The organism is Olivibacter sp. CPCC 100613, from assembly GCF_036959255.1.
Lineage (GTDB): Bacteria > Bacteroidota > Bacteroidia > Sphingobacteriales > Sphingobacteriaceae > Olivibacter.
In genome coordinates this window covers 57,672-115,342 of record NZ_JAWMTI010000008.1, presented here as the reverse complement: position 1 = coordinate 115,342, position 57,671 = coordinate 57,672, and the positions used below count along the sequence as shown (strand labels likewise).

At 39.0% G+C, this 57,671-nt stretch carries 46 protein-coding genes (2 of these 46 cut by a window edge); 12 read left to right on the top strand and 34 right to left on the bottom strand.

The window, feature by feature from the left end; all coding sequences use genetic code 11:
• From RYH73_RS21005 to radC, 13 genes are all read right to left on the bottom strand, one after another.
• Positions 1 to 1,947, bottom strand: the 5' portion of a protein-coding gene (locus RYH73_RS21005) for a TonB-dependent receptor domain-containing protein (protein WP_335315449.1). Its footprint begins 792 nt before the window's first position; 1,947 of the gene's 2,739 nt are visible here — the first part of the coding sequence; the start codon lies at positions 1,945 to 1,947; the stop codon falls past the left edge of the window.
• Between the two features lie 621 nt (positions 1,948 to 2,568).
• A complete protein-coding gene (locus tag RYH73_RS21000) occupies positions 2,569 to 3,546 on the bottom strand; it encodes a hypothetical protein (RefSeq protein ID WP_335315448.1) in 978 nt (325 codons plus the stop codon).
• A 521-nt stretch (positions 3,547 to 4,067) separates the two neighbouring features.
• Positions 4,068 to 4,925 carry a sugar phosphate isomerase/epimerase family protein gene (locus RYH73_RS20995; RefSeq protein WP_335315447.1) on the bottom strand — a complete coding sequence of 286 codons (858 nt, stop codon included), beginning with the start codon at positions 4,923 to 4,925 and terminating at the stop codon, positions 4,068 to 4,070.
• A gap of 29 nt (positions 4,926 to 4,954) precedes the next feature.
• Complete coding sequence (locus tag RYH73_RS20990) at positions 4,955 to 5,851, bottom strand: aldo/keto reductase (RefSeq protein ID WP_335315446.1); 897 nt, start codon at positions 5,849 to 5,851, stop codon at positions 4,955 to 4,957.
• Positions 5,852 to 5,857: 6 nt separating this feature from the next.
• Complete coding sequence (locus RYH73_RS20985) at positions 5,858 to 6,571, bottom strand: FKBP-type peptidyl-prolyl cis-trans isomerase (RefSeq protein ID WP_335315445.1); 714 nt, start codon at positions 6,569 to 6,571, stop codon at positions 5,858 to 5,860.
• Positions 6,572 to 6,824: 253 nt separating this feature from the next.
• Complete coding sequence (locus RYH73_RS20980) at positions 6,825 to 8,183, bottom strand: GH1 family beta-glucosidase (protein ID WP_335315444.1); 1,359 nt, start codon at positions 8,181 to 8,183, stop codon at positions 6,825 to 6,827.
• Complete coding sequence (locus RYH73_RS20975; protein ID WP_335315443.1) at positions 8,180 to 9,172, bottom strand: glycosyltransferase family protein; 993 nt, start codon at positions 9,170 to 9,172, stop codon at positions 8,180 to 8,182. Before RYH73_RS20975 ends, RYH73_RS20980 begins: the two co-directional genes overlap by 4 nt.
• Before the next feature lie 123 nt (positions 9,173 to 9,295).
• Positions 9,296 to 9,790, bottom strand: coding sequence for an Mpo1 family 2-hydroxy fatty acid dioxygenase (locus tag RYH73_RS20970; RefSeq protein WP_335315442.1), 495 nt, complete (start codon positions 9,788 to 9,790; stop codon positions 9,296 to 9,298).
• Between the two features lie 67 nt (positions 9,791 to 9,857).
• A complete protein-coding gene (rny, locus tag RYH73_RS20965) occupies positions 9,858 to 11,411 on the bottom strand; it encodes a ribonuclease Y (protein ID WP_335315441.1) in 1,554 nt (517 codons plus the stop codon).
• A 333-nt stretch (positions 11,412 to 11,744) separates the two neighbouring features.
• Positions 11,745 to 12,035 (bottom strand): cell division protein ZapA, encoded by a 291-nt coding sequence (locus RYH73_RS20960; protein WP_335315440.1) that lies wholly within the window; start codon positions 12,033 to 12,035, stop codon positions 11,745 to 11,747.
• Between the two features lie 36 nt (positions 12,036 to 12,071).
• A complete protein-coding gene (locus RYH73_RS20955; RefSeq protein WP_335315439.1) occupies positions 12,072 to 12,380 on the bottom strand; it encodes a hypothetical protein in 309 nt (102 codons plus the stop codon).
• 24 nt (positions 12,381 to 12,404) lie between these two features.
• Positions 12,405 to 14,804, bottom strand: coding sequence for a phenylalanine--tRNA ligase subunit beta (gene pheT, locus RYH73_RS20950; protein WP_335315438.1), 2,400 nt, complete (start codon positions 14,802 to 14,804; stop codon positions 12,405 to 12,407).
• Between the two features lie 279 nt (positions 14,805 to 15,083).
• Complete coding sequence (radC, locus tag RYH73_RS20945; protein WP_335315437.1) at positions 15,084 to 15,785, bottom strand: RadC family protein; 702 nt, start codon at positions 15,783 to 15,785, stop codon at positions 15,084 to 15,086.
• A 245-nt stretch (positions 15,786 to 16,030) separates the two neighbouring features.
• Between radC and RYH73_RS20940 the strand changes: the two genes are divergently transcribed.
• A complete protein-coding gene (locus RYH73_RS20940; RefSeq protein ID WP_335315436.1) occupies positions 16,031 to 16,897 on the top strand; it encodes a 3-keto-disaccharide hydrolase in 867 nt (288 codons plus the stop codon).
• Positions 16,898 to 16,949: 52 nt separating this feature from the next.
• Here the strand turns inward: RYH73_RS20940 and rpsT are convergent, their stop codons facing one another.
• Positions 16,950 to 17,204 (bottom strand): 30S ribosomal protein S20, encoded by a 255-nt coding sequence (rpsT, locus tag RYH73_RS20935; protein ID WP_013667210.1) that lies wholly within the window; start codon positions 17,202 to 17,204, stop codon positions 16,950 to 16,952.
• A 105-nt stretch (positions 17,205 to 17,309) separates the two neighbouring features.
• Between rpsT and RYH73_RS20930 the strand changes: the two genes are divergently transcribed.
• Positions 17,310 to 18,266, top strand: a complete 957-nt coding sequence (locus RYH73_RS20930; RefSeq protein ID WP_335315435.1) for a zinc dependent phospholipase C family protein — start codon at positions 17,310 to 17,312, stop codon at positions 18,264 to 18,266.
• A gap of 126 nt (positions 18,267 to 18,392) precedes the next feature.
• Positions 18,393 to 20,270: a TonB-dependent receptor plug domain-containing protein gene (locus tag RYH73_RS20925; RefSeq protein ID WP_335315434.1), complete on the top strand. Its 1,878-nt coding sequence runs from the start codon at positions 18,393 to 18,395 to the stop codon at positions 20,268 to 20,270.
• A 51-nt stretch (positions 20,271 to 20,321) separates the two neighbouring features.
• On the opposite strand, the gene RYH73_RS20920 is transcribed toward RYH73_RS20925, so the two are convergent.
• The 3 genes from RYH73_RS20920 to RYH73_RS20910 form a co-directional block, all read right to left on the bottom strand.
• Entirely contained in the window at positions 20,322 to 21,374 is a 1,053-nt protein-coding gene (locus RYH73_RS20920) for a sugar phosphate isomerase/epimerase family protein (RefSeq protein ID WP_335315433.1), read from the bottom strand.
• A gap of 200 nt (positions 21,375 to 21,574) precedes the next feature.
• Positions 21,575 to 22,903: a xylose isomerase gene (gene xylA / locus RYH73_RS20915; protein ID WP_335315432.1), complete on the bottom strand. Its 1,329-nt coding sequence runs from the start codon at positions 22,901 to 22,903 to the stop codon at positions 21,575 to 21,577.
• A 36-nt stretch (positions 22,904 to 22,939) separates the two neighbouring features.
• On the bottom strand, positions 22,940 to 24,421 hold the full coding sequence (locus RYH73_RS20910; protein WP_335315431.1) for a xylulokinase: 1,482 nt from the start codon (positions 24,419 to 24,421) through the stop codon (positions 22,940 to 22,942).
• A 604-nt stretch (positions 24,422 to 25,025) separates the two neighbouring features.
• Between RYH73_RS20910 and RYH73_RS20905 the strand changes: the two genes are divergently transcribed.
• The 4 genes from RYH73_RS20905 (at position 25,026) to RYH73_RS20890 (ending at position 31,947) form a co-directional block, all read left to right on the top strand.
• Positions 25,026 to 26,051, top strand: coding sequence for a LacI family DNA-binding transcriptional regulator (locus tag RYH73_RS20905; protein WP_335315430.1), 1,026 nt, complete (start codon positions 25,026 to 25,028; stop codon positions 26,049 to 26,051).
• A gap of 75 nt (positions 26,052 to 26,126) precedes the next feature.
• On the top strand, positions 26,127 to 27,416 hold the full coding sequence (locus RYH73_RS20900; RefSeq protein ID WP_335315428.1) for a TolC family protein: 1,290 nt from the start codon (positions 26,127 to 26,129) through the stop codon (positions 27,414 to 27,416).
• Positions 27,417 to 27,684: 268 nt separating this feature from the next.
• Positions 27,685 to 28,794, top strand: a complete 1,110-nt coding sequence (locus RYH73_RS20895) for an efflux RND transporter periplasmic adaptor subunit (protein WP_335315427.1) — start codon at positions 27,685 to 27,687, stop codon at positions 28,792 to 28,794.
• Positions 28,795 to 28,845: 51 nt separating this feature from the next.
• Entirely contained in the window at positions 28,846 to 31,947 is a 3,102-nt protein-coding gene (locus RYH73_RS20890) for an efflux RND transporter permease subunit (protein WP_335315426.1), read from the top strand.
• On the opposite strand, the gene mgtE is transcribed toward RYH73_RS20890, so the two are convergent.
• The gene (gene mgtE / locus RYH73_RS20885; RefSeq protein ID WP_335315425.1) at positions 31,944 to 33,323 is read right to left on the bottom strand and encodes a magnesium transporter; all 1,380 of its coding nucleotides are present in this window, start codon (positions 33,321 to 33,323) and stop codon (positions 31,944 to 31,946) included. The genes RYH73_RS20890 and mgtE overlap by 4 nt on opposite strands.
• Positions 33,324 to 33,717: 394 nt before the next feature.
• Here mgtE and RYH73_RS20880 point away from each other — a divergent pair, with 394 nt between their 5' ends.
• The 3 genes from RYH73_RS20880 to RYH73_RS20870 all read left to right on the top strand — a co-directional run bounded on the left by RYH73_RS20880 (position 33,718) and on the right by RYH73_RS20870 (position 36,556).
• Positions 33,718 to 34,056: a hypothetical protein gene (locus RYH73_RS20880; protein ID WP_335315424.1), complete on the top strand. Its 339-nt coding sequence runs from the start codon at positions 33,718 to 33,720 to the stop codon at positions 34,054 to 34,056.
• A 207-nt stretch (positions 34,057 to 34,263) separates the two neighbouring features.
• The gene (locus tag RYH73_RS20875; protein ID WP_335315423.1) at positions 34,264 to 35,892 is read left to right on the top strand and encodes a SulP family inorganic anion transporter; all 1,629 of its coding nucleotides are present in this window, start codon (positions 34,264 to 34,266) and stop codon (positions 35,890 to 35,892) included.
• Between the two features lies 1 nt (position 35,893).
• On the top strand, positions 35,894 to 36,556 hold the full coding sequence (locus tag RYH73_RS20870; RefSeq protein WP_335315422.1) for a carbonic anhydrase: 663 nt from the start codon (positions 35,894 to 35,896) through the stop codon (positions 36,554 to 36,556).
• A 72-nt stretch (positions 36,557 to 36,628) separates the two neighbouring features.
• Here the strand turns inward: RYH73_RS20870 and RYH73_RS20865 are convergent, their stop codons facing one another.
• From RYH73_RS20865 to RYH73_RS20805, 13 genes are all read right to left on the bottom strand, one after another.
• The gene (locus tag RYH73_RS20865; RefSeq protein WP_335315421.1) at positions 36,629 to 37,555 is read right to left on the bottom strand and encodes a bestrophin family protein; all 927 of its coding nucleotides are present in this window, start codon (positions 37,553 to 37,555) and stop codon (positions 36,629 to 36,631) included.
• 21 nt (positions 37,556 to 37,576) lie between these two features.
• On the bottom strand, positions 37,577 to 38,071 hold the full coding sequence (locus RYH73_RS20860; RefSeq protein ID WP_335315420.1) for a hypothetical protein: 495 nt from the start codon (positions 38,069 to 38,071) through the stop codon (positions 37,577 to 37,579).
• A gap of 170 nt (positions 38,072 to 38,241) precedes the next feature.
• Complete coding sequence (locus RYH73_RS20855) at positions 38,242 to 39,615, bottom strand: sensor histidine kinase (protein ID WP_335315419.1); 1,374 nt, start codon at positions 39,613 to 39,615, stop codon at positions 38,242 to 38,244.
• Between the two features lie 186 nt (positions 39,616 to 39,801).
• Positions 39,802 to 40,491, bottom strand: a complete 690-nt coding sequence (locus RYH73_RS20850) for a response regulator transcription factor (RefSeq protein ID WP_335315418.1) — start codon at positions 40,489 to 40,491, stop codon at positions 39,802 to 39,804.
• 124 nt (positions 40,492 to 40,615) lie between these two features.
• Positions 40,616 to 40,921 carry a 30S ribosomal protein S10 gene (rpsJ, locus tag RYH73_RS20845; RefSeq protein ID WP_013667229.1) on the bottom strand — a complete coding sequence of 102 codons (306 nt, stop codon included), beginning with the start codon at positions 40,919 to 40,921 and terminating at the stop codon, positions 40,616 to 40,618.
• 62 nt (positions 40,922 to 40,983) lie between these two features.
• Positions 40,984 to 43,092: an elongation factor G gene (gene fusA, locus RYH73_RS20840; protein WP_335315417.1), complete on the bottom strand. Its 2,109-nt coding sequence runs from the start codon at positions 43,090 to 43,092 to the stop codon at positions 40,984 to 40,986.
• A gap of 181 nt (positions 43,093 to 43,273) precedes the next feature.
• Positions 43,274 to 43,741, bottom strand: a complete 468-nt coding sequence (gene rpsG / locus RYH73_RS20835; RefSeq protein ID WP_335315416.1) for a 30S ribosomal protein S7 — start codon at positions 43,739 to 43,741, stop codon at positions 43,274 to 43,276.
• Positions 43,742 to 43,760: 19 nt separating this feature from the next.
• Complete coding sequence (gene rpsL / locus RYH73_RS20830; RefSeq protein WP_002993550.1) at positions 43,761 to 44,174, bottom strand: 30S ribosomal protein S12; 414 nt, start codon at positions 44,172 to 44,174, stop codon at positions 43,761 to 43,763.
• A gap of 114 nt (positions 44,175 to 44,288) precedes the next feature.
• Complete coding sequence (rimK, locus tag RYH73_RS20825; protein ID WP_335315415.1) at positions 44,289 to 45,218, bottom strand: 30S ribosomal protein S6--L-glutamate ligase; 930 nt, start codon at positions 45,216 to 45,218, stop codon at positions 44,289 to 44,291.
• Between the two features lie 107 nt (positions 45,219 to 45,325).
• Complete coding sequence (locus RYH73_RS20820; protein ID WP_335315414.1) at positions 45,326 to 45,757, bottom strand: ATP-dependent zinc protease family protein; 432 nt, start codon at positions 45,755 to 45,757, stop codon at positions 45,326 to 45,328.
• A 27-nt stretch (positions 45,758 to 45,784) separates the two neighbouring features.
• On the bottom strand, positions 45,785 to 46,960 hold the full coding sequence (locus RYH73_RS20815) for an AIR synthase related protein (RefSeq protein ID WP_335315413.1): 1,176 nt from the start codon (positions 46,958 to 46,960) through the stop codon (positions 45,785 to 45,787).
• A 129-nt stretch (positions 46,961 to 47,089) separates the two neighbouring features.
• The gene (locus RYH73_RS20810; protein ID WP_335315412.1) at positions 47,090 to 49,279 is read right to left on the bottom strand and encodes a glutamine synthetase III family protein; all 2,190 of its coding nucleotides are present in this window, start codon (positions 49,277 to 49,279) and stop codon (positions 47,090 to 47,092) included.
• Positions 49,280 to 49,788: 509 nt separating this feature from the next.
• Positions 49,789 to 50,766, bottom strand: coding sequence for a cation diffusion facilitator family transporter (locus RYH73_RS20805; RefSeq protein ID WP_335315411.1), 978 nt, complete (start codon positions 50,764 to 50,766; stop codon positions 49,789 to 49,791).
• Positions 50,767 to 50,993: 227 nt separating this feature from the next.
• Between RYH73_RS20805 and RYH73_RS20800 the strand changes: the two genes are divergently transcribed.
• On the top strand, positions 50,994 to 52,190 hold the full coding sequence (locus RYH73_RS20800; protein WP_335315564.1) for a pyridoxal phosphate-dependent aminotransferase: 1,197 nt from the start codon (positions 50,994 to 50,996) through the stop codon (positions 52,188 to 52,190).
• Positions 52,191 to 52,249: 59 nt separating this feature from the next.
• Here RYH73_RS20800 and RYH73_RS20795 read toward each other — a convergent pair whose 3' ends face one another.
• The 3 genes from RYH73_RS20795 to RYH73_RS20785 form a co-directional block, all read right to left on the bottom strand.
• On the bottom strand, positions 52,250 to 53,452 hold the full coding sequence (locus RYH73_RS20795; RefSeq protein WP_335315410.1) for a Gfo/Idh/MocA family protein: 1,203 nt from the start codon (positions 53,450 to 53,452) through the stop codon (positions 52,250 to 52,252).
• Positions 53,453 to 53,454: 2 nt separating this feature from the next.
• The gene (locus RYH73_RS20790; protein WP_335315409.1) at positions 53,455 to 54,819 is read right to left on the bottom strand and encodes a 3-keto-disaccharide hydrolase; all 1,365 of its coding nucleotides are present in this window, start codon (positions 54,817 to 54,819) and stop codon (positions 53,455 to 53,457) included.
• Positions 54,820 to 55,137: 318 nt separating this feature from the next.
• Positions 55,138 to 56,382 (bottom strand): ABC transporter permease, encoded by a 1,245-nt coding sequence (locus RYH73_RS20785; RefSeq protein WP_335315408.1) that lies wholly within the window; start codon positions 56,380 to 56,382, stop codon positions 55,138 to 55,140.
• Between the two features lie 257 nt (positions 56,383 to 56,639).
• On the opposite strand from RYH73_RS20785, the gene queA reads away from it, so the two are divergent.
• A protein-coding gene (gene queA / locus RYH73_RS20780; RefSeq protein ID WP_335315407.1) for a tRNA preQ1(34) S-adenosylmethionine ribosyltransferase-isomerase QueA crosses the window boundary here: on the top strand, positions 56,640 to 57,671 show its 5' portion. It continues 18 nt past the right edge of the window; 1,032 of the gene's 1,050 nt are visible here — the first part of the coding sequence; the start codon lies at positions 56,640 to 56,642; its stop codon lies beyond the right edge, outside the window.

Genomic DNA, 57,671 nt, shown 5'->3' with positions numbered 1-57,671 from the left:
TTCCGACAAAGTATATTTAAGAGTAGCTTCAGGTAATATAAAAACTTTGTCAATATCCGCTTGATCAAAGTCTACTATTGGTTGCAGAATGTTCACGTCCCATGTCATTTTTTGTAAAACCTTGTCTGCTCTCAAACCCAATGTATAGGTAAGATTTTTGTTTGGGGTATGTTCGAAAAGGGCGAAACCACCGTGTACATTTAATTTAGCATCGTACGTTTGAGGGACCAAACTTAAAACTCTGGCGGTTTCAAAGCGAAACGTTGGACTTGTAGCAGTAGTAGTAGTAAAGTTATCAGCATTCAAAAATGCATCTAAATTATTCGGATCAGCTGCTATGCCTGATTGTTGTATACGGGCGTTAATTTGAGTAGCTTCAAAATCCCGTTTTTTATATCGTCCAGTATAACCGACACTCAGTTTTCCATTGTATTCCCCCATCTCATTTTTAAACAGCTTGTAGTTAAAAGCAAATCTACCTGCTATTTCCTTCTCATTAATATATTGAAAATATCGATTCTGATTATTTACCTGAGAATTGTTAAACTCAAAACCACCACTATTACTAGTTGATAAGGTACTAGTAATCCGATCTGGCATATCAGCATTGACGATACCGTAAGATGCTCCCCAATCTAACGATAAACGTTCTTTCAATTGGTGTTCTCCAAGCAACTGATTTAAGAACAACTGATTTTGTTGAGTCAACGTTTGTCTAGTAAATTGTATTGGTTCATCCAGAGGGGCCACATCATAATCGTTTACAGCACTAGAAGAGCCATTGATAAATATACTATTCCACCTTAGTCGGTTCTTTGAATTAACTCTATAATCTAAGTTCAACATACCAGTGGTATTCGTTTCATAAACATTTTTCTCGATGTTAAAGTAATCGGCATTAACGATATCAACCCTCGAACCCATTACTTTTTCAGAACCTTTCCTAAATTGATAATTGTTTTTATGAGAGACAGTTGCAAAAATATTTAACCTCCCTTCTTCACCAACCTGAAAACTTTTACCTCCCTGAATAGAGAAGTCGTAATTGAAAGGCTTATCAACAGTATTAGGAGACCATTTACTTCCGAACGTATATTGTTGCAGAGTAGTAGGAGGCTTAACATTATAAAAACCAAAGCGTTTCCAGTTATCTGCTCTTTTAAAATCAGACCGAAATGCATTTGTGTTTAAACCACCACCGATTTCCACACTCAGTGTAGGATTACCAACGTGCTCCTTCGAAATGATATTAACTGTTGCGCCACCAACATCACCATAATCCTCAGCTGTATACGTTTTACTAATACCAATTGATTGAATAACATCAGTACCAAATAAATCCAATGAAATATTCTTGCTGGTGGGTTCATTTGAAGGCAAAGGAAGGCCATTTAGCAAAGTGTTATTATAACGATCGCCTAAACCACGTACAAAGACACCGCTGGTTCCTTCTTGCTTAGCGATACCCGTCACTTTGGTAATAGCAACAGCAGCATTACTAATTCCTTTTCGGCTCATTTCCTGTGAACCAATGCTTTGGGTGATAACTGCCGAATTCATCTGTTTTCTTAGCAAAGCGGATTCGGTATCTTTCCGCACTTCACCCGTAATTACCACGTCATCCAATACTTGGGCATCGGAAGCCATGGCTACACTTAGGTTAATGTTATTTCCTGCTTTTACGGCAACCGTATCTCTTAACGTTTGGTATCCTACATAACTAAATACGAGGATATGTGTACCTGGGGTAAGTTCTAATTTAAATTTTCCATCAATATCTGTATTGGCACCCATTTTGGTACCTTGCACGGCGACGGACACCGCGGGCATGGTTTCATTATTCAATGAAGCATCTACCACAACACCACTAACGATTCCCTTTTGCTGAGCAAAAGCTGTTGAACCGCTAATAAAGAGAGTTAAAAAGATTAGGGTCTTGACTTTCATGTAACTTGTAATATTCCGCTACAAAGGACGCAAGAACAGGTAAACAGAATGTTAAGTTGATATTATTCTTACATGTATATAGTGTTAATATAGTGTTAAGAGGAAATATTGACAAGCTGTCTACTTCAATCAACAACGAGGAATTTTAATGTATAAAAACGAGCATTTTTATACACAATTTAACGGCCATATTATAAAGCCTTCGCAACTTACTTGGACAAAAAATAATAATACATGAAACCGTCAGGATTTTCAAAACCACTTAATAAACGATAAGTCATAACCAACTTCAAGCTAAGTCCCTATCAAATTCGGGGTTTCACCAGATATTTACCAGATCCCATCAGGTTTTTATCAGGTAAATCTGAAAGAAACCTGATAAAAACCTGATCGATATCTGATCGTTTTACGAACTTCGTACGAAGTTAAGCGGGAGTTGGATGGAAAAAATAGGATTACCGTCTAAACTCCCTCGAAGGTATATTAACAAAGTAAAACCTTTACAACCTACAGAGGTCTCTTGTTCGAAGTATCTGTTATTATAAGGTATTAATTACCATTAGAAATATCGAGGTTATCTTCCTAGATTATGTGTAGCTGATGGCTTTGGGTCGCGGAAAGTTACTCACCGTTAAATTCGTGCGTCTCTGTACCTGCCCAAGTCGAATCAGCGCTAACGTCAAAATACTGTTGTCCCCTATCGCCCGTAAGCGTACCGGTTATCAGTACTTTAAAATTTGGTTTTACAACAATATCATCAAACTCCCTAAATGCAATTTGTCCACTTCGAACACCTGGGATAATCATATACAAGGGTCTGTTAAAGCTTCCACTTCTATCGGGGAGAACAAAGCCCCTTGAAACAAAATCGCTTGTTTTGTAAGGTACTACTTCTCCGCTGATTTTGGGAAGCTGTATTGGATCCAATACTTCATATTCCTGATTTTTGTCAAATGGATAACTAGAAACAGAGTGGACTAAAATTTCTGGTGGACCGCCCCAAAGCTCTCCTACCATTTCTCGTTGTTTCACCTCTATACTACCAACAATTCGCTCAATGGTGATGGTCTCTTCTGTGTTATTTTCTTCATTTACCGTAAAGGCATGTTCTTTATAGAAAATATCTTCCACCACATAACCAGGAACAAGCGCCGCAGTAGTATAATTGGTAGAATCCGGAAAGGACAAGCCACCCATGGAACCCACAACAATTAATTTATAATCACCTGCATACAATTCATAGTGATTAAATCCATAATGTATCCATTCGCCTATTTCCACGCCATTTTGCTGATTGACGTGACTTATAAGTGTGCCGCTTGAGTCATATAAAAAATAATCTAACTCCTGCAAATAACTATCTACTGCATTATCGTTGGCAGCTTCTGCATTTGCAGAACTTTTTCCTTTTGTATTGGTAGACATAGTTGGACCCATTGGTATTACTTCTTTAGTATATGCTTTTACTTTAAAGTCTACACTGTGCAATTCACCTTTTTCAGGTGATGCTGTATCTATTATGTTTTCCTTTTTACAACTGTTTAGGGTGCCCGCTACAAAGCACACAATTAAACTAATAAATGTAATTCTTGTTTTCATAATTTTAAGGTTAATATATTAACAAAGTTAAATAAAGCCTCTGTACAGTATTATATTAACTATGACCAAAATAAGCACAAATTAATGTGTATAACTGAGAAATAAGTAAATACTATACGCCGAAAAATATCCCTTTAGATGGTCGGAACACTATAAGTTTGAACCTTATTCTCTCTACAAATTCACATAAACACATATAGGTTATTTATATAAGACACATCGTTAAAGCTAAAAAGCGGGCTATTGGTTTCGTACTCGTATTCGATCTCCCTTGCAGTTATAGCCTAGTCCGATAGGAGTCCGATAGGTATTGCTTAAAAAGCCGTGTTTTGCTAGTTTTTACGTACCATACAGGGATATCACTGGGATATAGGTCCTATAGGACACGAATGGAACACGGATGAAGGTCGGATCAAAGAGCATGGATGATGCCTTTGAAGGAAATTCTGATACTAAAAAAGCCACTGCAATCTGCAATGGCTTTGGCTCTATAGGGTATAACCTAAAATCTACAACTTGTCCTACTCCAATTCTTTTACCAGCTTTCTGAAATTTTCAGCGCTCGCAGCAATGTCCGCAGAATTTGCCAACCAATTATATTCATATTCAGCGGATAACATCCCCTTAAACTTTTGGTTTTTCAATTCTTGCATCACACCTTTTACATTCCCCACACCTGTACCCCAATGTACATCGTGCGCATCTCTTGATTTTTCATTCAAATCTTTGAAGTGCAGGTGATTGATATGCCCTTTATACTTTTGTAAGCATTCAATGGGATCTAAACCTGAACGTACCCAGTGACCAATATCAGCGCAAGCACCTACGTACTTGCTATTTGCCAGTTGAATCGCATTTAACACGATCTCCGGGCTCCAATAGTGTGTGGGATTCGGATGATTATGAATGGATACTTTAATCTTAAACTCGTTTGCCAACTTTCCGATCAAAGGAAGATCCTCTTGTTTTGGTTCGGTATTGATATTTTTAATACCCATGGCCTTCGCAAATTCAAAAAGTTGACGCCAACCTTCCGGCGAATCGGCATTGACTACACCAAAAGCAACCAAGGTAATGCCTTTATCTTTTAACAATTGTAATACTTGCGCTCTTTTTTCCTTGCTCATGGTAAAATCCATTTTACCTTCCACCCCACCACCGATGTTCTGGCCCGGATAAGCTTCAATATACTTCAATTTACAGCTGTCGGTTTTGGCAATCGCCTCTGCTAAAGTAAATCGGTTAAAACTGTAAGCTTGGGCACCCAATTTCCATCCTAATTTTTCCTCCGGCCTATCTTGTGCCTTTAAGGTGCCAGCTGCAAAAATAATAGCCATTAAAGCAATAAGGCTACTCCATACTTGTTTCTTGTAGTTCATCTTGATTTTATTTGGTTTGTGGGTTTATCTTATCTGTGATTATCATAGGTAAAGCTTCTGACTTGACTTCTTAGTTCCTCCAAATCATTGGCGGACAATAAAGGTATTTCCTTTAAGACACGTAATCCTTCATCCAATTGCTCTTCTGTACGAAATCCGGTGACTGCAGTTGCTACGACGGGATGATTCAGCACATAGGCCAATGCAACGCTTGTGTCTAGTACCTGAAGTTTAACGGCTAGCTTATGAATAGCCCTAGCAGCTTTCATTACCTCACTAGCGGTATACTGTAAATAGTTTCCCTCCTTTTTTGCCATCAACCTGCCCTGTGCAAGGCCTCCCCTACTAATTACACTTATATTACGATCCGCCAGAAAGTCTAGCATCTCTTCTTCAGGCCGGTGATCCAATAAACTATATTGCATCATAACAGAGACAATATTGGATCGATGTGCGTATGCCCGGATTACATTGGGGCGGATCGAAGAAATACCATAGCACCTAATTTTCCCTTGTTGCTTCAAGATCTCAAAGGCCTCTATAGAATCGTCGATGGCATCATCGATGGTACCACCATGAAGTTGATACAAATCAATATAATCCGTTTGCAGTCGCCGTAAACTTTGATCAACCGCTTTTAATATATATTCTTTTGAGGGGTTCCAGTCCCAAGTACTACCATCCGACCGCCACTGATTTCCAACTTTCGTAGCGATGATTACGTCCTTACGTATCGATTTTAGTGCTTCACCAACATAAGCTTCGTTCATGCCTTTGTCATAAAGATCGGCCGTGTCAAAAAAATTGACACCTTGGTCGAAAGCTTTACGTAACAAATGATTGGCATGCAGCTGACTATCACCTAATGACATGCAGCCAAAACTGATTTCGCTAACTTCTAAATCGGATTTTCCCAGTGTACGCATGGATATCTATCCTCCGATTTTCAATAATTCAACGTCAAATATCAGAACACTATATGGTGGGATGTCATTTCCGGCTCCACGCTCACCATATCCCAATTGATAAGGTATATAGAAGCGATAATGAGCGCCAACGGGCATCAGTTGCAGGCCTTCCTGCCACCCCTGAATAACCCGATTTAGTTGAAAGGAGATCGGTTCGCCTCGGTCGTAAGAACTATCAAAGACCTTTCCACTCAGTAATGCTCCTTTATAATTAACGGTTACAGAATCTGTTTCCAACGGTTTAGGACCTTCTGCATCACGAATAACCTCGTATTGTAAACCACTCGCTGTTGTATGAACACCGGTTTTCGTCTTATTCTGTGCTAAAAATGAATCGCCTGTCGCAGTTTGCTCTTTCTTTAATTCTTCTGCTGCTGCCGTTAACACCTCACTAATGGCTTTATATTCATCCTCTTCTTTAATGCGAACCGGGCTATCCGAAAAATAATCTTCGATTGCTTGCGCTACTAATTTTCCGTTTAAACTCTTTAATCCTCTCTTCTTTAGGTCTCTAGCCATACTTAAACCAAAGGCATAAGAGGCTGAATCGATTTTGCTTTCGAACATGGGTGTGACTTTATTTTGCTTAGGTATTACTTTTTGTTTTGTTTTTTGCTGCGCAAATGTCGGTAACGTTGACATCGCTATAAGACCGATAATAGTTAATGGTTTGATCATGATAGGCAAACATAAAAAAATTAGTTGAGTGGGGAAATAGTTAGTAGGAAAATAGTTAAGGGGAGGTAAATTGGGAAAGTCCGATTTTAGGTTCTAAGTTTTAAGGTATAAATATTAGTTATTAAGACATAAGTATCAAGACTTACTATAATATGTCTTACGTCTATTAAATAATAAGCTTTAAGCTTAGGTCTGCCTACTATCACATGACGCATTGGCTAATCGGCTCATTATCACATTGGCTAATCCACTACTAAACCATTTGACTACTCAACGAATCACGACTTAACCATTCACCGTACCATTTCCCGCTCCCCTTAACGATACGTTTTTGCGTTTCAAAGTCGACATGTACTAGGCCAAAGCGGGGATGATACCCTTCGGCCCATTCAAAATTATCAGTAAAGGTCCATACAAAGTATCCGCGCACGTCAACCCCTTCTTCCTTTGCGCGCAAAACCTGTTCAATATGGTCTTGGAGATATTTGGTTCTTTCTGCATCAACAACCTGATCATTAACCACTTCATCTTTAAATGCGGCTCCATTCTCGGTAATAATAATGGGTGGCATATTGGGGTAGCTTTGAAACCGTTTAAGTGCCTCATAAATAGACGGCGGATAAATTTCCCAGTCCATTGCCGTTGTATGTTTTACACCCCGCCTGCGTGGTTCCACAATATTCGCCCATACGTAAGGCATCAGCATCGAGAATTGGACTACCTCTCGGGTGTAAGTTTGCAGCCCGATAAAATCGAAGTCAAAGGAGATATGGTCCTCGTCGCCCGGAAGAATATATTTTTTCAGATTCTTAAGCGCTTTGACAGCATCTATGGGATAACCCATTCCTAAGATAGGTTCCAAAAAAAGGCGGTTCATAATGGCGTCCGCTCGCCTAAGCGCATTTATATGCCTCGTTTTAAGGGATATAGGTTCGAGCACCGAATGTGAAAAAGTAGTACCCACCAAGGCCCTTGGGTAACGCTCTTTGATAAGTTTAGCCCCACGGACCATGCAGAGCGTCGCATGGTGCACTGCGGGCAAGAAATAACGAAGCCCCCATCTTCCGGGAGCATGCTTTCCAAAAAAATAGCCGGCACCAACGAAAGCAACTGGTTCATTCATAACCATCCAGTATTGCACACGATCGCCAAAGGCATCGATACAGATACGGACATATTCCTCAAACCAATCAAGAATGGAGCGATTTGTCCAGCCACCCTTATCTTCCAAGGCTTGGGGTAAATCCCAATGATACAATGTTAGCCAAGGTGTAATTCCTTGTTGAAGACACTGATCAATTACTCGGTTATAAAAATTTATTCCCTCTTGATTAACTTCCCCCACGCCCTTAGGCAAAATGCGTGTCCAGGCGATAGAGAAACGAAAATGGGGAATATTCAACTGCTTCATCAGCCGAATATCTTCCTCGTAGCGATTATAGAAATCACAGGCAAGTTCGGCATGATGTCCGTTTCGGATTTTCCCTTTTTTCTTGCTAAATACGTCCCAAATAGACAAACCCTTCCCATCGACATCATACGCCCCCTCAATCTGATATGCCGCCGTGGATACTCCCCACACAAAATCTTTCCCAAATGAGTCACGATTCATATATTAAGATGATTGGCTAATATTTTATCGACAATCTCTTGTGTATTATCCAGGTAACTTACTTTTACACGCTGATCAGTATTTATCCATTCCTGAATCGTTTCGTCATTTTTTGATTTCAGATTTTTAATCACAGGTACGCCCATTTGCTTTAGTGCAGCGGCATTTAAGTGCTGTTCGTACTGATTTTTCATGGGAACGACAAGCAGCTTCTTTCCTAAAAAAAGAGCTTCAGCAGGAGTCTCAAATCCCGCCCCACATAAAATACCATGACAAGAAGCCATACTTTCAACAAATTTTTGATTATTGATGGGTTGAACATTTACGTTCTTGAGTGAAAAAGGTACACGGTTATGTTTGGAAAAGACATCCCATTGAATCTGGTCAAACCGTAATAGACTTTTTAATAATCGTGCATCATCATACGCTGGTAAGTACACGGTATAATGCTCTTTATCACTAATTTCTTGCTCCCTGATCTGCTTTCTGATAACCGGTGTGAAGATAGAGGGACTATAAGGTTGAAAGTGGAAGCCATAGCTCACATCAACAGGAGCATAATGTTTTAAAATGAACTTGCCCATCATATCAACCTCTTCCGGTTTTGGCGATTTTGAATCTAAGACCGCAGATTGGTGGCTCATTCCAATGCAAGGATGCTCACGTAGGTGGCAGGCCCAAGCAGTTACCGGTTCAAAATCATTGATAACAAGGTCATATTCTTCTACCGGGGTTTCATTGATTTCTTTTACGATGTCACGTACCTTATTACTCATAAACGTTCGCCAGAGGTCTACCCCTCCTGCTTTTCCAAAGATGAAGCTTAATCCGTGCTTACGATATTTTACGTCGAAGGGCAATTCTAAATCAGCTTGGATGCCACTCACTAAAATATCGACATCTGCCCGTTTTTTTAAACAGGGGATAACATCCATGGCTCTACTTAGATGCCCGTTACCTGTCCCTTGTACCGCATACAATATCTTCATTTGATAATGATAAGTACTCTACTTAATGTTTTAGTTAGGTTAAAGTTAAGTATTTGTAACCAAAATTCGTTGTTGGTTGTTGGTTGTTGGTTGTTAAAAACTGAATAGCTAATACCTTAAACTTCAATAAGGTATCCGCAGTTTTCTAAAAATAAAATGCCATAGCCATACGGGCCCGATCAGCAGAAATTTTACATCTGTTAAAAATGAGGGCTTTTTACCCTCTATTTTATGACCGATGAATTGCCCGATCCAAGCGATAACAAAAATGACAAGGCATACCAACCAAGGGGCCGGGCCGCCTGCTTTCTCCCAATACTCCAATTGTACAATAATATAACTAAAAACACCGAAGCTGAAGAGCATCGCATAGGATAATGTAGGTGCCAGACGGAGATAGTAGTATACCACGAGGGCCATTACAATGGTAAACCAATTAATAAAGCCGTTATATCGACCTAAAAAATCAAGATGAGGAAAGGGAATGAACCAAATCAATCCGGAAATGCTGAAGGTAATGAGCGGAACACAAATCCAATGTATCAGTTTATTGGTTGGGTGCTGATGATGTTCAGCATATTGTTCAAAATAAAGATCAATTGGCCGCTGTTTTGACATAAGCTTTAATTTGATGCTGTGCTGTTCAAAATGGGGGCTTTTCAGCCCTCATTTTGTCATCTGTTATCTATTTTGCAAAAGAAACTGATCTGGTTTCCCGAATAACCGTAACCTTAATCTGCCCGGGATATGTCATCTCGGTTTGTATTCGATTTGAAATATCAGCCGCCAATATTTCGGCTTGGGAGTCGGTTACTTTCTCACTTTCCACAACTACACGCAATTCTCTACCGGCTTGGATTGCAAATGTTTTCTCCACACCTGGATAAGAAAGTGCCAGTTCTTCTAACTCTTTCAATCGTTTAATGTAGCTTTCTACAACCTCACGCCGTGCACCTGGTCGTGCACCTGAGATTGCATCGCAAGCCTGTACAATTGGAGAAATAAGCGAAGTCATTTCAATTTCATCGTGGTGAGCACCGATGGCATTGCATACTTCGGGATGTTCCTTGTACTTCTCGGCCAGTTGCATACCTAATATGGCATGTGGCAATTCAGGATTATCGTCCGGTACTTTTCCGATATCGTGCAATAAACCGGCACGTTTTGCAAGTTTCACATTTAGTCCTAGCTCTGCAGCCATTGTTGCGCAAAAGTTGGCTACTTCCCGTGAGTGTTGTAGTAGATTTTGTCCGTAAGAGGACCGATAACGCATTCTACCAACCATGCGGATTAACTCGGGATGTAAACCATGAATCCCCAGGTCAATAACGGTACGTTCACCAATCTCCACGATTTCGTCTTCGATTTGCTTTTTTGTCTTTGCAACAACCTCTTCTATACGGGCCGGATGAATACGACCATCCGTTACCAATCGGTGCAAAGCAAGTCGAGCTATCTCCCTTCTAACCGGGTCAAAACCCGATAGAATAATAGCTTCAGGTGTATCATCAACAATGATTTCCACGCCGGTGGCTGCTTCCAGGGCGCGGATATTTCGGCCTTCTCGACCAATAACACGTCCTTTAATTTCATCGTTTTCGATATTGAATATCGAAACTGTATTTTCAATCGCGCTCTCGGTGGCGGTTCGCTGTATCGTTTGGATAACGACCTTTTTAGCTTCTTTACTGGCAGTTAGTTTTGCTTCATCAACAATATCTTTTATTTGGATCATCGCTTTGGAACGTGCCTCTTCTCTCAAATTATTTACTAGCTGTTCCTTCGCTTCATCTGCCGATAAGCCTGCAATTGTTTCTAACTGCTTGATATGCTGCGTTTTTAAATGCTCTACCTCATCTTGTTTTTTGTTGTTCAGCTCAATCTGGCGATCTAAATTCTTCTTGACATTATCGAGTTCTTGTTTTTCGCGATTAACCTGCTCTAATTTAGAATTAAGTGACTGCTCTTTCTGACGAAGTGAGTTTTCTTTTTGATTGATCGTATTATTTTTTTGGTTAACCTCGCGCTCATGTTCAGCCTTTAAATGAAGAAACTTTTCTTTCGCTTCCAATAAACGATTTTTCTTTAGCATTTCCGCTTCTTGCTCTGCCTCTTTTAAGATACGTTTAACCTTATTCTGTGCTGCAATTTCTTGCTTTTTAAGTAAGCTACGGAGTAAAAAGCGTCCGATCAATACGCCAATAGCCAAACCTAATAACACATAAATTATTATTTCCATGTTGTTTATATATATATATTTAGTTGATACTAGAACAGAAGAGATCGTATGATCTTCCGTTCTAGAATCGCTGATTGCTTATGTACTATATACCCGGCATTTCTCTTCCAGAGAGATCGCACAGGTTTAAACAAAAAAACCGCAGCTAAAAATAGGTTCCAATTATTTTAAACTTCTATATACAGGTTTAGCGTACTAACTGTCTCCAGATGGCGAAAGCAAAATGGAGTATGTCTATTTACGCTTCTTTATATTGAAGTGTTAAGTTTAAAAATAGTGAAACCCGAATTAACTGCGGTTAAATCTTTATAGCTCTATATTTAAAAGAACGAATCAATCTTTAAAAAACTCCGATAGCAATTGGTCTAATTGGTAAACTTTATCAGATACTCCCGTATCCTCCTCTCTCACCTTTTTTTCTGCCTTCAGCGCAGCCGTTGCATAGTGCAAAACAGCCATTGAAAGCAAATCTTGCTTATCTCTTACCGCATAATTCTCTTGTAGATCTTTTATACGGTCGTTAATTAATTTCGCTGCATGACGGATGATCTCTTCTTCCTCCATCTCTATCCGCAAAGGATATATCCTGTCTGCAATATTTATTTTTATGGAAATATCTCCCATAGAATGAGCTTGATTCACTATATACTTAGAGTTCCTTTATTTTAGTAACTCTATACATTTATCTATTTCTCGCACAAAATCGTTAATTTTTTGCTTGATGTCAAGTGTTTTTTCATTAATGGCCCCACTTTTCGCAGTTACACTATCCAGCGAACGAGCAACCGTTAAGGCTTTCAGCTTCTCTTCCAAATCTTTATTTTTACCTTTCGACGCCTCAAATGCCACTTTTATGGATTGATTCTCCAACTTAAGCATGTCATTTTCTTCCTGTAAAGATAAACATAATTCAATCAGTTTGGTTGTTTTCTCTACAACATTATCTAATTGCGCTGAAACCGTTGACATCTATTTAGCATTTTTTGTTAGCTTCTACCCCTTTCTAATTTCCGCACCTACTTCTTTTTCAAAGTTAAGTATTAATTTTTGTATCACCGAATCAATTTGTTTATCGGTTAAGGTTTTTTCCTCGTCCTGTAATTCAAAACTTAAAGCGTAGGACTTCTTGCCGGCCGGTAATTTATCGCCAACATATACATCAAAAACGTTCACTGACTTCAGTAATTTACGTTCGGTTCGCTCGGCGATACGCTGCAAGGTTTCGAATGCTACCTGTTTATCAATCAACAAGGATAAGTCTCTTCTGACTGCCGGAAACTTAGCCACCTCTTTATAGGTTATTTTATTTTTCCGGATAGCTTTTAACAATAACTCCCAATTGAAAACAGCATAATACACTGTACCGTTCACATCTGCCTTTTTCAAGGCTTTTGAAGCAATCGCCCCAAACTTAACCAGCGTCTTTTGTCCTTTAAGATATTGTAATCCATACGAAAAATGGCTTCCATCTACATCTTCGATTTGCAGATCACGAATATTTAATCGTTTTACCAGCGCATCAACGGCCGCCTTTAAGTGATAAAAAGAAACAGGCTTCGAATTCTGATTCCATTGCGGAGTTTGTTGAGCACCTGTCATAGATAGGCTTAATTGTTGTTCCTCTACATAAAGACCATCTATTACATGATAGGTTTTTCCAAATTCAAACAATTTCAAGTCTGCATGTTTCCTTTTTTGATTATAGGCGATAGCTTCTAACATTGAAAACAGCAAGTTTTGTCGCATTACGTCCAAATCACTACTCAATGGATTTAAAATCTTAACGGCGGTATCTTCTTGATCGGCATAAGCAAGTTTCGTAAGTGAGTTTGACAAAATCTCTATAAACCCATTTGCGATTAGGGTATCGGCTACCAGATTCTGTATCACTTCCTTGTCCGGCTTTGGAGCAGTATTCAATGAGGCTTTGATCTGCTGCTTCATTTCAATATTATTATAACCGTAAATCCTTAGGACTTCTTCGATAATATCAACTTCGCGTGTTACATCGACTTTGTAAGGAGGAACTTCAACCTTCAAAACACCCGTTTCTTCTTCTGTAACTTGTATTTGTAAAGCCTTAATAATAGCTATTATATCCTTATCTGCGATATCCTTACCAATTAAACGTCTAACATGCGCGGTATTTACTTCAAAAATGAAAGGTTTTACCGGATCAGGATAAATATCTGATATATCAGAAGCTATTTTTCCGCCCGCAACCTCCTGAATTAACAGTGCAGCCCGTTTAAGTGCATAAACAGTAATATCAGGATCCGTACCCCGTTCAAATCGGAAGGACGCATCTGTTTTCAGGCCATGCCGTTTTGACGACTTTCTAATTGAAACAGCATTAAAATAGGCGCTTTCTAAAAACACATTCACTGTCGTATCGGTAACACCTGAATTTAATCCGCCAAATACACCGGCAATACATAAGGGTTTTTCCTCATCGCAGATCATAAGATCTTCCGTGGAGAGTTGACGTCTTACATCATCTAACGTAACAAAAGATTCACCTTCTTCTGCATTACGCACCACAATATGCTTACCTGTTATCTTATCTTCGTCAAATGCGTGTAAGGGCTGTCCTATCTCGTGAAGCACATAATTGGTGACATCAACAATATTATTAATGGGCCTTAATCCAATGGCCTTCAGTTTTTCTTGCAACCATTCGGGTGAATCGGCTACTTTCACACCATGAATACTTAGGGAAGAATAGCGCCTGCATGCATCGTGATTAGCTACGGTAACGGGCACAGAATGGCCTATCCCTGCGTTGAATGAGCTTATATCGGGGAGTGTTATTCCTTGCCGCAAAGACGCTGCAATATCCCTGGCAACTCCTAAGTGAGAAGCCGCATCTGCTCGATTTGGTGTTAGACCTATTTCAAAACAATAATCGTCCTTTACCCCAAAGAAATCCCTGGCAAATTGTCCAATAGGGGCTTCCGCCGGCAATACAAGAATGCCTTCATGTGATCTTCCCAATCCTATTTCATCTTCTGCACAGATCATTCCTTCGGAAACTTCTCCTCTGATTTTCGATTTGTTGATTTTAAAGGGTTCTCCTTCTAGCGGATACACCGTTGTGCCAACCGTTGCCACCACTACTTTTTGTCCGACAGCGACATTGGGCGCTCCGCAAACAATATGCAATAAAGACGCTTCTCCGACGTCAACTGTTGTAACCCGCAGCCGATCGGCATTAGGATGCTGTTCGCAAGTCTTCACCTCTCCTATAACCAAACCCGCTAACCCTCCCGGAATACTTTGGATTTCTTCAACACCTTCAACCTCCAAACCAATGTCTGTTAGTATTTGTGAGAGCTCATTTGGACTTTTATCAGTTGATATAAATTGTTTCAGCCAATTGTAAGATATCTTCATGCAAGTAGTCTATTTTCTTAATCTTTTCCTATTCGCGTTGTTGGTCATTCAAATAAATCCGCTAAAATATGATTGGATAAATTTCCGAGCCGGTGCATGAAAAACCTGCGGCTATTTCATGACAAGTCGTACAAACGTTGCAACGCTAAAAATTGTTGCAAACTTAGCATATTTTTTATTTTTATAATAACCCGAGTTCGACTATTCTTGATGAGCTCGGAAATTCAATAGCCTTCCTGGACAAGGCACTTTTGAAAAGAGGACAGATCATGAAAAACATCAAATGTCTCCATGATCCAAAAAACTGTAATAGCCTTCATCTGAAATAATTAAATGATCCAGCACTCTTACATCCAACAATTCACCGCCTTCAACAATCTTTCTTGTTAGATTTTTATCCGCCGTACTTGGCTTCAATGCACCTGACGGATGGTTATGGCTGAGTATTAATCCGGTTGCTTTAGCCTGCAACACTGCTTGAAATACGACTTTAGCATCGACTGCTACCACACCACTGCCGCCTTTGCTGATCAATTCTTTTGCAATCACTCTATTGTTTGTATTCAATAATAGAATCCAAAATTCCTCGTGTGATAAATCAGCATAGACGGATTGCAAAACTTGATAAGCATCTTCACTGCTCCCAATTTGCGGTTTTTCTATTGGTTTATTCTCTCTTCTTCGCCTCCCCAACTCTAACGCGGCAGTGATTGCGATCGCTTTCGCCTCCCCTATTCCTTTATAATTGCATAAATCTGCCAATGTTAGCCTCGCTAAATCATTGAGATTATTTTCCACATCACTTAAAATTCGTTTGCTAAGGTCAACGGCAGTTTCTTCTTTTGATCCGCTGCCGATTAAAATGGCAATCAACTCGGCATCACTAAGTAAACGACGACCGTTTAACAATAGTTTCTCTCTTGGTCTGTCCTGTTCTGCCCATTGCTTTAAATGCATTCTTTTGGTGTAGGTTTCCTCCATAATTTCAATTGTTAAGGTTTAAAGGATTTTCAGGTTTAGTGAAATAGCTTACTAATATAGGAAATTTTGGCTGGAAATCCGCTCTATAGTAAGGATTTCACCTTCAAAAAAGATTTCTTATTTTTTCCTTTTTTCCGCAGAAATCAGGGTATTAAAATGGCGAATTTGCAAGCATTTATAGTGTCTATAGTGGCAAATTCATCTAAGTTTGCTATTTTAGGCCATAATTTACTCAATTATAGACGATGAACAAATTACTACAATTAGGAATGTGTGCATTGATCGGTGGAACGCTATCGGCATGCCAACACATTCAATCACAAGAAGGTAAAGAAGAAGCACCATCCTGGGTTGATTTATTCAACGGAAAGGATCTGAATGATTGGACAATAAAGATTGCCAAACATGAAGTGGGTGAAAATTATGCGAACACGTTTCGGGTGGAAGACGGGGTTATTAAAGTAGGGTATGAAGGTTATGATCAGTTTGATCAACAATACGGCCACATTTTTTACAATAAGCCCTATTCTTATTACTTATTAAGAGTTGAGTATCGGTTTGTTGGAGAACAAGCAAAAGGTGGTGAGGGCTGGGCCTGGAGAAATAGCGGTATCATGCTTCATGGCCAGGAACCACATACGATGTTGAAGGACCAAGATTTTCCGATTTCCCTTGAAGCGCAACTTCTTGGTGGAAATGGAAAGGAAGAGAGAAGCACCGGAAATCTATGCACCCCAGGCACAGAAGTTGTTTATAAAGACGAACAATTCACACCTCATTGCCTGAATTCAAGTTCCAAGACCTACGCCGGAGATCAATGGGTAACCGCAGATGTTTTGGTGCTGGGAGATTCCATTATCAAACATGTTATAAACCGTGATACAGTAATGGTATACACCAAGCCAACAATAAACGGTGGTGGTGTCAGCAATTATGACCCGAAAATGAAACAAGATGGAAAATTATTGGGCAGCGGCTATTTTTCCTTACAAAGTGAAAGTCATCCGGTCGAATTCAGAAGAGTATCGATTATTGATTTAGAACCTTACGCGAAAGATTCAAAGAAGTTAGCAGGTGTATTAGAAGAAATTCGCACCAAAGATATGAAATAACAAAAGGGGTTGTGGAAAAACCTCAACCCCAAAAATCTTAAATTAATATATTTTAAGCTAAACCGTTAACGAATTTCGTCAACTTAGACTTATTGTTAGATGCTTTGTTTTTATGAATTACATTCTTTTTTGCCAAACGATCTAGCATAGATATTACACGAGGCAATAATGTAGCAGCTTCTTCTTTTGAAGTTGTTGCACGTAATTTCTTAATAGCGTTACGTGTTGTTTTTGCCTGGTAACGATTTCTTAAACGCTTCGCAGCGTTCGCTCTAATTCTTTTGATTGAAGATTTATGGTTTGCCATTTTTTAGCCTTTTACCTTTAATGTTTTTTTCGGACTGCAAATATAGAATTAAGATTTGGATAATACAAAAAAGTTTAAAAAAAGAGTTTGAAACGAATCGTACACATGAACCGTAACCTATTATTTTTATTAGCATCTCTAACCTTATTTTTTTTATGTTCTTGGGGGTTTTATGCTCATAAAGAGATCAATCGTTTAGCTGTCTTTACCTTACCGGGTCAGTTGGCCCCTTTATATAAGAAACATCTGTTATATTTAAGTGAACATGCTGTTGATGCTGACAAAAGAAGGTATGCAAATGAATACGAGGCTGCACGACACTATATTGATATAGATGCTTATGGAAGTCACCCCTTTGACAGTTTACCGAAGTACTGGTCAGAAGCTGTATCAAAATACTCAGAAGACACCCTTAATAGTCGTGGCATTGTACCGTGGCAAATCAACCGTACGTATCGTCTTTTAACAAGTGCTTTTAGCAACCGGGAGCTCTCCAAAATTTTAAGGTATTCGGCAGATCTCGGGCATTACATCGCCGACGCGCACGTTCCGCTTCATACAACACACAATTATAATGGTCAATTCACTAATCAAGTAGGGATTCATGCCTTTTGGGAAAGTAGACTCCCTGAGCTCTTTGCTAAACGGTACAACTTTATTGTTGGTCGCGCCCAATATATTACCGACCCGCTAGAAGAAGCTTGGAAAATTGTACAAGAAAGTTTCGCATTGGTGGATAGTGTGCTGCGTTTAGAATCTACTCTTAACAGGCAACATCCACCAGAAACGAAATACACCTATGAAAACCGGTCGCGTACGTTAGAAAGGGTCTATACGCGTTCCTACTCGACAGCCTACCACCAATTATTAAATGGGATGGTAGAAAAGCAGATGAGAAAATCAGTCCTGGCAACCGGTAGCTTTTGGTATTCAGCTTGGGTGGATGCCGGCCAGCCGAAGGTAGACGATCTCTTAAAAAGAAACGACCAACCGCTTATCAAGGCTGAAAAAGATACGATCTCCGCTAATAGCAAAGCATTAGGCAGGGAAGAATGGCAATAAATACACCGGACTACCTGAAATATTGAAACCGGACTGCCTGAGCTAAAGTTATAGCTGTTTATTTTGTACCACTTTCCAACCCATGCAAATTGATTGGAAAGCACATACATAAAACATCAAGCGATCATGAGAGTCTTTACCTTTTTCACGTTTTACTTTTTTACGCCACTCCTATTTGCGCAATCAGCTGCATTACCTATCGTCTTACAAGACACAACTACGACTTCATTAAATGAGGTAATTATTAACGAAAACCGCCTTCAAACTCCCTTTTCTGAACAAAACAGGAATATTAACATACTAACAAGAGATCAAATAAAGAATCTTCCTGCACGTTCAGTAAGTGAGTTACTCAGTTTTATACCCGGAGTAGACGTGCGTCAGCGAGGTCCTTGGGGTGCGCAAGCAGATATCAGCATTGACGGGGGCACCTTCGAACAAACCATGATCCTGATTAATGGGATTAAGGTCAACGATCCGCAAACGGCACACCATTCGATGAACATCCCCATCCCGATCGGTGCTATAGAACGTGTGGAAGTTATCCGAGGACCTGCCGCCCGCGTCTATGGTATTAATAGTTTAACGGGAGCCATCAACATTATTACACGTACACCTGACAAGGATTTTTATGAAGGTACTGTTCAACTTGCATCCAGTTTAAAAACGAAGGATGAAGGAAACGGTCTTTATAATGGTCGTAGCCTACAACTAGGTACCGGTATAGCAGGTAGGACTGCTACACATCTAATTTATGGCAGTCATGATTCCGGTAACGGGTACCGATACAACACACCTTATAATAATAGCAAATTTTTTTATCAGGGGAAGATAAAAAACGCTCACGAAGGTTTATGGAATTTAATGGGCGGTTATACGTACAACAATTTTGGTGCTAATGCTTATTATGCGCCACCGAACGATCGGGAAGCAAAAGAGATTGTGCAAACAGCACTTTTTTCACTTGGTTTTACGAGTAGTCAATCAAATCGATGGAAATTTTCACCCCGATTAAGCTATCGATATAATTATGATGATTATCGTTACAATCAATACGACCTGAGCTTATTCAGAAACTTGCATCATTCCCATGTTGTCAACACCGAATTTAATAGCACCTATCATACTGGAGCAGGTGTGCTGGGCCTGGGTTTGGAGTTGAGAAATGAATTTTTAATCAGCACCAATATGGGCGACAGGCAAAGGAATAACTATGGTTTATATGCTGAATATCAAACCGAGTTCTCCGAACGATTAACTGCTAATATAGGGGCTTACTTAAATTATAACACCCACTTCGGTTGGCGGGTGTATCCAGGTTTAGACGTCGGTTATAAGCTAGCGTCAAATTGGCGCTTGTATATCAACGCAGGTTCAGGACAACGAATTCCTTCTTTTACCGATTTATATACAAATGGTGGAGGTAATGTTGGCAACCCCAATCTAAGTTCTGAGAATGCTTGGTATACCGAAGGTGGTATAAAATACAACAACGATCGAAATTTCGTTAGTCTGAGCTACTTCTATAGAAAAATAACTGACTTTATTGATTGGACCCGTCCTAGCACCAATGAAAGCTGGCGTTCCAATAATTTTATGCAGAACGAAATACACGGTTTCAATGTAAACACTCGTTGGCAATTAAATACATTTGGTAATAGTAATTGGTATATTGGAATTGCTTATAATTACTTGAATCCGAAGGTAGCCACGGCCTATCAAAATGATGTTTTATCTAAATATGCCATTGAGAGCTTAAGACATCAATTGACGGCTCAGTTAAGCTTTAGATCCAGACATGTATCATTCAATATATCAGAACGTTTTGTAGAAAGGATAAATTACAAAAATTACTTTTTAACCGATGCAAGGGTGAGCTATAGTTGGAAGAAGTATCGTTTGCTTTTGGATGCCAATAATTTATTAGATATAAGTTATATAGAGGCTTCCGCCATACCGCTACCCGGTAGGTGGTTCAACTTAGGCTTTAGCTGTAGCATTTAAAAAGTACGGGCAAAAGCCCGTACAATTCCATTATTAACCTGCATTTAATCATTAGATACCCAATATCTCTTTATTGAGCTTTTCATCGACACCGGTAGAAGCAAAATCATCAAATGTTTTATCCGTTACACGGATGATGTGCTCGCTGATAAACTTTGCGCCTTCTTTTGCACCATCTTCAGGGTGTTTCAACGCACATTCCCATTCCATCACTGCCCAACCACTGAAGTCATAGGCGGTCAATTTACTGAAAACAGATTTAAAATTCACCTGACCATCACCTAAGGACCTGAATCGACCGGCACGCTCAACCCATCCCTGGTACCCTCCATAGACACCTTGTTTACCCGTAGGATTAAATTCTGCATCTTTTACATGGAACATTTTGATTCTTTCATGGTAATGATCGATATAGGCCAAATAATCTAAACACTGGAGGACAAAATGGGAAGGATCATATAATAGACACGCCCTCGCGTGATTATTCACCTTATCTAAAAACATCTCATAACTTACGCCATCATGTAAGTCCTCCCCCGGATGAATTTCGTAGCATAAATCTACACCGACCTCGTCAAAGGCATTTAAGATAGGCAACCACCTATTCGCCAATTCCTTAAAACCATCTTCCACTAAACCTGCGGGTCGTTGGGGCCAAGGGTAAACCGTATGCCACAGCAAAGCACCGCTAAAAGTTGCATGCTCGGTAAGTCCGAGATGCTGAGAGGCTTTGGCAGCGTATTTAAGTTGCTGAACAGCCCATTCCGTACGGGCCTTTGGGTTGTTGTGGTATTGCTCCGGAGCAAAACCATCAAATAGTTTATCATAAGCTGGGTTCACTGCTACCAATTGTCCTTGCAGGTGAGTTGATAATTCTGTAATTTCCAAACCATGGCTATTGACCAGACCTTTTATCTCGTCTGCATAGGTCTTGCTCTCTGCTGCTTTCTGCAAATCAAAATACGAAGTGGCCCATGAAGGGATCTGTACCCCTTTAAAGCCCAAACCCTTAGCCCATTCACAAATGGAATCTAATGTGTTAAATGGTGGATTTTCACCAATAAACTGTGCCAAAAAAATACCTGGTCCTTTAATTGTTTTCATCTATTTCTTTTCTCTTAATGTTTGATAAGAACTCAATGTAAATAATCATTTCACAGGGAGTCCCTACTATTTACATCTACGTTTTACTTCGAATTTTATTTTCTTGTTAGCTTTTCCCGATATTGAAAGGCTCAATATATTATATTTTTCTGAGCTAAACAAAAACCCTGCTTGTAAGCAGGGTTTCCAAGACGTTTTTATTAAATATAGCGATTGACCAGGTTTTCCAAGAACTCCTGTTTTCCACTGATTGTTTTTGGCTCGCCGAGAGAGATTGCTAAATTTCGAAGATCAGCTAAGGCTAGTTTCCCTTCTTCGTAAGCCTTGCCATCACCGCTATCGAAAGATGCATAACGTTCTTTTCGTATTTTAGAATAATCAGAACGCTCCAAAATAGTATCCGCTATGATCAATGCACGTGCAAAAGTATCTGCACCGCCTATATGTGCATAGAACAAATCGGCCGGATCGGTTGAGTTTCGTCTAATTTTAGCATCAAAATTGATACCACCTCCCGCAAAACCACCCGCATCCAAAATAATCAACAATGATTCCGCTAATTCATTGATATTATTCGGGAACTGATCTGTATCCCATCCATTTTGATAATCACCACGGTTGGCATCAATTGAACCCAATAAACCCGCATCCGCCGCAACTTGTAGCTCGTGCTGAAAAGTGTGACCCGCTAAAGTAGCATGGTTCACCTCCAGATTTAACTTAAAATCATTTAGCAAATCATACTGACGTAAAAATCCAATAACAGTAGCAGCATCGTAATCATACTGATGTTTAGTGGGCTCACATGGCTTAGGCTCGATAAAAAAAGTGCCTTCGAAACCTTGAGAACGAGCATAGTCTTTTGCCATATGGAGCATCTTTGCCAAATGTTCTTGCTCTCTTTTCATGTCCGTGTTCAGCAAAGTCATATAACCTTCCCGGCCTCCCCAAAACACGTAATTCTCACCACCCAAAGCAATCGTCGCATCGAGTGCCGTCTTAATTTGTGCACCTGCATGCGCTACTACATGAAAATCAGGGTTCGTTGCCGCACCGTTCATATAGCGTTTATGACTAAAGAGATTGGCTGTTCCCCAGAGCAATTTCACGCCGCTGGCCTGCTGTTTTTCCTTGGCATAAGTCACTAAGGTTTGTAAACGCTTTTCATTTTCTGCCACATTATTTCCATAATCCACCACATCCACATCATGAAAACAATAATATGGCATGTCAATTTTGGTAAAGAATTCAAATGCAGCATCCATTTTATCTTTCGCTCGCTGGATAACATCGTTGCTCTCATCCCAGGGAAACTCATGTGTTTGGCCACCAAATGGATCTGAACCTGTTCCATTAAATGAATGCCAATAGGCCACTGCAAAGCGTAGATGCTCCTTCATGCTTTTACCCCTTATGACCCTATTTGGATCGTACCAACGATACGCTAGGGGATTATCACTATCCGGACCTTCATATTTTACTTGTCCGATTCCTTTAAAATACTCACGTTCTCCAATAATAACTGACATATGATATTGATTTATATATTAATTTATTATACTAATTTACCTTAATTGACCCATTAACAACTGTAACCATTGTTGGTACTCCTCTTCATAGTTCCAATCAGCCTTCGGTTCAATTACTTTCAGTGCTTTTGCGTTTTGGAACGCTTCTTCGGGTGTGCCAAAGACGCCGGCGCCAATACCTGCACCAAGTGCTGCCCCCACACTACCATCATTATTGTAAAGTTCAACAGGAACATCGGTTACATTTACAAAAATTTGTGCAAATAAATCACTTAAAAACAAATTAGCCCGACCGGCCCGTATTACCTGTGGAGACATACCATTCGCTCTCATAATGTCCAGTCCATAACGGAAGGAGAAAGCAATTCCCTCTTGGCTAGCCCTGAATATATGTTCGCGTTGATGCTTATTAAGATCTAGGTTCGCTAGTTGCGCACCTAATATGCGATTTTCCAAAATTCGTTCCGCACCATTTCCAAACGGCAATATCTTAAGTCCCTCGCTTCCCAATGGCACCAATGAGGCCAACTGATTCATCGCCTCATAATCCAGCTCTTTTCCAAATTGTTCTTTAACCCATCTATTTAGGATGCCCGTACCATTAATACAAAGCAAGACACCGACCTTCGGATCATTTGGTTCGTAGTTTACATGAGCGAAGGTATTTACGCGGGATAGCTGATCGTAAACGAGCTGATCACTAACACCATAAATTACACCCGATGTTCCTGCCGTTGCCGCCACTTCTCCTGGGTTGAGAACATTTAAAGATAAGGCATTATTAGGCTGATCCCCAGCTTTATAACTAATAGGAATACCGACAGTAAGTCCCAGTTTATCTGCTACTCCTTTAGAAAGGCTTCCATGCTCTTGAAACAGCGGTTTTATTGTTGGGATCAAGTCGGTGCTGAAGCCAAAATAATTCAATAACTCCGCTGATAAGCATTTATGCTGGAAATCCCAAAATATACCCTCTGAAAGAGCCGAAATACTGGTTGTAATGGAACCCGAAAGTTTCATGGCAATATAGTCCCCCGGAAGCATCACTTTATATATCTTATCATAAATAGCTGGTTCATTTTCTTTTATCCATCCTAACTTAGATGCCGTAAAATTTCCGGGAGAATTCAATAAGCTATGGAGAACCCTCTCCTCGCCCAGCGCATGGAAGGCCCTTTCTCCTATATTGACAGCTCGGCTATCGCACCAAATGATCGCATTTCGAAGATTATTTAGTTCTTTGTCGACCATCACCAATCCATGCATCTGATACGCAATGCCAATCGCTTTTATATCATGCGGGTTATATAGCTTTTTATTATTCAGTGAAAGGATCGCCTGCTGCACATGTTCCCACCACATATCGGGTGATTGCTCCGCCCATCCCGTTTTAGGGGTCAGAATTGCTGTCTCCTCCACTTCGGGGTACCTTAAAGAAGCCAAACATTTTTGGTCATGTGCATCTACTACCGATATTTTAATAGCAGATGTTCCTATATCTATTCCTAATAATAACATAGAATATTCAGTTTATTCTGGTTAATGCTAACGTTGGCATAAAAATAGAACTTAAGTATGAAAATTGCAATAGGCAACATACTATTTTAATATTTTTGGCTTCATAATGATATCACCAGGCTTCTGTGTCAAGGATTTCACTTTTTAAAAACGAACGTTTATTTTATCTCCGAGAAAGAAGAGAAGCAAAGAGCCGACCGTAGGGAGTCCATGAACACCTTTGAAAATAATGAAGTAGTGAATGAAATCACCGCTTCAAAATTTACAGGAATAGTAGTGCCTCCCGGTGCAAGGCGTAAATTTTGGAGGCGGCATTTTGTTAGAACGACGGGCTTTTATTTTTAACCGGACGTATTATTCTTCGACCCTAAATACGGTCCTTGCGAGCGGGTAAAACGGCCTTGGAGCAGCAAAGCATTTACTCTTCTGTTCATATGGCAGTATCCAAGCGGAATGCCTGACTTCTATAGTAAAATTGCATATCCATTTCCTTTTTTTTATGTTTGAAAAATTTATTTCGTATATTTTTCTGACAGAAGGCGGCGGAGCCTTTGTATAGCAAAGCTATTTTGCGATACACCTTTTTAATTATTTATAATACCGAATGAAGAAAGTCACTATACTGGATATCGCAAAAGAATTAAATATCACTTTTTCTACCGTTGCAAGAGCCTTAAATGATCACCCTGCCATCAGTAAATCCACAAAAGAAGCTGTTAAAAAAACCGCAGAAAAGTTAGGATACAGCAAAAATAAGATCGCATCCTCCTTACGTTCAGGTAAAAGTAATATTATCGGTGTGTTGGTTCCTTCACTAGATGTAAGTTTCTTCAGTTCGGTGGTACATGGTATTGAATCTGTCATGAACCAACATGGCTATTCCATTCTTTTATATCAATCACAGGAATCTTACAAAAAAGAGGATAAAGGAATTGAGACATTACTAAATTCACGTGTTGATGGTATTATTACTTCCTTTGCTATTGATCGTGAAGATAGTAGTTCTTTCGAGGAAATTATTTCAAAAAATATTCCACTTACCTTTTTTGATCGAGCGCTGTATCAATTAAATGCACCCTCTGTTACGATAGATGATTATAAGGGGGGATATATGGCAACCGAGCATCTCATTCAATCCGGTTATAAAAAAATTGTCCACATTACCGAAACCAGAAACCTATCGATTTTCAAAGAACGCTTAAAAGGTTATCTAGATGCCTTAAAAACCTATAATATTCCCCTTAATGAGGATTTGATTCTAAAAGGCAATCTCTCCCTGAATTTCGGTAAAGAATGTGTAAAGGATTTAACAGATAGACGTATCGATTTCGATGCTATTTTTACCTTGGAAGATTTCACCGCCATGGGCGTCATCCAGCAATTAAAATCACAACACATACGAATACCGGAAGAAGTGGGTGTAATAGGTTTTGCTAACGAGGCTTTCGGTAGTTTGGTTACCCCCTCTCTTTCAACCATTGATCAGCAAACCCATTTAATGGGACAAGAGACTGCGCAGTTATTTTTGACAATGCTGAAAGAAGGTAGTTTTTATAAAATGGCCCCTAAAAGAATGAAGCTTGATCCCTTGTTAATTGTAAGAGATAGTTCAAGAGGCCCTCAACTCTAATCTAACTCTAATATACTTATAAAGGATTCCTAATAAGTTCTAATTCACCTTTGCAGTATTGTTATCATAAAAATAATGACTGTAAAGACACTTATTCTATTTCTTACGCTTTTTTTGCTCATTTTCAGCGCTCACGCACAGGTAGGGCCCGACACACTCCGTATAGATACTGAAAAAGCAGAACAGATTTTTCTAAAAAACAACCTATCATTAATAGCCGAACGATTAAATATCGAACAAGCAGAAGCGCTAATATTGCAAGCAAAGGCCTGGCCGAATCCGACACTCAGTATTGATGAAGTAAATTTCAATCGCAATTCGACATCGGAGTCAATTCCACCCCTATTTGGAAATTTTGCCCGTAATCAACAATTTACTGTACAGCTCGAACAACTTATTTTAACCGCAAGAAAAAGAAAGAAAAATATAAACCTGGAGATTAGCAATAAGCAGTTAGCGGAAAGTACCTTCGTTGATTTTTTACAATCATTAAAAGTAGAATTCAGGTCCCTGTTGGCTAATTTACTATTTAATCAGGAGACCTTTTTTGACTTGGAGCGACAAGTACAAATTATCAATAAACTGATCAAAGCACAGGAGTCTCAGTTGCGAGAAGGAAATATTTCTCAAGCCAACTTTTTACGTCTTAAAGCACTTGAGATCGAATTACTCAATGAACTTAACGAAGCAAAAGGGGAGCGTAATAAGTTACAATCGAATCTAAAAACGTTGATGGCAATTAATGGCCAAACTTTCATTGTATTAAATGACAAAAATCTAGATGAAAAGACGATGGATAGATTGACAGCTCTTTCTTACGCAAAACTTGTTGAAATGGCTGATCTTAACAACAGTCAGCTTAAGCTTGCTAATAGCTTAAAAGGTGTTTCATCATCGGCTTTAGCAGTTGAAAAAGCAAAAAAAACACCTGATTTAACATTCAATTTAAACTACGATCGTAACGGTTCTACGATGTTCAACTTTTTTGGTGTCGGCGTTTCTTTCGATCTCCCCCTATTTGATAGAAACAAAGGTAACATTAGACAAGCCACGTTGGAACTTAAAAAGCAGGAACAGCTAACGGCAGAAAAGCAAAATGCGATTCATAATCAATTGGACGAGGCTTATAAAAACATCGATCAACGTATGCAACTTTACAAGAATTTTGACCCAAACTACCTTATTCAATTAGAAAAAATGCAGTCATCTATTGCCAACAATTTACTTAGCCGTAACCTCAGCTTGCTTGAATTTCTTGACCTTTTTGATTCATTTAAGACCAATAAATTACTGTATTATAAAACGAAAAGAGATATTCAATTAGAAGCTTGCGAATTAACCTATTTAGTTGGGAGTGATCTGTAACTAAAGATGGGAAGACGGGTATATACTACCTTCAAAACTAATAAATTCATAGACAATGATCAGAAACGGCTAATGTATCAGCAACTCATTCGATGAGAGGATGCAGTATAATTCGCACTGACCTAAGGTAGGCAGGCAAAATCCATTGTCACTAAAACCAGCGAAGGCAGCATGAATACCTTAAAAAAGAACAAGTAATGAATAAACAAACGAGTGTAAAGAACCCATGTCCGCTATGGAGACATTTCGCTCATAAATAATTATTCGAATGAAAAAAAATATATTATTTATCTCGCTAATCACAGCTATAACGATCAATTCTTGCAAATCGACCAAGTCACAGAACGAAGATCAGGAATCAGAACGTCTAAAGAAAACCTGCTTGAATGATGATCTTAAAAAAATTATAACAACAGAGACGGTACAGACAAGCACGAAAAACAAAGAGATACTAAAGCTTACGGGCAGTATCAGTTATGACGAAGATAAAGTTTACAAATTTGTACCCCTATTAAGTGGCCTTGTACAACACGTAGGCTTCAGTCTTGGCGACTATGTAAAAAAGGGGCAGATACTACTTGAAATAAGCAGCACTGACCTAAATGATATGGTGGCTAATTTAAACGAAGCTGAACTAAAGTTAAAGATCGCGCAGCGGCAGTTAAGTTCGACGCAGAATTTATACGCAGACGGTGTAGCGTCGGATAAAGAAGTTCTAGAAGCGCAAGCCGATGTCAGCAATGCACAGGCTGAAATTAAAAAGACGAAAGCTAGTTTAGCTATTTTTGGCGGTAACATTGAAAAAGGGGTTTTGGTTATCCGTTCAAAAAATGACGGATATATCGTTGAGAAAAATATCGTAAATGGTCAGCAGATCGAGGCTGGAGGAGAACCGTTATTCGTTATAGGCGATTTAAGTAGGGTTTGGGTAAAGGCGAACGTCTATACCGGCAATATTAGTAGTGTAAGAAAAGGACAAACGGTCAGCGTTGCAACAACCGCCTATCCCGATAAATATTTCAACGGAATTATTAATCGCATTTCCAATGTAGTGGACCCGAATGAACGTGTACTTAAGGCGATTATTGAGTTAGATAACCGAAGTTTACTCTTAAGACCCGAAATGATGGCCACCATTGATGTTCACCTAGATCATCAAATTCACAGTATGGCGATTCCACATACTTCCGTCATATTCGATAATGAAGCATATCACCTTATTAAATACAATAATGATTGTGATCTAGAAGTAATAGACTTTACACCTACTTATGAAGACAATAACTACTATTATGTAGCAGACGATCATCTTCATGACGGTGATCGCATTGTTGGAAAAAACAGTTTATTAATCTATAACCGACTGATCGGAAGATAACGATTATTCGAATTACTTTAAGCGCTATCCCCCACTCACACTTTATTTGAAATGATTAAACTTGTCGAGAAGATTGTTGGTTTTTCATTAAAGAACCAACTGATTGTTTTCTTTTTTGTGGCCCTCTTGGTAGCCGCTGGCGTCTACGCTTATAAGCAAACGCCGATAGAAGCTTTTCCAGATGTAACGAATACACGTGCACGTATCATCACGCAATGGCCAGGAAGAAGTGCAGAAGAGATAGAAAAGTTTATTACTTTGCCTATCAGCAAAGAAATGAACACCATTCCGGGTAAAACTGAAGTTCGTTCCATCTCTCTCTTTGGCCTATCCGTTATCACCGTTAATTTCAAAGAACATATAGAAGATTTCTATGCTCAACAATATACCGCGAACAGGTTACGTTCGGTAGATCTACCGGAAGGTGCAGAGGCCGAAATAGAACCACCCTATGGTGCAACAGGCGAAATTTTCAGATATGTAATTAAAAGTGAGAAAGAAATCCCTATTAGAGAACTAGCTGCACTACAAAGTTGGGTTATTGAAAGGGAGCTCTTATCTGTGGATGGCGTGGCAGATATTGTCAGTTTTGGTGGCGAAGAAAAGATATTTGAAATCAGAGTAAACCCTGCTGAGTTGGCAAATTACAATTTGACGGCCCTTGATGTTTACGATGCTGTCGAAAAAAGCAATATTAATGTTGGAGGCGACGTCATTCAACGAGGGGACCAAGCCTATGTTGTTCGGGGTGTTGGTTTACTGGATAAAGTAAGTGATATCGCCAGCATATTGATTAAAAATGTGAACGGTGTACCCGTGCTGGTAAAAAATGTTGCAGATGTTCAGATTAGTAGTAAACCTAGATTAGGCCAAGCGGGACTTAATGAGCAGGATGATCTGATAGAGGGCATCGTGGTGATGCTAAGGGGAGAAAATCCGAGCGAGGTCATTGAACGGCTAAAGGAACGTATACAAGATCTAAATGAGCGCATATTACCGAAAGGCATCAAAATAGAAGCTTTTCACGATCGCACGCATCTTGTAGAAAAAACGGTCGATACAGTGACACACAACCTAATTGAAGGCATCATACTCGTGTCAGTCGTCATATTTTTATTTTTATTTAATTGGCGCACAACGCTAATCGTTGCTTCTGTTATTCCATTAGCCTTCCTTTTTGCTATCTTAATGCTAAGAATACAGGGGTTACCCGCCAATTTGATTTCCATTGGTGCCATCGATTTTGGATTGCTTTTGGAAGGAACAATGGTCATTGTAGAACATGTATATGTCAGCCTCGACAAAAAGGCGAAGTTATTGGGAATGGAGCGTTTTAATAAAATCACAAAAGGAGGTATCATTCGGAAAAATGCAAAGGGTGTTGCAAAATCTATCCTCTTCGCTCAAATTATATTGATCATTGCATTAATGCCCATCTTTACCTTTCAGAAAGTTGAAGGTAAGATGTTTGCTCCCTTAGCTTTCACCTTGGGTTATGCACTTTTAGGCTCACTTTTACTCAGCCTCACCTACGTCCCGGCCATGTGCAAATTATTGCTAAAGAAGAACGTGGTAGACAAGCACAACCCTGTTGCCGAATTCTTCCGCAAAGTAATTTTCAATTGCTATCAATTTGCACACAGACATATCAAAGCAACCTTATTTTCTTTCCTTTTACTCCTGACAATTTGCTGCATCGGCTTCACTAAAATCGGAACGGAGTTCATACCTAAATTAAATGAAGGCGCTATTTATATCCGAGCCACATTACCGAATAGTGTAAATCTGGATGAATCGGTACGATTGACCAAAGAAATGAAGGAAAAACTGAAGAAATTTCAGGAAGTGAAGTTTATCCTTACGCAAACGGGGCGACCCAATGATGGGACGGACCCCACGGGTTTTTTCAATATTGAATTTCATGTGCAGTTAAAAGATGAGAACGAGTGGCGCAGCCATCTAACAAAAGAAGCCCTTTTAGAAGAAATGGAAGCGGTACTTCAGGTTTATCCCGGCATTAATTTCGGTTTTAGCCAACCTATTATGGATAATGTAGAAGAGTATGTTGCCGGTGTTAAGAGTTCATTGGTGGCAAAAGTGTATGGGGATGATCTTTATAAATTAGAGCAAATTGCGGATAGTATCGCTAATAACTTGAAACAGGTGGAGGGGATTGAAGATCTGTTAGTTTTTAGAAACATTGGCTTACCGGAATTAAGAATACGATTAAGTGAAGCAAGAATGGCACGATATGGCGTTTCAATGCGTGATGCCCAAGCCGTTGTCGAAATGGCCATTGGAGGGAAAGCGGCATCAACCTTTTATGATGGGGAGCGAATGTTCGATATCCGCGTACGTTACGATAAGCCCTTTCGTGATACAGAAGAACAAATCAGAAATATTTTAGTTCCCTCCATCGAGAATGCCAAAGTACCACTTTACGAAATAGCTGACATCGGATACCATTCCGGTCCGGCCTTTATCTACAGGCAAGGAAATTCGCGATACATTGCCGTCGGATTTTCGGTTCGGGGACGCGATCTAGGGGGAGCGATCAAAGAAGCACAGGCCAAAGTTAACAAGCATGTTGTACTCCCCGCGTCTTACCGTTTAGAATGGGCGGGCGATTTTGAAAACCAACAAAGGGCATTAAGCAGATTGACGGTTATCGTCCCTGTTTCTTTGTTACTTATTGCCTTTCTTTTATACTTGAACTTTGGAAATCTAAAAGACACTATTATTTCACTAATTACGATTCCTTTTGCCTTTATCGGTGGCTTTATCTCCTTATGGGCTACCGGAACTATTTTTGGCATTTCTGCCGGTATCGGTTTCATTATTTTGTTCGGTGTGGGGACAATAGACGGAATTATCCTCATTTCGGTTATGAAGAGTAATTTAGTTAAAGGTAAAGATTTGTCAAAAGCCATTTCGGAAGGAGTTTATGATCGCATCAGACCGGTATTCATGATTGCGATCATGGGGTCGTTAGGCTTGCTGCCGGCAGCTCTTTCTCAGGGAATGGGTTCCGAAATACAGAAACCTCTAGCGATTATGATCGTTGGCGGCCTTCTTATCTGTATGATATTAAGTCTGGTGGTGCTACCGCAACTATTTTATTTAGCTTATAAGAAGAAGTACGGTCGGGTTTAAAGCAAGGTACCTCTTAGAATCGAGGTTGCTACCGTAAAATAAATTACCAACCCTGTAACATCTACCAAGGTAGCAACAAAAGGTGCGGACGAGGTGGCAGGATCGGCTCCTAGTTTTCTTAAAATAAAGGGTAACATGGAGCCGACCAAAGACCCCCATAAGATCACCCCTACCAAGGATAGGCCTACGACCATACTGATTAAAAACCAATGTTCTCCATATTCACCAAAAAGGTGGTAACCGAATATGCGCAATAAACCCAAAACCCCTAATATAATACCTAATATAATACCCGAAATCAACTCCCTTTTAAAGACCCTAAACCAATCAGAAAGATTGACCTCTCCCATAGCCATCGCCTGTATAATGAGTGCCGAGGCCTGAGAACCGGTATTTCCACCACTTGAAGTAATTAAAGGGACAAAGGTCATCAATACAACAGCCGTTGCTAATTGAACTTCATATTTCTCAATAACCGTTGCCGTAAAAAGCTGACCAATAAACAATATCATTAACCAGGGGGCCCTTTTTTTCACCAAATGCCAAATCGATACATCTAGATAGGGTTCATCCAGCGCTTCCGATCCCCCCATCCGTTGTATATCTTCCGTATATTCTTCATTGGCGATCCACAAAACGTCGTCTACTGTTACAATCCCCAACATAATCCCCTGCTTATCGGTTACAGGCAGCGCAACTCGGTTATTCATTCTGAATATATTAATAGCTTCTTCTTGCGGATCGAACGCATTCAGTGCTATTAATCGATTATCCATTAAGTCGGCGACCTTTACGTCCGGAGCCGACAAAAGTATTTCTCGGATTCGAATATCGTCCAATAGCACCCCCTTGTCATCAATAACATAGATTACATCGATCGTTTCGGAATCTTTCCCATATTTACGAATATGTCCCAGCGCTTGTGCTACTGTAAAATCTTGCTTCACCGTTACATAATCCGGTGTCATGAGTCGCCCCACACTATCCTCGGGGTATCCTAACAAGGTCAATGCCTCCTTTCGATCTTCGGGTGGCATTAGTATAATCATCTTCTTTACGGCATCACCATGAAGTTCGCCAAAGAATGCTGTCCTGTCGTCAGGGGGTAATTCATTAATTAATTCGGTTATTTTCGGACCGGATAACTTTTTAATAATCCGTTCCTGTGTGGGGAAGTCTAAAATCCGAAAAACATTAACTGCTCTGTTAATACTTAGGGTCTCAATAAATGTAGAACCGTACTCAGGTAGTTCATCGATTAAATCTTCTACCTCAGATATATTCAGGCTATCTAAATATTCTTGTAACTGTTCCTTATCACCTTCTGCAATCAATAATTCGATTTGTTCTACCAGAGTGTCTAAGTTATTCTCCATACAAAAGCCCTTAAGTAACGTTTTTACATAAAAATTCTGTTTGCTGCAAAAGTCGCCTTTTTTATTGAATATTCTGAGAGTAATTTCTATATTTCACTCAAAATAATTTCTCCTGAGGTCTTTTGAAACCTTCATTTTTTTTGCTCTTATGTCGGCCGTTGACATGGCAGATTCCAATTGCAAGCAATCCATGATAATTGTTTGCTTTCAATGGCATTGTTTGTTGCTATTTTATCATTGAATGGCCCGATAAGAATCCCACTAGACAACAAAGTCCATACATTTTAGTTTTTTGACCAATTAAACTTTGTCCGATTTTCGTAATATTTTTGTTCACTGAAATCAGATATAAATCTTTTTTGTTTATTTTAGCAAAGGGTTATATTAAAATAACATGAGAACAAAAAAGATCAGAAATTTATATAGTGTTCTTTTTCTCTCCATCTTCTTCTTGAAGATGGCTATTTCAATTGCACCCATTTATGCTTCTTTGTATGACAGTAAACATGTCATGGCCGTGATCTTACAGTTGGAAATTGAAAATCACTCCGGAAAATCCAGTTGTGCCGACACCAATCTTGAAAATTTCACTAAAGAATTCACAACCGTAATCAATTGGGACATTTTCATGACCCCTTTGCGTTATTTAGCTATTAAGCAATACATAACAGATGATGATATAAGTGTAAAATCTTTTTATCCTTCTGTTCCTACCCCGCCTCCAAATTGCTAAAATAATTTCCACATTAATTTTTCCTGAAGCTTTTATCGCCCATATATTATTGGTTATGCGAGCTAGTAAAGAATTGATAACTCCCACAATCGATTCTCTATAACTGGTATAACCAATATGATAAATTCGATGTGATAATCGACAGGATCTGTATACAGCTTAACATAAGCGCAAATAATTATCATTTATCTAACACATTAATATTTTATGCTAGGCACACGTTTTTCAGCATTTTTTAAAGCTGCCAAAAGAGACTTAAAATACAACTTACCTGCCAGTGTGGTTGTTTTTTTAGTTGCCTTACCGCTTTGTTTAGGTATCGCGATGGCATCCGGAGCACCTTTATTTGCGGGGCTATTGACAGGAATTATCGGCGGGCTCGTTGTAGCGTCTATTAGCGGCTCACAATTAAGTGTAAGTGGTCCTGCCGCTGGTTTAACGGTCATCGTTTTTGGCGCCATTCAGTCTTTAGGTTCTTATCATGTTTTTTTACTAGCTGTGGTATTGGCCGGCATGATTCAGCTGGTTCTGGGCATGATCAAAGCTGGCACCATTGGCAACTATTTTCCTTCCGCGGTTATCGAAGGAATGTTAGCGGCCATTGGTATAACCATTATACTTAAACAGTTACCTCATGCATTAGGATATGATGCCGATTTTTTTGGAGACGAAAGCTTCAAACAATTAGATGGCGACAATACGTTGTTAGCTATTCAAGTAGCTTTAAGAGCGATCCATTTAGGTGCTTTTATTATAACGGCCTTATCACTCCTGATATTGATCTATTGGCCAAAACTTAAAAGACTGAGCGCAATACCCGCACCTCTTGTGGTTGTTGTTTTCGCCGTATTACTTAACCTTGTATTTAAGGGTACCACGCTCGAAATTAACCCCAAGCATTTAGTTGAGATCCCCGTTGTTAATTCTTTCGGCGAATTCTTGGGCTTATTCCAATTTCCCGATTTTAAAGCGATTGCAAACTATGATGTTTGGATCATTGCATTTACCATAGCGATTGTAGCGAGTTTAGAAACGCTTCTTTCCATCGAAGCCATAGATAAGCTCGATCCTTATAAACGTGTCTCTCCAACTAACCGGGAACTTGTTGCACAAGGGATCGGTAATATGACCAGTGGTATGTTAGGTGGGCTTCCTTTAACTTCAGTTATTGTGCGATCATCGGCGAATGCCAATTCAGGTGGAAAAACCAAACAAAGCGCCATGTTGCATGGCTTTTGGTTACTACTAGCCTTGCTAATTATCCCCGTCATTATCAATATGATACCACTTGCTTGTTTAGCTGCCATCCTATTAATAACGGGTTATAAACTAGCTAAGATTTCGCTATTTACTCATATGTATAGAAGGGGGCTTGACCAATTCATTCCGTTCATTGTTACCATATTAGCTGTAGTATTTACCGATTTATTGAAAGGCGTCGGCATTGGTATGGTGGTTGCGATATTTTACATATTACGCAACAATATGCGTAACCCCTTTGGCTATGACCTAGAAGAAAGCAATGGAAACAAAAAAATAAAGGTATATTTATCTGAAGAAGTATCTTTTTTGAATAAGGCAGCCATTCAGCAATCTTTGTACAATTTACCTAAAGATGTAACTCATATTATTGTAGATGGAACAAACAGTCGCTTCATAGACAAGGATGTTGTTCAGGTAATCAAGGACTTTGAGCAGAATGCCCTCAGTGCAGGAAAACGTATTGAGCTGATTGATGTGTACGACAAAAGGGAAGTACCCAATATTCATCACTTATTTAAGAAAGTACAACCAAGAACAAGAAAAAAAAAGAGTAAACTAATTAAACAAATTTAATATGTCGAAAAAGACTTTTAAGAATCCCATTCTAGAAGAAACATTTAATAAGATCAAAGCAGGGAACGATGCATGGGTAAAGGAAGTGGCAAATGACACAACGGGATTATTTAAACAATTAGCTCAAGGACAGAACCCGGAAATTCTCTGGATAGGCTGTGCAGACAGTCGCGTTCCTGCAAATCAAATAACGAGTACAAGACCAGGTGACGTTTTTGTACATCGGAATATTGCGAACATGTGTATCCACTCGGACATGAACATGCTCAGTGTATTGGACTATGCAGTAAACGTATTGAAGGTGAAACATGTTATTGTAGCAGGACACTATGGTTGCGGCGGTGTGGCCGCGTCGCTCAGTCAAAAGCAATTTGGTTTGATTGACAATTGGCTGTGCCATATCAAAGATGTATACCGCTTACATAAAGACGAAATTGACGCCATAACAGATTCTACTGCAAAGGTGAATCGCTTAGTAGAATTGAATGTAGCAGAACAGGTATTCAATTTATGTACCTCAACTATCATCCAAAATGCCTGGAAAGAAAGAGATGATTTAGCCGTACACGGTATGGTTATAGAACTGGAAACAGGCAGGTTAATCGATCTTGATTTAACCTTTACCGAAAGTACACAATTGGGGGATATTTTCGCTTACAAATAGAATAGACAATATTTTTTATTATAAAAAAAGGCCGAGAAATTCTCGGCCTTTTTTTGATAAGGTTTAAGTCGATTAAAGTATGTAGAACATTTTCCGATCGGCTTTCTTTGCATCCTCGCGCTGGTCTTCTATCCGATCATCAAGCCACATTTGCATTAAATCACGTTCAATTTTAGCAGAAATAGTAGTCATTGGTGTATCGGTTGGTTTATTCTCAAAAGGATCCTGCAAATGCACGGCCATCTTCTCAATTAAAAGAAATAACGTACCGATGGCTATCACTAATGGAATCGATATATATCCAAATAAACCAAAAAGACTAAATGGCAGTACAGTGATGAATAGATAAATGGCTAGACGAATATATAAGGTATACGTCTCAGGAAATACCGTACTTTTTATCCTTTCACATCTTCCCATAGAATCAGTTAACTTCATTAGGGTTCTTTCCAATTCAATTTGCTGAAACTGATTTAAAAGCCCTTCGTTAGTTGCCCTATTTATATCCATACCTTGTAATTTAAGCAGGGCATTCGGTACATTGTCGTACGCTTTTACAAATTCAAAATCAGATTCAGATAATAATCTCCTAATATCCTTATAAGGATCCTGCTTTCGCAATGACTTCGTTAGTGCATAGTTCCATGCGATCTGCCGCTTAATCATCCTTTCTTTCAATTCTCCGGTATTACCGGCATCATAGAGATTTCCAATAAAGGTGATCACTTGCCTGGCAAAGCTCCTTGAATCATTCACGATAGCTCCCCATACAATACGGGCCTCCCACCATCGATCATATGCTTGATTCGAACGAAACGCTAATAACAAGGAAATCACGGTTCCGAGAATTGCAGGGACACCTCCAATAGGAATATCAAAATTAAATATTTTCAATTGATGTGAAACGGTCACAGCAATAGCGTACACTGCAACCAACGCGCTGTCATATTTCACTTTACCAAGCACGTATCCTATCGGTATATTGTTTTTCAGTAGCATATGCGTAAATATTTTAATCTTTTATAGAAATGCTTTTTCGATTTCCTGTGCGTAGATTTCTTTCTCCTCTTCCGTCAATTTCCCGTCCGCCTTCTTTTTCGACGGAATCCACTTTTTCCATTTACACCTTTCAATCATCTCAATGGGATTAGCGCTGACTCTGGTGACCATCTGTAATTTAATAGCGGGATCGTAAACTATTTCATCGATACAATTGGCATCTAAAAAATTTCTAAAAAGAGCGATCGTATTACCGTAGAAGTATTCAAATCGAACATCTTCTATTCTTTCAAATTCGTTTTGAATGCAATTACAATAATTTTCAAATGATTTTGGAATCAATTCAATCTCTTTAGTTCTTTTCGACAAAAGCAACAAATCTGTTATGGAGTCAGAAAGCTTCACGACGCTAAAAAATAAAACAGAAACCTTATTTTCATTACTTGATAAAAGATAATCCGTCAGAATATCCAATGATTTACCAGAAAAATCAGTTGGGATAAGAATTTTTTTCATAAAATATTTTCTCTTATCTTAAAAATTAACAAAATAAGAACATTGTTAAAGCTCCCACAAACAATTGTTCATTTTATCTAACTTTACAAAGAAAGAGGAAACAAATTAAGAAGGGTTAAGGATAGAATTAAAATGGGATTAGACTTTAGGAGTAAAAACCTCTTGTATCCCTATTCTTGATTGGCAACGCTTGGTAATAGAACAGTGATATCCGTTCCGGAATTCACTTGGGTTCTAATATCGATAGTACCTCGGTGCAACCGGATAATTTTTAATGCTAAAGGCAATCCAACACCATGTCCTTCATAAAAATGAGTATTAGAAGCCCTAAAAAAGGGTTCAAAAATATACTTTTTCTCCTGTTCAGGAATACCTATTCCCTCATCCAGTACATTAATAAGAATGTGCTTATCAGAGGTTTTCAAACGGATTCTCACCGGTTTATTATCGGAATATTTACAGGCGTTGGTTACAATATTAGATAGAGCGAGTTGCAGCAGGTGTTCGTATCCCATTACGGTAAGTTCATCTTCCTCTTCCGGTAAATCTTCAAAGCTTAACCTCAATTCACAATCGGGATTCACCTGATCAGTAATTTTCTTAATATTCATCAAGAGCTGATCCATACGCACACGTTCCTTCGGCTGTTTACTTTTATCAGCCGATGTTTTGGCAAGGGAAAGCAAGCCACTGATAATCTCTTGCAATTTGTCCGCCTCACTCATAATGGCAGATAATGACTGCTTATACGATTCGGGTAGGTCCTTATTGTTCATTGCCAACTCAGCCTCTCCGGATATAATACTAATCGGCGTTCGCAATTCATGAGAAGCGTTGCTAATGAAATTACTCTGTGTGTCGAAGGCCGTTTCCAATCGATCCAGCATATCATTAAAAGTCGTCGTAATTTCTGCCAATTCATCTTTTCCATTTCGTGCAGGCAAACGTAAATGTAAATTATCAGCCGTTATCTTTTGTACCTTTTTAATAATTTGAGAAAAAGGTTTAAAAATCTGTTGAGAAAACACCTTGCCTATAAAATAGACAACGAGAACCGATATAAAAAAACCGATGATCAGTATCTTTTGAAGCATGGCCAGCTCTCTAAAGCCAGAAGGGTCCTTGGCATAAACGATCACAATGAAATCGCCCTTTTCTGATTTAAAGAACCTACCAGCAAAAAAATCATTATGGCTACTATAACGACTACGTCCTTTTTTAAGTATCTCTTCAAAAAACCTCTTTGGTAACGTTGGTGCCCCTTTTTTGGGAATTACTTTTCCTTTTTCAACACGAAAGAAAAAATCACTTTCTGCAGGTAGTCGTTCCAGGTATCGATTTCTTATTCTTCGATAGTAAAAAATAGTTTGCTCATCCTCCTGCATATACACTTGAGCACCAATATTTACTCTGGCTTCTAGGCGTTTATAAAAATCTTCAAAAGCGTAACGTTGTGTAAAAAAGAAAATAGCCCCCATTAAAATGGATATCAGTCCAAGCGCAACACAGAAAAAAAGAAGTACAAATTTACTTTGTATTTTCATTGGAATAATTGTCCTTTAAGGTAGATTTTTGGCTGCCTGTCGCAGGCAACTATTCTAGGTTTATTGCTTCCCCTTTTTGGGTTAGACTCCTTCTACTCAAATTGATCTTCAGCTATTTTTAAGTTTGTTTACGTTATTTTCATTCGTATCATTTTCGCAATAGGTTTTACATTGGAAGCTGAAACCTTATGCCTCTTTGATCGAGTAACCTACTCCTATCATCGTATGGATTAATTTAGTATCGAAACCTTTGTCTACTTTCTTTCTCAAATAGTTTACATAAACATCTACAACATTGGTTCCCATATTGAAATTAATGTCCCATACATGTTCTAGAATCTCGATACGTGTTAATACCTTGTTTTTATTTTTCATCATGAACTCTAGCAGGCGATACTCTGTAGCCGTTAAAGCAATCTCCTTACCTCCTCGCGTAGCAGTACGTGTATCCATGTCCAACACCAAATCAGCGATACGGATCGTAGAAGACGCTTGTTGCGTACCCGTATTATTTGTTCTTCTCACCAAAGTTCGAATTCTAGCCTTCAATTCCTCGAATTTAAATGGCTTAACCATATAGTCATCTGCTCCGGAGTCAAGTCCTGTTACCACATTATTCGTTGCACTTAATGCTGTCAACATCAAAATAGGGACAGGGTTGTTTTCTTTGCGTAGCAATTGACAAACTTCAATTCCACTTATTCCCGGTAACATTAAATCGAGAATGATAAGATCGAATGTATTATGATAGATCATATCTAGCCCCAATTCACCATCGGGAGCTACTCGAACCTCATAACCATCTGCGCTAAGTCCTCTTTGAATTAAAGAAGCTAATTTCGATTGATCCTCTATAACTAAGATTTTACTGGCCATACAACTACTAAATGAAAAAGCGTTAATTGCTAAAATACATATTTTATAGCTTACATCATGCCTTTAAACAAAAAAAGCGAGGATTTAAAACCCTCGCTTTTCTTTTAACGAAAAAATAAAATCGTTAAACTTTGATTTCAACTTCTACACCACTAGGAAGTTCGAGTTTCATCAAAGCATCAACTGTTTTTGAGTTAGAGCTATAAATATCTAACAATCTTTTATAAGAGCATAACTGAAACTGTTCACGCGCTTTCTTATTCACGTGTGGTGAACGTAAAACAGTGTAAATTTTCTTTTCAGTAGGAAGTGGAATTGGACCACTTACCACAGCTCCTGTAGGTTTTACAGTTTTTACAATCTTCTCAGCTGACTTATCAACCAAATTGTAATCGTACGATTTTAATTTAATTCTGATTCTTTGGCTCATTATATGTTTTATTGATGATGTTCCGTTAGAGCTATTTATAACGGAACACCGGATTAAAAAAATTATGCTTTAACTTTACCCTTTGCTTTTGCAATCACTTCATCCTGAACATTTCTAGGTGCTTCAGCATAATGATCGAATTCCATCGTAGAAGTAGCGCGACCTGAAGTAATGGTTCTTAACTGTGTCACATAGCCGAACATTTCAGAAAGCGGCACAAGAGCCTTAATTACCTGCGCTCCATTACGTGTATCCATACCTTGAAGTTGCCCACGACGACGGTTTAAGTCCCCCATAACATCCCCCATGTTTTCTTCCGGAGTCAATACCTCAATTTTCATGATTGGCTCCATCAATACAGGACGGCATTTTGGCAAGGCCTCACGGAACGCAGTACGCGCAGCAATTTCGAAGGATAAAGCATCTGAGTCAACTGCGTGGAAAGAACCGTCAACCAATCTAACTTTCATATCTGTTACCGGGTAGCCAGCTAAAACCCCATTAACCATTGCTGCTTCGAAACCTTTCTGTACGGAAGGGATGAATTCGCGTGGAATCGCTCCACCTACAATCTCATTTACAAATTGCAAACCACCTTTTTCGTAGTCTTTATCAATAGGAGAAATAACCACTTGAATGTCCGCAAATTTACCACGACCACCTGTTTGTTTTTTGTATACTTCACGGTGAGCCGATTCAGCAGTAATTGCCTCTTTATAGGCCACTTGCGGAGCACCTTGGTTTACTTCTACTTTAAACTCACGTCTCAAACGGTCAATTAGGATATCTAAGTGCAATTCACCCATTCCCGAAATTACCGTCTGACCGGTTTCCTCATCTGTCTGTACGCGGAAGGTAGGATCTTCTTCAGCCAATTTACCCAAAGCAATCCCTAGCTTATCTACGTCAGCCTGGGTCTTTGGCTCGATCGCTAAACCAATAACAGGCTCAGGGAAGACCATTGACTCTAATACAATCGGATTCTTTTCATCACATAAGGTATCGCCGGTTTTGATATCCTTAAAACCAACAACCGCACCAATATCTCCCGCTCCAATGTTCGGAATTGGATTTTGCTTGTTTGCGTGCATTTGGAAGATACGAGAAATACGTTCTTTATTATCAGAACGTGTATTGTACACATAAGAACCCGCCTCTAAATTGCCGGAGTAAACGCGTATAAAGCATAAACGACCAACAAAAGGATCTGTCGCAATTTTAAATGCTAAAGCAGAGAACGGTTCGCTAACCGACGGTTTACGGCTAATTTCTGCTTCAGTCCGTGGATCCGTTCCAACAACAGCCTCTTGATCCAATGGTGAAGGAAGTAATTCCATTACTAAATCCAACATCGTTTGTACCCCTTTATTCTTGAAAGAAGAACCACAAACCATAGGAACAATGGCGTTATCTAAAACAGCTTTACGCAAAGCATCCAATATCTCACGCTCAGAAATCGAATTAGGATCATCAAAGAATTTCTCCATTAATGATTCATCGTAACCGGCAACGGATTCTAATAACTTCTCTCTCCATTCAGCAACTTCATCAAGCATATCATCAGGAATAGGTACCTCTGTAAAGGTCATCCCCTTGTCCTCCTCATTCCAAATAATACCACGGTTATTGATCAAGTCAACAACTCCTTTGAAGTTATCCTCAGCACCGATTGGCAACTGCAATGGAACAGCATCAGAGCCTAACATTTCTTTTACTTGATTGACAACTTTAAGAAAATCAGCTCCTGATCGGTCCATCTTATTAACAAAACCAATACGGGGTACTTTATAGTTATCTGCTAGACGCCAGTTTGTTTCAGACTGAGGCTCTACACCGTCAACCGCAGAAAATAAAAATACTAAACCATCTAGCACACGTAATGAACGGTTTACCTCTACGGTGAAATCAACGTGACCCGGTGTATCGATAACATTGACCTGATATTTATTTCCGCGATAGTTCCAGAACACAGTAGTAGCAGCAGAAGTGATGGTAATACCACGTTCAGCTTCCTGAACCATCCAGTCCATGGTAGACGCTCCTTCGTGCACCTCCCCTATTTTATGGTTAACGCCGGCGTAGTATAGAATACGCTCAGTCGTAGTGGTCTTACCAGCATCGATGTGTGCGGCAATCCCAATATTCCTTGTGAATTTTAAGTCTCTTGACATCTTTTTAAATATTCCCTAAAGGTGTGTTTAAACTCTTCTATGAAATAGATTTACTTTTAAGATAGAAATGTAAATCCATTTGATTTATGCTTCGGCAAAAAACAACACAGATTAAATTGACACACTAGTTTGTTGTAAATCTACTGTGCTATTCAATTTAATCTGTGTCATCGTAATAAGCTTAGAACCTAAAGTGAGAGAATGCTTTATTAGCTTCTGCCATCTTGTGGGTATCTTCTTTTTTCTTAACAGCAGCACCTTCACCTTTGGACGCTGAAATTATTTCACCGGCTAATTTTTCGTACATGGTTTTCTCTCCACGTTTACGTGCATAGCTGATCAACCATTTCATTCCTAAGGCAATTTTACGCTCCGGACGAACTTCTGTCGGTACCTGAAAGTTTGCACCACCTACACGACGTGATTTTACTTCAACCGAAGGCATCACATTATTAAGTGCTTTTTTCCATGTTTCCAAGCCACTTTCACTTGTTTTCTGTTCAACAAGATCAACAGCATTATAGAAAATAGAATACGCGATGGATTTCTTTCCATCATACATCATGTTATTTACAAAACGTGTGACCTGAACATCATTAAACTTTGGATCAGGTAAAATGATTCTTTTCTTTGGTTTTGACTTTCTCATCTTAATTTCCTCCGTTTAACTATTTCTTTTTACCTTTTGCAGGAGCAGCAGCAGCTTGCCCTGGTTTCGGACGTTTTGTTCCATACTTAGAGCGGCGTTGATTACGACCGGCAACACCGGAAGTATCTAAAGCACCACGAATGATGTGATAACGCACACCTGGTAAGTCTTTCACACGACCACCGCGGATTAATACAATCGAGTGCTCTTGCAAATTGTGTCCTTCACCCGGAATATAGGCATTTACCTCTTTTCCGTTTGTTAATCGTACACGAGCAACTTTACGCATCGCTGAGTTTGGTTTTTTAGGGGTAGTGGTGTATACACGTGTACACACGCCTCTTCGCTGTGGACAGCTGTCCAACGCTGGTGATTTACTCTTATCAACCAGAGCTACTCTACCTTTTCTAACTAATTGTTGAATAGTAGGCATTTACTGTTTTTTAATTTGCTTTTTGTCCTATTTCTATTAAAGTTCGCAAAAATATGAAAAAGAATTTGATAATCAAAGTATAAGATCTTATAAAAGGAAGATTGCTCGAGGGCCTTAAAGCGTTTGTCCAACTTTACTCTTCTTTTTTCTTTCCTTTGGTTCCATTTTCAACTGATGCTTCTTTTCCAAAAATTCGATAATATGGGTGGCGATATCCTTTCCCGTAACCTTTTCGATACCTTCCAAACCAGGCGAAGAGTTGACTTCCAAAACAAGCGGACCTCTATCTGATTGCAACATATCTACTCCGCAAACAGTTAGGCCCAATTCCGCCGAAGCACGCAAAGCCGTCTCTTTTTCGGCCTTTGTCAACTTGATAACTGCTGCTGATCCACCGCGATGGAGATTGGATCTAAATTCGCCTTCTTTGGCTGTTCGCTTCATGGCCCCCACTACTTTGCCATCTACGACGAGCACCCTGATATCTTCACCTCTCGATTCTTTGATATATTCCTGTATCAAAATATTGTTTCCAAGTCCATAGAACGCCTCAATCACAGAACTAGCAGCTTTTCTGGTTTCGGCAAGTACCACACCGATCCCCTGTGTCCCTTCCAGTAACTTAATCACTAGCGGAGCACCGCCCACCATCTTTATCAAATCATCGACATCATTCGTTTGGCGCGCAAATCCCGTAATTGGCATACCAATTCCTGCACCTGATAAAATCTGCATGCACCGCAATTTATCTCTCGATCGTGTAATCGCCTGACTTGGGTTCGTGGACACGACACCCATGATCTCAAACTGTCGAACAATAGCCGAACCATAAAAGGTCACCGAGGCTCCGATCCGAGGAATGATGGCATCAATATTTGATACATCTTGCCCCTTGTAATGAATACTAGGCTCACCTTGTTTTATCCCCACATAACATTGCCTGTGGTCTAACACGACACATTCGTGTCCTCTCCTCAAGGCCGCTTCTACCAAACGCTTGGTAGAATACAAGTTTTTATTAGTTGACAGTACTGCAATCTTCACAATATGTATAAATAAATTTAAAACGCAATGATAAACATGAGTTTCAACAGTATTGGATCATGTTTTGTTTCGAGGGGCCAGTTGTAGCTCTTTTGTTATTAGGCTTTCTATTTGGTTTTACTTTCTTTCTTTGATAAGTTCGATTTAGAAACGTCCACTAAGAATTTTTTACGAATGAAACTCCTGCCAAGTAGCATAGGGAATTCCATACCGGAACGATCGCGAAGTGATATTTCAATCTCATGCTTTTCATTAAAAATCGAAATGGTCGTCTTCACTATAAATCTATTTTCTTCACTTCCGAACGAATTTTTGACCTTTCGTTCTTTGTGATATGGAAGAATATGTGCTGTGCCATATCCTTCAAAAGGATCATCCAATGGGATGAAACGAACAAAGTTCTTTCGCTTTACCTTAATTAATTCTATGAATTTGCAATGTAATACGGAAGTTTTAGCTCCCGTATCGATTTTCGCTGGAACGTTATAAAGCTTAAAATCAATAAAGTCGATCGTCTCTTTCCAGCCGATAATCTTCATACTATTTAACTTCTCGTTGGCGTGTAATCAATAATAAACAAATTCACCAAATTCAGAACGAACGGTTACTTTCTTCTGCTCACTTTCCTCCACTCTTCCGATTATTTGGGCTCCGATACCAAACTTTTCTGCAATGTGGATCGTCTCGATCGCTATCTTCTCGGGAACATATAGTTCCATTCGGTGTCCCATATTAAAGACTTTATACATTTCCTGCCAATCAGTCTTTGATTCCGATTGGATGAGTTTGAACAAGGGCGGCACGGGGAAGAGATTGTCTTTAACAACATGAAGATGATCGATAAAGTGCAACACTTTCGTTTGAGCACCACCACTGCAATGCACCATTCCGTGTATATTGTCACGGTATTTACCAAGTATTTCTTTGATTACAGGCGCATAGGTACGTGTAGGCGAAAGAACCAGTTTCCCTATCGAAATGGATTCACCATGGATAGAAATGGTGTCTGTCAGTGCTTTGCTTCCCGAAAAAACAAGTTCATAAGGAATTGCAGGATCATAACTTTCTTTATACTTTTCGGCGATCGACTTATTGAATACATCATGTCGAGCTGAAGTCAAACCGTTTGAGCCCATCCCTCCATTGTATTCCGTCTCATATATAGCTTTTCCATAGGATGAAAGACCAACGATAACATCCCCTGCTTGTATTTTATGATTTGAAATCACATCAGATTGTCTCATTCGACAAGTAACTGTACTATCCACAATAATTGTTCTGACAATATCGCCGACATCAGCAGTTTCGCCGCCGGTTGAATAAATACCAATACCTAAATCCCTCAGCTCCTGAAGAATTTCTTCCGTCCCATTAATGATTTCGGCAATTACCTCTCCGGGGATTAAACTCTTATTTCTTCCGATCGTTGAGGAAATCAATATATTATCTAACGCTCCAACGCAAAGCAAATCATCGATGTTCATTATAATCGCATCTTGTGCGATACCTCTCCATACCGATAAATCGCCTGTTTCTTTCCAATAAACATAAGCAAGAGAAGATTTAGTACCTGCACCATCTGCATGCATGATGTTACACCAATCAGCATCCCCCCCTAGAATATCAGGAATGATTTTACAAAAAGCTTTTGGAAACAAGCCCTTGTCGATATTTTTAATGGCATTATGGACATCTTCTTTACCTGCCGAAACGCCACGTTGATTGTACTTTAAATCTGACATACGGCGCAAAAGTAATTAATCCTGCTGATATTTTAGACACCTTAATATAAATATAATAGTGATTGGATAGCATAAAAAAATCCCTAGAGGAAGACCGCTAGGGATTTACTTTTTATGAATTTACTTCTATTATCTTACAAAAAGAAGCTCTCTTAATTTTGGAAGAGGCCATTTGCGATCGTCTACGATCTGCTCAAGCTTATTGAGATGATAACGAATCTTATCAAAATAAGGTTTTACATTTTCATCGTAAGCAATTGCTTTTTCGCGAACGTCTTCTAAAACATTTGCTTTCTTACGCTCTTGTCTCATCGCTTCCGCTTCTTCAATTATTACATTGATATGCTCGCCGATGCGCTCTAGCAGTTCAGATTGAGATTTAAACGCAGAAGCTTTTACACCGAGCTCTTTTAGTCCTTTAACGTTTTCTATCAGCTCGTTCTGATAAGTGATGGCCGCAGGAACGAGTGAACTATTAACGATTTCGCCTATTACACGTGCCTCAATTTGAATCTTTTTAAAGTAATTTTCCAACAAGATCTCATGACGAGCCTCACCTTCACGTTTTGTCATGATACCTAGCGATTCAAACATTTTTTCAGTTTTTTCGCTTACATAAACATCTAAGGCTTTCGGCGTAGTCTTTATGTTAGATAAACCACGTTTTGCTGCCTCTTCTTCCCATTCTTTGCTATATCCATTTCCTTCAAAACGGATTGCTTTTGATTCCTTAATATATTTACGAACAACGTTTAAGATCGCCAAATCTTTTTTGGTTCCTTTTTTTATCTGTTTATCTACTTCTACTTTAAATTTAACCAACTGCTCTGCAACAATCGCGTTCAATACGGTCATCGGGCTGGCAGAGTTTGATGAAGATCCTACAGCGCGGAACTCAAATTTATTTCCTGTAAATGCAAATGGAGAAGTCCGATTACGATCAGTGTTATCTAATTGTAAGGTAGGGATCTTAGGAATTCCATGCCACAACTGGCTATCTGCTTTCACTTTCTTCGCAACACGGGCCGTTTCAACTTCGTCCAATACGGCATTTAATTGGCTACCTAAGAAGATGGAAATAATAGCGGGTGGGGCTTCATTAGCGCCCAAACGATGATCGTTACTAGCTGTAGCAATAGAAGCTCTTAATAGGTCGGAGTGCTCATATACGGCCCGGATAACATTCACAAAGAATGTTAAAAACATCAAATTATTTTTTGGTGTTTTTCCAGGGGACAATAAATTGATGCCCGTATTAGTAATTAACGACCAGTTATTATGTTTACCCGATCCGTTAATATCCGCGTATGGTTTTTCATGTAAAAGAACTTTGAAATCATGACGCAACGCTACTTGTTCCATCAAATTCATTAACAATTGATTGTGGTCAATTGCTAAATTTATTTCCTCAAACATAGGAGCACATTCGAATTGGGAAGGAGCAACCTCATTGTGACGTGTCTTTAATGGAATACCTAACTTTAACGCTTCTTGTTCCAAATCAACCATAAACGCTAACACACGTTCCGGAATAGCGCCAAAATAATGATCCTCCAATTGTTGGCCTTTTGCCGACATATGACCAAACAAGGTCCGTCCTGTTAATTGCAGATCCGGGCGACCATTAAACAAGGCCAAATCAACCAAGAAATATTCCTGTTCAATACCTAAAGAAGCAAAAACTTTCTCAACACCTTTATCAAAATATTGTGCAACATCAACGGCAGCTTTGTCCAATGCATTTAATGTTTTCAGTAAAGGCGCTTTATAATCCAATGCTTCTCCCGTGTAGGATAAGAAAACTGTTGGAATACAAAGCGTTTTGCTCCCCCCTGTTTCATAAATGAAAGCAGGTGAAGAAGGGTCCCATCCTGTATAACCTCTTGCTTCAAATGTATTACGAATACCGCCATTAGGAAAGCTAGAGGCATCTGGTTCTTGTTGTACTAAGGCATCCGCTGTAAATTTCTCAATAGCAACTCCATCACCACCTGGTTCGAAGAAAGCATCATGCTTTTCTGCAGTTGCACCTGTTAACGGCTGAAACCAATGTGTATAGTGACTCACACCGTTACTAATCGCCCAACTTTTCATTGCCTGCGAAATGTGTTCTGCTAGATCAAAATCGATCGCTTCACCCGCTTCAATTACACTTGTTAATTTAGCGAAAACATTTTTAGGCAGATAATCTTTCATCTTCTTCACGGTAAAAACATTTTTACCAAAATATGAAGAAGCTTTTTCTCCAGCTGTTATTACTGCTGGTCTTTTGTCACGAGAAATTGCAGCTTCAACTGCACTAAACCTGAGATTTGACATCCTTTTGTGTTGATTTTATTATTTTTTATCTTTGTTTAGAGATTATGCTGTAAAAATCATCATATTTTTTCGAAATTTCCTAATATTTCTTCAAAAAAAATATCAACAAAGTAAATATTATCTTAATATGTTGTTAAAATACACAAATGAAACCTACAAAAAGGTGCACTTTCAAATTGGCAGAAGAGAGGTATTTTTTGCCGAATTTCAAAAAATAGAATAAAATCAAAGGATAATTTTCAACAGAAAAAAAGATATGCCTTTTATAGACATAAAAAAAACACGATGAACTTATCATATTCACAATAAGGTCAAAGACATTATTTCTTCATCAATTGCAATGTCCAAGCGCGTAATAAACGATTATAAAAATTAATATAGTTGATAAACATCCTCCTCCTAATTTTTTGGCTGTAAATCCTGCTATTAACGCTCTAAAAAATTTATTCATAGTTTTAAGGTTTTATAGTAAAACCCCTTAACCAATCAATTTGTTTGTTGCAAGCACCTTAGGTATCAAAATGTTTTTTGTTTTTCATAACCAGTGAAGCATCCCAAACGATCTCTACTTTTTTTTCTTCACTTCTGATCGGACAGTTCTTCATATTGCAATAGTGACAACAAGCTGGTAAACAAGGATCTGCATGAATAAAAAGCTCCGTATCGGTATGCACCTTCTTATTAATAAGTGTATCGACTTGCGACACCTCTTCATGAACCTTGATTAAATCATAATAGTTAGGCAAAGTCATATGACAATCAATATGGAGTTCATGTCCATAACGTTGAACGCGCAGGTTATGGACATCTATCCAACTATCCTTTCTGTTCTCCTCCAATACCTGCACAACCTGATTGATCAATTCAAAATCCGATTCGTCCATCAAACCACCTATCGACTTTCTTAGTAATTTGTAACCGCTGTACAAAATATAAAAACCTAACCCTAGGGAAAGCGCTATGTCAATTTGCTGTATACCTGTCACATAGAGCAAGAGCAAGCCGACCAATAAACCCAACGTGCTATATGAATCAACTTGCAAATGCTTACCATCTGCCATAATAGTTATTGAATACAAGCTTTTTCCTTTCTTTATCATGTAGGTTCCCAATAGGAAGTTAACCAAGCCTGTAAAAGCCAGCATCCCCATCCCTTCTAATAAATTATCAATTTGTTCAGGGAAAAAAATATTGTAAATCGCTTTACCAACAATTAAAAAGCCTGCGATAAATATCAAACCACCCTCCAAAAAAACTGAAAAAAACTCTACCTTTCCATGCCCATAAGGGTGATTTTCATCTTTAGGCTGTGACGCAAGGTGGATACTGTAAAAAGCAAAACCACTCGCTATTACATTCACTATGCTCTCTACGGCATCTGTCAGAATTGCATTGGAGCGCGTTATTAAATAAGCTGTAAATTTAAACAGCATTAAAATGATACCGGCACTTAATGAGTATAGAATAATTCTTTTCTGTTCTTTCACGAGCGGACAGCTTAAGCCACAAAGGTAAAAATTAAAAAGTCATAAAAATGCGATCCAGACGCAGCTCCCCACCTTTCAGCCCTTTCATTGAAGAATTTAATCGACTTAACCCTATTTTGTTACGAATATATTACAACAAATAGTAGTTCATAACTTTTTTATCAAAAAGATCGTTATAAAATTTAAAATAGTAGAATTTTGCTTAGGTTTGTAATGTAATGGAAACAATATCAATATTATCTGACAGAATCAATAATCTATCTGAATCGGCCACGCTAAAAATGACCAAATTAGGTAGAGAGTTGGCAGCCCAGGGCGCCAATATTATTAGCCTTAGTGTAGGTGAACCGGATTTTAACACACCGGATCATATAAAAGAGGCGGCAAAGAAGGCCTTAGATGAAAACTATACGCGCTATTCTCCTGTTCCCGGCTATCCTGAATTAAGAAAGGCAATTGTTAAAAAACTGAAAGAAGAAAACGGTTTAGATTATGATATTTCACAAATTGTTGTCTCCACAGGTGCAAAACAGTCCTTGTCAAACGCTATACTGTGTGTAATCAATCCCGGAGATGAAGTAATCATTCCTACTCCTTATTGGGTATCTTATTCAGAGATGGTTAATTTGGCGGAAGGAAAATCAGTTTTCATTAACACCAATATTGAGACTGACTTCAAGATCACTCCTAAAGAATTGGAAGCTGCTATTACAGAAAAAACAAAATTATTTATGTTTTCCTCTCCTTGTAATCCTACAGGTAGTGTTTATAGTAAAGAGGAGCTGGCCGCCTTAGTGGAAGTATTTGAAAAGCATCCCCAAATTTATATTATATCTGATGAGATATACGAACATATTAATTTTAAAGGCAAACATGAATCAATTGCGCAATTCGAGCGTGTAAAAGATCGAGTTATATTAATTAATGGATTTTCCAAATCTTATGCGATGACAGGTTGGCGCTTAGGTTATCTTGCGGCTAGTAAAGAGATAGCTGCTGCTAATGATAAGCTACAAGGACAAACCACTTCAGGGACTTGTTCGATTGCGCAAAGAGCGGGGATTGCAGCGTATGAAGGTGGATTGGATACCGTTAATGAAATGAAAAGGGCTTTTGAGCGCCGTCGCGAACTGGTATATAAAGCGCTCAAAGAAATTAAAGATGTGAAAGTAAATCTACCGGAAGGTGCCTTTTATTTCTTCCCGGACGTAAGTGCATTTTTTGGGCGTAAAGATCCGAAAAACAATATTATTGCTAATTCTTCTGATTTGGCGCTCTATTTATTGAATGAGGCACATGTAGCAACTGTAGGTGGGGATTCATTCGGGAATAACGATTGCATTCGTCTGTCATACGCCGCATCGGATGAACAGCTAACAGAAGCTTTACGTCGCATCCGTACAGCACTTGAAAAATTAGTTTAAAAATCGAACATATAAAAAAAACACCGGTATTTGTATGAAAACAAATACCGGTGTTTTTTTTATATATCATATACTTGTTTCCAATATGTCGGTCGACCATTGTAAATAGCTTCATTGGCCATGGCAACGCAGATTGCCGCACTTGCCCCACGTCTTACGTTTGATGAAGGTACAGCGTTAGTCTGTATCGCCTTATAAAACTCTTGTAATGCATACCATGTACCATCTTTGGTAGGTTCGTCTAAAATCGGTGTACCTCCGTCCTTATTCCAAACAATCTTTGTTGCACCACTTACGCCGTCTACGGTTCCCACCTGCTCCCTTGCATCTTTTTCCGGATAAAAAAGGCCCGTATTTGTCAATAAGGAAACTGTTCCTTTTGTCCCCTTAATCTTAAATAGATAACCGTCTCGAGCATTTCCACAGGTAGCGCCAAAATTACCGATCATTCCCGTCTTTTTATACCTGAACATTACTTGTATATTATCGAATGTCTCTCTTCCATCCGGATAAACATCAATACCTCCCGTTCCGTAAACCTCATCGGGATGTGTATCAAAAGCCCAATTTATAAAATCGATTTGGTGTGATAATAACTCGGCCGCCAAGCCTCCGGAAAACTCCTTATACATCCTCCAATTAATTTGCCTTTCTAACCCAGGTTCAGGTACAGCCCTTCTCCATGTTCCATTTCTGTCCCACCGGCAATCAACTTGAGTCACTTTGCCCAAATACCCGCTGCTGATCATATCTTTCACTTTAAAATATAATGGGGAATACCGGTATTGATACCCAACTTGAATTGTTTGTTTGGCATGCCGATCAGCCAAGGCCACTAATTGCGTTGCTTCATCGATTGAATAAGTCATCGTTTTTTCGACATAAACGTGTTTACCTGCTTCAATGGCATCTTTGGCAATATTAAAATGTTCACTTAGAGGTACTGCGATAAATACGGCATCCAGTTCTTTGTCGTCAAGCATCGCCCGGTGTGATTTAAAAGATCTAATTTTATCATCTTTCAAAACACGATTCGCCTCTTCCAATCTAAACTCCAGTACATCGCAGTAGCTTCTAATATTAAATAATTGAGGTAAAGATTTTATGACGGACAACACCCCCTTTCCTCGATCACCACAGCCAATCATACCGATATTAATCGGTTTATCTGCCAACCATGCTGTTTTTGCCTGAAGCTCATCAAGCATAAGTAAACTACCTCCCAACAAACTGCTTTGCTGTAAAAAAGTTCTTCTATTCATGTTTACAATTCCCTTATCTTAATGCTTCTGAAACTAACTTCGTTTCCATGATCCTGCAGTAAAATACGCCCTTCTTTCGCCTCGCCAAAACCCGGTTTATCTTTAAATTTACTTAAAGATACCAATTTTCTGAATTCTTCAGAACCCCTTACATATTCAAGCACCTTTACCCCATTCAAGTAATGCGCTACTTTATTATCCGGATACACAACAATACGAGCGTTGTTCCAAGAACCTATTGGTCTTAAAAATCTCGCTTGTTTTTCAGCAGTCAATAGATCGTAGAGGGATGCAAGCGTCCGATTACCATCACGTCCCATCTTTGCATCCGGATGTTTTTCGTCGTCTAACACTTGATATTCCAGACCTAACGGCCAATCCTTATTTTTGTCATCTAATACGACGAAATACTTAAGCCCACTGTTTGCACCCGGTGTAAGTTTGAATTCAAAAGATAAATCAAATGTGCTAAAAAGTTTTTTAGTTACAATATCTCCGGCACGCGGCGTATTCGTTCCTTCCGTCGCGTGAACACGCAATTCTCCTTGATCATAAGACCATCCTTTTTCCGGAAATGTATCGTTCGTACCGACCCAGTTATCGGTTGTCTGACCATCATAAAGCAGTTGATACCCGTTTGCTTGCTCTTCAGGGGAAAGTGTATTCGGCTTGAAATTTACAACATAGATCTCGTTCCCGATATTTTTTGGTTGCAAATTACTCGTTTGTATCCTAATATTTTTAAAATATACCTTTTTGCCCGCTTCACCATCCTTGCCTACACTATGAACTTGTAAACCAATAAATCCACTTTTATCCAAGGTGTCAATAACATAGGACACCGGAACATCATTGATCCAAGTTTTTGTTGTATCACCGATACATTCGATTCGAAAATGATTAAATTCACCTTTCTTAAATGCCGATTTGCCTTTGGCGTTCAGATCCAAGGGATAAAGCCAATTTCTTCTTGCTTCGTCATAAATACCGCCAGTCCAGCTGCGCGGCGTTGGATCGATTTCAACCTGTCTTCCATATACTCTTCCCTTACCATCGTTTGCCTGCAGATCAATATGACTTCTCGTTTGGATTCCTGAATTATTATGATCACCTTCTATTTTCGCATCGAGCTCCAGAATAAAATCACCATATTCTTTCTCCGTTATTAAGAATGTATTCCCCGTGTTTTTAACGGTCGTACCAACGATCATTCCGTCCTCCACGGCATAATTAGCATCTCCTGCAACTTGTTTCCAACCATTTAGCGATTTCCCATCGAATAAATCTTGCCAAGAACGTTCTTCGTTACAAGCTGATAAAATACAGACCCCAATGGCCCCCAATGCGATCAAACTTATTTTTTTCATGTTTTAGTATCTCTATTTTTTGGTTAATTAACATTATTATTAAAGTGGTTAGCAAAGACGCCTTCTATCTAAGTGTTTTCTTCCATAGAGTGCAAATCCATCAAGTGATTAAGGGTCGGTTAACATCGGTAATTATCAATCAAAATGCTATTGACTATAGCGATAGCATACCTCCATAATTTTAACAAGTTATAGCGAGCTATCTTTGTCCCAACATTCAATATTAATAAATATTCCCAATACTAAGGTTGGAAAGGATGTATTATTTACGAAAACGATATCGTAATTTTTTCGCGACTATGGCGTAAATTCGACGGTTTACTTACTCCTAATTGCCTCTACGGGATCTAGTTTACTAGCAATTATCGCCGGTATAATACCTGAAATAAGTCCAATGGTAGTTGAAATAAAAATCGCGAGCAATACTTCATCGAGATGTACTACAACTCCTATACCTGCGATTATTTTTAATAAGAAGGCTAACGTATATACAACAAACAGGCCCATCAAGCCGCCAAAAATACACAAGGCAACCGATTCGATTAAAAATTGCCAAAGTATAAAATAATTTTTTGCTCCAAGAGATTTTTGAATCCCTATAATATGCGTACGTTCTTTAACAGAAACAAACATAATATTAGCGATTCCAAATCCGCCAACTAGTACGGAAAGAATTCCAATACAAAAACCAGCTGTATTTACAATTTGGAACATCGTATCAAGTTGTGCTGTAATAATAGTCGTTTGATTGAGCGCAAAGTCGTCTTCTTGTTTAGGACTCAGTCGGTGAATAGAACGCATAAGTCCTCTCAATTCACTTTCGGCTTCGTCCAAAGAAATTCCATTTTTTGCATTGACGATGATGGATGGACCAAAATTTCTCACATTAATTACGTTTCTAGCAAAATTCAATGGTACTACCGCTATATTATCTAAGGAGACATCAATTAACATCCCCTCTCCTTCTTCCTTGAAAACACCTATTACAGTCAATCGTCGCCCGAGTGCCTGTATGGTCTTCCCTATAGGATCCGCATGTGGAAATAAGCCTTTAGCAATTGTTGATCCAATAATAACAACAGCGGTCCCTCTTTCTGATTCACTATCAGTAAAATAACGTCCTGCTTGAAATTCGAGATTTCTTATTTTATAATAGTCATTTGAAACCGCACTGATATATACTTTCTCTACATTATTATTCAAATATTTAAGTGTTTTTTCCGATATCCCAACCTCTAAAGCGATACCATCGGCAAGCGTAGCCCGCTGCCTCAACTGATCAAAATCACGGACTGTCGGTTCCGGTCTGTTAACATATTTCCACCAAGGGTAATCCCCTCCACCACCCCAAGGCCACTTTTGAATATAAATTGATCGACTTCCTAATTTCTCCACGCTACTTTCTAAATTAGCTCGAAGGGTGTTAACAGCAGAGAAGATACCGATAATCGTCATGATACCAATCGTTACACCTAATAACGAAAGAAAAGTACGTGTCTTATTCTCTCTTAGTGCAGAAAATGCAAACCGAAAACTTTCGAAAAATAGCTTGATAAAAATCATACGCTCTTAAGACACGTAAAACTGTAAAAGGTTACAAGATCTGCTAGTTTTTTATGGACAGGAATCTTCCTATAACAATCGCCTAATATATAGCCGTTAAGACTTACTTTTTTAGAATTTTTTTTTGTAAATTTGCGCGCTAATTTATCAGCTAATAAAAGAGGGGAACACAAAATTAGAGCTCCTTTTGTTATTACCGTATTTAGGTTAACGAACCTATTTATCATTAAAAAATAGATATATAAAATTCACAAAACATGAAGTTATCTCAATTTAAGTTTAATCTACCTGATTCGTTAATTGCTCATGAACCCGCAGAAACGAGGGATGAAGCCCGTTTAATGGTGCTTGATCGCAAAACCGGTGCAATTGAACACAAAATTTTCAAGGATGTATTGAACTATTTTGAAGAGCATGATGTGATGATCCTAAACAACACAAAAGTATTTCCAGCTCGTTTATATGGCAATAAAGAGAAAACGGGTGCTACCATAGAAGTTTTTTTACTCCGTGAGTTGAACAAAGAATTACGTCTTTGGGATGTACTAGTTGATCCTGCGAGAAAGATTCGGGTTGGAAACAAGCTATATTTCGGAGATAACGATCTACTTGTTGCTGAGGTAGTAGATAATACCACATCTCGTGGCAGGACCATTCGTTTTCTCTTCGATGGGTCTGACGACGAATTTAGGAGAAATATTGAAATACTAGGTGAAACACCGCTCCCGAAATATATTAAAAGAAAGCCTACACCCGAAGATAAGTTTAGGTATCAAACTATTTTCGCTAAGAATGAAGGTGCTGTAGCTGCCCCTACTGCTGGTTTACATTTTAGTAGGGAATTGATGAAGCGTCTTGAATTAAAGGGGGTTGAGTTTGCAGAAGTTACGTTGCATGTTGGTCTAGGAACATTCCGTCAGGTAGAAGTAGAAGATCTGACGAAACACAAGATGGACTCGGAGCAGTTTATTATCGAGCAGAAAGATGCCGACATTGTAAATAAAGCCATTACAGAAAAACGACGAGTCTGCGCTGTCGGAACAACAAGCATGCGTTCCATTGAGTCGGCCGTTTCTGCAAATAGGACATTGAAGGCTGCCAACGACTGGACTAGTAAGTTTATATTCCCTCCTTATGATTTTAGTATAGCAAATAGCATGATCACTAATTTCCATACACCTGAATCCACACTTCTAATGATGATTTGTGCTTTTGGAGGGTATGAACATGTGATGAATGCTTACGAAATAGCAGTTAAGGAGAAATATCGCTTTTATAGCTATGGCGAC

Excerpts from the sequence above, each read along its gene's own strand:
- RYH73_RS21000 (WP_335315448.1), bottom strand. The coding sequence starts at position 3,546 with ATGAAAACAAGAATTACATTTATTAGTTTAATTGTGTGCTTTGTAGCG.
- RYH73_RS20995 (WP_335315447.1), bottom strand. The coding sequence starts at position 4,925 with ATGAACTACAAGAAACAAGTATGGAGTAGCCTTATTGCTTTAATGGCT.
- RYH73_RS20990 (WP_335315446.1), bottom strand. The coding sequence starts at position 5,851 with ATGCGTACACTGGGAAAATCCGATTTAGAAGTTAGCGAAATCAGTTTT.
- RYH73_RS20985 (WP_335315445.1), bottom strand. The coding sequence starts at position 6,571 with ATGATCAAACCATTAACTATTATCGGTCTTATAGCGATGTCAACGTTA.
- RYH73_RS20980 (WP_335315444.1), bottom strand. The coding sequence starts at position 8,183 with ATGAATCGTGACTCATTTGGGAAAGATTTTGTGTGGGGAGTATCCACG.
- RYH73_RS20975 (WP_335315443.1), bottom strand. The coding sequence starts at position 9,172 with ATGAAGATATTGTATGCGGTACAAGGGACAGGTAACGGGCATCTAAGT.
- RYH73_RS20970 (WP_335315442.1), bottom strand. The coding sequence starts at position 9,790 with ATGTCAAAACAGCGGCCAATTGATCTTTATTTTGAACAATATGCTGAA.
- rny (WP_335315441.1), bottom strand. The coding sequence starts at position 11,411 with ATGGAAATAATAATTTATGTGTTATTAGGTTTGGCTATTGGCGTATTG.
- RYH73_RS20960 (WP_335315440.1), bottom strand. The coding sequence starts at position 12,035 with ATGGGAGATATTTCCATAAAAATAAATATTGCAGACAGGATATATCCT.
- RYH73_RS20955 (WP_335315439.1), bottom strand. The coding sequence starts at position 12,380 with ATGTCAACGGTTTCAGCGCAATTAGATAATGTTGTAGAGAAAACAACC.
- pheT (WP_335315438.1), bottom strand. The coding sequence starts at position 14,804 with ATGAAGATATCTTACAATTGGCTGAAACAATTTATATCAACTGATAAA.
- radC (WP_335315437.1), bottom strand. The coding sequence starts at position 15,785 with ATGGAGGAAACCTACACCAAAAGAATGCATTTAAAGCAATGGGCAGAA.
- RYH73_RS20940 (WP_335315436.1), top strand. The coding sequence starts at position 16,031 with ATGAACAAATTACTACAATTAGGAATGTGTGCATTGATCGGTGGAACG.
- rpsT (WP_013667210.1), bottom strand. The coding sequence starts at position 17,204 with ATGGCAAACCATAAATCTTCAATCAAAAGAATTAGAGCGAACGCTGCG.
- RYH73_RS20930 (WP_335315435.1), top strand. The coding sequence starts at position 17,310 with ATGAACCGTAACCTATTATTTTTATTAGCATCTCTAACCTTATTTTTT.
- RYH73_RS20925 (WP_335315434.1), top strand. The coding sequence starts at position 18,393 with ATGAGAGTCTTTACCTTTTTCACGTTTTACTTTTTTACGCCACTCCTA.
- RYH73_RS20920 (WP_335315433.1), bottom strand. The coding sequence starts at position 21,374 with ATGAAAACAATTAAAGGACCAGGTATTTTTTTGGCACAGTTTATTGGT.
- xylA (WP_335315432.1), bottom strand. The coding sequence starts at position 22,903 with ATGTCAGTTATTATTGGAGAACGTGAGTATTTTAAAGGAATCGGACAA.
- RYH73_RS20910 (WP_335315431.1), bottom strand. The coding sequence starts at position 24,421 with ATGTTATTATTAGGAATAGATATAGGAACATCTGCTATTAAAATATCG.
- RYH73_RS20905 (WP_335315430.1), top strand. The coding sequence starts at position 25,026 with ATGAAGAAAGTCACTATACTGGATATCGCAAAAGAATTAAATATCACT.
- RYH73_RS20900 (WP_335315428.1), top strand. The coding sequence starts at position 26,127 with ATGACTGTAAAGACACTTATTCTATTTCTTACGCTTTTTTTGCTCATT.
- RYH73_RS20895 (WP_335315427.1), top strand. The coding sequence starts at position 27,685 with ATGAAAAAAAATATATTATTTATCTCGCTAATCACAGCTATAACGATC.
- RYH73_RS20890 (WP_335315426.1), top strand. The coding sequence starts at position 28,846 with ATGATTAAACTTGTCGAGAAGATTGTTGGTTTTTCATTAAAGAACCAA.
- mgtE (WP_335315425.1), bottom strand. The coding sequence starts at position 33,323 with ATGGAGAATAACTTAGACACTCTGGTAGAACAAATCGAATTATTGATT.
- RYH73_RS20880 (WP_335315424.1), top strand. The coding sequence starts at position 33,718 with ATGAGAACAAAAAAGATCAGAAATTTATATAGTGTTCTTTTTCTCTCC.
- RYH73_RS20875 (WP_335315423.1), top strand. The coding sequence starts at position 34,264 with ATGCTAGGCACACGTTTTTCAGCATTTTTTAAAGCTGCCAAAAGAGAC.
- RYH73_RS20870 (WP_335315422.1), top strand. The coding sequence starts at position 35,894 with ATGTCGAAAAAGACTTTTAAGAATCCCATTCTAGAAGAAACATTTAAT.
- RYH73_RS20865 (WP_335315421.1), bottom strand. The coding sequence starts at position 37,555 with ATGCTACTGAAAAACAATATACCGATAGGATACGTGCTTGGTAAAGTG.
- RYH73_RS20860 (WP_335315420.1), bottom strand. The coding sequence starts at position 38,071 with ATGAAAAAAATTCTTATCCCAACTGATTTTTCTGGTAAATCATTGGAT.
- RYH73_RS20855 (WP_335315419.1), bottom strand. The coding sequence starts at position 39,615 with ATGAAAATACAAAGTAAATTTGTACTTCTTTTTTTCTGTGTTGCGCTT.
- RYH73_RS20850 (WP_335315418.1), bottom strand. The coding sequence starts at position 40,491 with ATGGCCAGTAAAATCTTAGTTATAGAGGATCAATCGAAATTAGCTTCT.
- rpsJ (WP_013667229.1), bottom strand. The coding sequence starts at position 40,921 with ATGAGCCAAAGAATCAGAATTAAATTAAAATCGTACGATTACAATTTG.
- fusA (WP_335315417.1), bottom strand. The coding sequence starts at position 43,092 with ATGTCAAGAGACTTAAAATTCACAAGGAATATTGGGATTGCCGCACAC.
- rpsG (WP_335315416.1), bottom strand. The coding sequence starts at position 43,741 with ATGAGAAAGTCAAAACCAAAGAAAAGAATCATTTTACCTGATCCAAAG.
- rpsL (WP_002993550.1), bottom strand. The coding sequence starts at position 44,174 with ATGCCTACTATTCAACAATTAGTTAGAAAAGGTAGAGTAGCTCTGGTT.
- RYH73_RS20820 (WP_335315414.1), bottom strand. The coding sequence starts at position 45,757 with ATGAAGATTATCGGCTGGAAAGAGACGATCGACTTTATTGATTTTAAG.
- RYH73_RS20815 (WP_335315413.1), bottom strand. The coding sequence starts at position 46,960 with ATGTCAGATTTAAAGTACAATCAACGTGGCGTTTCGGCAGGTAAAGAA.
- RYH73_RS20810 (WP_335315412.1), bottom strand. The coding sequence starts at position 49,279 with ATGTCAAATCTCAGGTTTAGTGCAGTTGAAGCTGCAATTTCTCGTGAC.
- RYH73_RS20795 (WP_335315410.1), bottom strand. The coding sequence starts at position 53,452 with ATGAATAGAAGAACTTTTTTACAGCAAAGCAGTTTGTTGGGAGGTAGT.
- RYH73_RS20790 (WP_335315409.1), bottom strand. The coding sequence starts at position 54,819 with ATGAAAAAAATAAGTTTGATCGCATTGGGGGCCATTGGGGTCTGTATT.
- RYH73_RS20785 (WP_335315408.1), bottom strand. The coding sequence starts at position 56,382 with ATGATTTTTATCAAGCTATTTTTCGAAAGTTTTCGGTTTGCATTTTCT.